The following is a 41,232-nucleotide window of genomic DNA, read 5'->3' on the forward strand; positions in this document are numbered from 1 at the left end:
CACCCCATCCGCGCGGGGGCCTCCCTGGTCGGCGCCCCCAACGGGCTGACCCCCTTTTCTTTGGCGTCCGGCCGGCGGCCCCCCCCGCCGTCGGGGGGGGGGGCCCGCGCCACGAGGTGCTCAGTAGCGGGTGTGGCCCAGGTCGAGGGTCCATGCTTCGGCCGGGTTCTTGTCCCAGTGGGACCGGAGGGCCAGCTCGCGGTCGGCGTAGCCACCCTGGTGGCACAGGCCGCCGTGGGAGATGGTCACGCTGAGCGCGAGCGGGGACTCTGTGGTTACCCAGTGCGGGGTCAGGGCGTGGCTCCACAGCTGGTCACCGGGGTGCATGGTCACGGACTGCCGGTCCGTCTCGTCGTGGGCCGGCGGTTCCTCGGCTGTGGTCTCGCCAATGACGGCGGCTTCTGCCGACAGGTGCTTGTCGGGGTTGTGGTAGCTGTGGAAGGTCTTGGTGCCGTGGACCTGCCAGACGAGGCCGTGCGAGTTGTCGTTGTGGTACGTCGAGGTGGCCCCCTGGGAGGACAGGAAGAGGATGGGCGCGCACCGCTGCCAGGTGAATCCCTGGGAGGCGAGGTACGTGCGCCAGGGGATCATGACCTCGTCCTGGAAGCCGTCCAGGAGTTCGCCGTAGAACCGGGAGAGGTTGAAGTGCACCAGGCGGAAGGGCCAGGTGGTGATCTCCTCGACCGGGGCCGTCCGGAAGGCGGCCGTGCGGTCCATGCGGACCTGCCAGTCCTCCTCGCCGAGGATGGTGAACCGCACCTCTTCGTCCTGGCGGATGTGGTCGAGGATGTCGATGGCGGGCATGAAGAGGTAGTCGAACGGGACGTGCAGGCGGAAGTTCGGCGGTTGCCTCCAGCAGGCGGTGAAGTTGTGCGGGTCGGTGACGGAGACCGGTGCGTGCACGATGATGGCTCCCTGTGCTCAGGCCGCCGCGCAGGCGTGCGACGCGGGGCGGCAGATGGCGGCGCAGTCGGGTCCGACACGGTCCTTCGCCGGCGCTTCGAGGAAGCCCCTGATCTCGGCACGCGGGGCCTGGACGCTGACCCCGTCCGCGCCGTAGGGGCAGCGCCGTATCTCGCCCTCGGCGGACATGTAGAGGGTCGCTGACCGGCAGGGATGGCCCTCGTCGTCGGACAGCTGCATCCGACGCAGATCATCGAGGTACGACCGGTACGCGTTGGACAGGCGGAAGCGCCCGGCAAGGGTCTCCGTGTCAGCCTCTCTGAGCTTCACAGAGTCCTGGAGCGATCCGCCAGCCCTGACTAAGCCCTGCTCAGTGAGGAGTACGGGGCTGAGCTGGACCTCAATGCCTGTCCCGGCGACGAGGCCGGCGATCTGCGCGGCCTCCTCCTCCGCCACGTCCAAGTAGGTCAAGTGAAGTACCTTCGCCGGAACGTCCACGGCCAGCAGTGTTGCAACGGCGGAGGCCACGGTCCGCGTCGTCCGGCCGAGGGCCATCGCGCCCTCGGAATCAGCGGAGACGGTGACGTTGGTCAGAAGGTGCTCGACCTCCGTGAGGGCGGTGACCTCGGCCTCGGTACGGGCCGAGGTCACCATGGACACGGACATCCCGAACTGGTGGGCCAGGCGGACGAGCTTCCGGAGCTCCGGATGGTGGGTCGGCTCGCCTCCGGTCAGGCACACGCCCCCCACTCCGGTCTCCCTCAGCCGCGACAGGGCCCGGGCGTAGGTCTCGACGGTGAGGAAGCCGTGAGCCCGGTCGGCCCGGAAGCAGAAACCGCACGCGACCTTGCAGTGGCCGGCCGTGGAGACCAGCGCGGTACGGGCGGGGGTGCTCATTGGACCCCCGTGTTGTCCCAGACCGCGATGGACACGGTGCTCGTGTAGAAGGCGCACATCTGCGGATCCGGTGTGTCGCCGCCGATGAGTGCCTGCTCGTTGCGGGACGGTCCGCCGCAGATGGCCAGGGCAGGGCAGTCGCCGCAGGCAGGGATCGGAGCGACCTTCTTCGCCGCGGCGGTCAGCAGGCCGGGGTTCTGGCGGAGCTCGTCGACGGTATGGAGGAACGAGGGCTCCGTGAAGTTGATGTCACACACGCTGACCCTGTTGCCGGGCAGCAGGGCGGCGTTCAGGCTGCGGTCGCCCTGCATGTGGTCGAACAGCATCGGCCGTCGGGTGTCGAGGGCCTGGAAGGCGCGGTCGAGGACGGAGAAGAGCATCCCGCCCCTGCCGAGCGCGGTCAGGCGTGCCTCGTACAGCTCGCGGGCCAGCTCGGCGCCGTTGACTCGCCACTCACCCCCCGTGGGGATGGGGGTGTTGACGTAGATGAACTTCAGGCCGAGGTCGTCGATGATCCACCGCACGGTCTCAGCCAGGCGCCCGATGTTCGATGCCGTGGGGGTGAGGTTACAGCCGACGTGCAGGCCCTTGGCCGCGATCAGGCGGCCGACGTTGCGGCGGATCCGGTCGTCGGCAGGCTGGCCGCCCAGGAGGAGCCGGTTGGCGGAGTTGATCCCAGGCGGGCCGTCGATGGAGATCCCGACTCCATACTCGCGCTGCACGAAGTGGTCGAGGGACTCGTCCGTGAGCCGGGCGCCGTTGGTGACGACGGTGCGGCGGACGCGTGCGACGCCGTAGCGGGTGGCGAGGGTGTCAGCGAGTTCGTCGCCGTACTTCATGAGGTCGAAGCGGATGGTCGGCTCGCCGCCGAACCACTGGATGGACACCTCCTCCTGGCCGGCGTTCTGCTCGAACAGGAACTCCAGGCCGGTGGCGAGCTCCTCCTCGGTCATGTCCGGCTTGCCGGTGTTGGTGTCGACGAAGCAGTACGTACAGGCCATGTTGCAGCGGTCGGTGAGGACCACCCGAAGCCCGCTGATCCGTTGCGGTGTCGGGTCGAATCCGAGGGCCTGAAGGCGGTTGTGGAGTGCTTCACGGCGGTCGGCGGCGGGGCCGTCCTGGGTGAAGCCGAGCCCAGCGAGGGCTTCATGGGTCGCGGTCGGGGAGACTCCGGCGAGGTCAGCGACCTCGCCGGAGTCGAGAAGCACACTGTCCAGGGTGACCGGGTCGAGGAGGACAGCCTCCCCGGCCCGGTCGTACTGGAAGTACTTCCCCCACAGCAGCAGGGGAGCGGTCACTGGGTCAGGCCGCCGTTTCCTCTTCGGCGATGCCCAGCTCGCCCATGACGGCGCGGACCTGCTCCTCGGCATCGGCCTGGAGCCGGGCCGATGCCGCGGGGCTGCCGCCGTCGGAGAGGACGATGACGCCGGGGAGCGTCGGGTTCGGCACGATGACCGTGAGGCCGGCGGGCTCGGTGCTGATGACCATGATCGCGTCGTTGAGCTCAACCCAGTCGGTGCGCTCCTTGAGCGCCTCGAGGATGCGGCCCTGCTTCTCGCGGAAGGACGCACGCTCGCCCATCCACACGCCCGCCTTGGACTTGGAGTCCACGACGTCCGCGTAGATCAGGTGGTTCTGCTTCTCTTTCCTGGGTTTCGGCATGCCGATCTCCTTGATGGAAGGGTGACTGCCCGGTTGGGCAGCTCTGATCCGCTCTGCTGGCCGCCGCTCGGGATGCCATACAGCGCTCCGAGCGGTTTGGTGCACGGCGCCCACGGGGCGCCGTTCCCCGCACGTGGCCGACTGGTGGCTGGCAACACGAGCGGGAAGTCTGTTCAGCTCCGGGTGCCGCTGCCCCGTACCGACTGGACGGTGGTCACCGAGGGTCCGCCGCCACGTTGGAAGCCAGCGGGCGCAGGGGCTGGAGAGAGCCGGGGTCCGCCGTCCACTCTCGGCCCGAGTCGTCCAGCGGGCGCATGTGCGCCACCCTCTTGACCACCCGGCCGGTGATCTTCGATGTGTAGATCAGAACGGTGCCGACGGTTCCGGTCCGCCCGCTGGATGGCTGTGCGACCTCTCGGCCTAGCAGCGGGTGACCAGGGTCGTCCGCCACCCAGAGGTTCGCGTCGGTGGTCGTGGTCACTGGGCACCCCCGAGACCGAGGAAGGCGTCGAACTGGGCGGAGCTCCAGGTGGCGGGATTACCGCGCTCGGCCCGGAACGTCTCCGCCGCCCGCGGCAAGCGGCGCCTCTCCAACGACGGGCCCGCGTCAGTCTCCGCGTATGGGGCTACCGCTGCCTCGTACTGCTGGTTGGTCGCGCCGGGGGTTCGGCGGGGAAGCCGGGGGCTGCTCACGATCCGTTCCCTTCGCTGGGCTCCTTGGGGTGGCGTAAGAGTCCCTCTGGTGCGGGTGTCACGGCCATGACGCCGCAGATGTCATCTGGCGCCCACTTGGGTGTGTGGGGTGTCATGGAGGTGGCATCGGCATGTCATGTGCGCGGATTCCATTGCGGATCAAGCCGGTTGGCCGGTAGTCAACGGAGAGGACGGGGTGTTGTGACCCGTCTCCTGACTTTGAGGGAGCGACCGATGCACGATCCGGCCACCCTGTTACGCGTATTGGTCCAGCAACGACGCTGGCGGTACCGGGACTTCGCTGCCGCCTTTGCGCGGGCGGCCTCACAGGCCGGCTTACCGGGTCTGTCGGTGTCCGAGGCACAGTTCCGGCGGTGGACATCGGGACGGATCAAAACCCTGCCGGGACCGGACACGTGCCGGGTGCTTGAGCGCCTGTTCGAGGTGGAGACCGTCGCGCTTTTCGGTCCTCCGCCTACGCCGTCTCCGACGACGTCGGGGGCTCCTGTTGCGTACGACCTCGAAAGTGACATTGCAATGACCGCACGTGACGCCGCAGATGAGGCGGGTGCTGCCGCCGCGCAGTGTGTATCCGACACCACCATCGACCAACTTCGCGACGACGCCCTTGCTCTCGCCCGCTCCTATGGGGCGGTGAGCGCGTTCGACATCTTCCGGCGGGCCAGGGTGCTTCGCACGGAGGCGGAGCACCAGCGGGGGCTGACACAGGTGCCCGCCCAACAGCAGGACCTGCTGATCGTGGCCGGGCAGGCGTGCGCGCTGCTGTCGACCGCCGCATTCGACCTCGGCTCCCTGGACGACTCGGCTCGGCTTGCTCGGTCGGCAGCCCTGTACGGGGAGATGGCTCGGTTCGATCCGCTGCGCGCCTATGCGACCGGGTCCTTGGCGATCTGTGCCTACTTCACGGGGCGCCCGTCGGAGGCGGTACGGCAGGCCCGGACGGCGCTGGCCTATGCAGGCTTGGGGGACACGGCTCGCCGTCGGTTGCTGTCCATCGAGGCCCGCGCCCACGGACACCTCGGAGACCACGAGCGGGCGACCCGGGCGCTCGTCGCATCGACCCGCCAGGATCGCGGGGAGCGCGACGAGCTGCACGATGGCGTGGGCGGCGAGTTCGCGTTCAGCGAGGAGCGGCTGTTGATGTCCAACGGCACGACGGCCCTACTCGTCGGCGACGGGGCAGGTGCCGAGGCCACCGCGCAGCGGGCGCTGGATCTTGTCTCGTCCCGGCCGCCGGCCCGGCAGTCGGCGTCCGTACGCGGGAAGGCCGCGGCCGACCTCGCAGCCGCGCAGCTCCTGCGGGGCGACCTAGACGCGGCGACGGTGACGCTGGAGACGGTCTGGGCGATTCCTGAGGACCAACGCGTGGCTGGGCTGCTGGAGCGCACCGGGAGCTTGAGGCGGGCGCTGACCGCCCCCGCGTTCAGGGGGGCGGGCGCGGCGGTCACGCTGGGCGAGCGGATCGAGGAGTTCGGCCGCCGCTCAGCGCCGAGGCAGTTGGGTACTGGGCGAGGGCTGCTCGCCATCGATTCCTGATCCGCTCGCCCTCCTTACGCGTGGCCGAGGGCAGCGAGGATCTGGGCCTCCTTGTCCGGGTCCACGCCGTGTTCGGACCACCTCGGGTGCTCGACCGGTCGTCCGTCCGCCTGCATCCACGCCCAGGTATCGGCAATGGTGTCCGCGAGCGGACGGCACCGGAGCCCGGCTGCTGCGGCACGGGAGGCGTCGACGGACCACACGCCAGCATGGGTACGCCACAGCGGAAGCTCCGTCCACTGCTTGACGTCGTGCGCCGTGAGGGTCGCGGCGTCGGTCCACACCGGATGGCCGATGCCGCCCGTGATCGCGAGGCATGCGCTGATGAAGTCCGCCCAGCTGATGCCCTCGGGGTGGGCGATGTTGAAGGCCCGCCCTGGGGTACCAGCTGCGGCCTGATCGACGGCGAAGGCGGCGACGTCGCGCACGTCGACGGGCTGGACGCGCTGCTCGCCCGGAGCCGGCACAACGATCGGGCCGCCGCGATGGGCCCTGGTGAGCCACCACGGGAGGCGGCCGACGTACTCGCCGGGGCCCAGGATCACCCCCGGCCGCACGAACACCGAGTCGTCCCCGAACGCGGTTCGAACCGCGGCCTCTCCGCCGGCCTTCTGGAATCCGTACTTCGTCGGGCTGCCGTCTGGGCCGGTGTGTCCGAACGACTCGTCCGCGTCCGGTGGGCACTCCAGCAGCGGGGAATCCTCAGTGAGCGGGTGATGGGGCCAGCCCTGGTATACGGACACCGTGGAGACGTGCACCCACCGGGCGGCAACCGGCCGCAGGGCCTCGGTGGCGAGGAATACATCATGAGGCGAAAACTCGCTGCTGGAGGTGTCAATCACGGCATCCCACGGCCCGTGAGTGGCCAGCCGCTTCACGTCGTCGAGGTCAGTCCGGTCACCGCGGACCGTGTCGGCGCCCTCAACCGCCCCGGAACGGCCGCGGTTGAAGGTGGTCACCTCCCAGCCGCGTCGCAGAGCTTCGTCAACAATCGCGCGGCCGAGGAACCAGGTGCCGCCCATCACCAAAATCCGCATGGGGTCGACCCTGTCACGAAGCACCGGGCGGGCACCATCCCGGCCCTGGTCGACGCTGGCGGGATTTGGACGTACGTGGACCCGTAGCTCTGCGCCGCAGAGATCACACGGCGATATTCCGGATCCGCGAGGGGGCGCTGTTGCTACCGTCGCTCTGGAATCCCCATCCCACTCGCTGGATAAAAAGGATCCCCCTCATGCATGATGCCCGCGCCCTGATCGAAATGGGTGCCGAAGCTGTTCGTCGGCTCGCTCGTCGCGGTTACTCCCTGAACCTGTCCCGGCTGGAAGACCTCCAGTCCCGGCGCAACCAGAGCATCCGCTCGGCCGACGAGCTGCGGGCGGAGGCCAAGCGGGTGGCGAGCGAGGTCCAGCAGACGGCCAAGCAGGGCGGCGACATCTCCACGCTGAAGGAGCGTGCCCGGGAGCTGAAGGACCAGATCCGGGACATCGACGCCGAGCAGGAGCAGGTGCAGGAGGAGCTGCGCGAGCTGCTCCTGACCATCCCGAACCTGCCCGACGACGCGGCCCCGGACGGTGACTCCGAGGAGTTCGCGGTCGAGGTCCGGCGCGTCGGCACCCCGCCGGCCTTTTCCTTCGAGCCGAAGGACCACGTCGACCTGGGCGAGAGCACGGGCATCCTCGACTTCGCCCGCGCGACGAAGCTGTCGGGCCCCCGGTTCGTCGTTTCCCGTGGGGCGGGCGCTGCCCTGGAGCGCGCCTTGGCGACGCTGTTCCTCGACATTCACACCCGTCGGCACGGGTACGTCGAGCACGCGGTCCCGTACCTGGTCAGCCGCAAGACGATGACCGGTACCGGACAGCTGCCGAAGTTCGAGGAGGACCTGTTCAAGACCGGCGTAGCCGACCGTGAGCTGTTCCTCATCCCGACGGCCGAGGTACCGCTGACCAACCTCTACGCCGACGAGATCATCCCGCCGGCCGACCTGCCGCTTGGCCTGACCGCGCACACGCCGTGCTTCCGGTCCGAGGCGGGCTCGTACGGGCGTGACACCCGGGGTCTGATCCGCCAGCACCAGTTCGCCAAGGTCGAGATCGTCCAGATGGTCGACCCGGCGGACGCGGATGCCACGCTGGAGACGATGGTCGGCCACGCCGAGGCGTGCCTGAGGGAGCTCGGCCTCGCCTACCGCGTCGTCAAGCTGGCGGCCGGCGATACGGGCTTCTCCGCGCAGCTCACGTACGACATCGAGGTCTGGATCCCGAGCCAGAACACGTACCGCGAGATCTCCTCGGTCTCGAACTTCGGCACCTTCCAGGCCCGCCGCGCGAACATCCGCACCCGGGGCGAGGACGGCAAGCCCAAGCTCGTCGCCACCCTCAACGGCTCCGGCCTGCCCATCGGCCGCACCGTGGCCGCGCTCCTCGAGCAGTGCCAGCAGCAGGACGGCTCGCTCCTCCTTCCCGAATCCCTCGCTCCGTACCTCGGCTTCCGCCGCATCTCGGCGGACGGAACACCGGAGGCATAGCGTGTACCGGGCTCTGTTCGGCGAGCTCCGAGTTCCATGGCCGCTGGTTGATCGCCCCATCAAGGGGCGGCTGCGCCGGTAAGCGCAATGCCTCTGGGGGCCAGTGCGTTTCGGCGCCGGCCCCCAGAGGGCGTCATGTGATCAAGTCGGACTACGGAGCCACGGGCTGAGGACGTGACTCCGGAGGTGCTGGCCATCCATCTCGAAGGACCCTGTGAGATGGGGGGCGAACTTGGCCCGCCTTCCGAATGATCTCGCGTTGCCGGGTCTCACGGGTACGGCTCAGGGGAGGTTGCGCTCCCGCCATACGGCGTCCATTTCCGTGAGCGCGGTCATCGCGTGGGCGATGGTCTCGCGGGTGACGGCGCGGCGCGGTGCCTCGTACTGGGGGTCATACCTCGCAAAGGTCCTGGAGCCGCGCGTCTGCGCCAGAGACGTTACGACATCGCACAGGAGATAGGTCGCGACCCTGCGCTGCCGTGCGTCTTCCTTGATGCGACCCTGGTGCTTGTTCCATGCCTGAAACGCCGTGAGTTCACCCGCGATGACGCGGTCGGCAAGGTCAGGGGCATCGGTGCGCAGGCGGGCGAGGTGCTGCTGGCTGACTTGTGCACGGACCTTGTTGGTGAGTGCGATCTCGTGGGCCTTGTCCAAACTGACAGCACGCGTGATGACTGGCTCGATGAGCTCGGGCTCGTGTCGCATGACCATGTCGGCCAGCTCCAGTCGGCCAATGGAGACACCTGTCCTCTCACTGAGGGAACGCACCGCCGCCTCGGGGGAGAGCTGTTCGTTCGTCTTGGTGCTGGCTTGGAGCTTGGTAGCGATCATCGCCGCCTGCCCCGTGGTCAGGTTGCGCTGGCGGATGTTGACGGACAGGGCGTATCCGTCGGGGTCATCTCCTTCGTAAGTGGTGAAGAGGGGTTCGACTCCGAGAGCCTTGCAGACGGCGAGTCGGTGGCGGCCGTCGAGGAGGGTTCCATCGGGGCCGAGGACGATCGGGTGGCGCAGGCCGTGGGTCCTGATCGACTCGGTCAGCTCGTGGAGCTCCTCGTTGGTGAGCGGCGGAAACATGGCAGCGGTGGGGTGGAACTTCAGGGTGGTACTCCTTGTGGTGTGGGTGTGCCGACAGCACCGTGCGGGTGCTGTGCGTCTGGGTGGAGTTGGGCGCGGGCCCGTATATGTAAATGGTCTTGGGAATCCCCGGTTTGGCTAACCGGGGATCGTCGGCTATACATGTCGGCCCACTCACGGCGATCGCGGCCGGATCCGCCTGTGCGCCTCGGCCCAGAGAACGGCCACGGTGGCGGTCGGCCACCTGAGCACAGCCGCGGTGTGCTGCGGGGACAAACGTGTCCTGCTGGGGTGTAGGGCGGGTGCCGATGGCGAGATTCCAGGGGTCAGCGTCGCGGGCGGTTGGGCCGGCCTCCGGGTGCTGCTGGCGGCAGCGTGGGGGTGGCCTGCTGGCCGGTCACCGACGCCACAGTGCGGAGGCGGGCGGCTTCAGCCCGGGGGTTGGGGCTTGGGTTGCGGCTGGTGTGCTGGAGACGGGTGAGCAGGACCCGGGCGGGCTGGCGGGCTGTGGCCAGTTCGCGCTGGGCTGCGGCCTCCTTCAGGAGCTGGTGGGGTTGGTGGCCTCGGGCTTCCGCGTCGGCGAGGAGGGCTGCGAGGGCAGGCCAGCTGGGGTCGGTGAGGATGCGGTCTGCATGGTCGGGGACGGCGGCGCGTACGTCGTGAGCGAGCGTGCGGCGTATCTCCTGCTTCGGTTGACGCTGTTCGAGTACGACGAGCGTGGGGGTGAGGGCCTGGTCAGCGGCTGCCTGTAGGTGGTGGAGGGCTTGACGGGCGGCGTCGGCTTGGTGGGCGTGGCCCTTTGCCTCGTGCCAGCGGTTGGCGATGATCCCGGCCCACAGGAGGGCGGCGATGAGGGCGGCGAGGGCGCTGCCGTCGGGGCCGGTGGCGGTGTGGACGATGTCCCGGGCCGCATGGCGGATGGCGTGGGCGGCGCGGTCTTCCGCGCGGATCTGGGAGCGCTGGGCGCGTGCGAACGCCTTCGATGCGGCTTGGAGTTCGGCGCGGAGGTGGGTGGGGGCCTTCTGGGCGGTGGCTTCGAGGAGTTCGCCGAGGGCGGTGATGTGCGCTTGGGCATGGGTGTCGTCGGCGAGGTCGGTGCGGAAGCTGTCGAGGGCTTCGGTGGCCTGGTGCCAGGCAGTGGTCGGGCGGTTGCGGCGGGCGGTGGGGTGTTCCTCGGGTTGGCCGGCTTCGAGGCGGGCCTGCAGCTTGGGGAGGGTGAGGTCGGGGGCGATCTTCCCACCAGGGTGGAAGATCTGTTCGCCGTCCTTGTTGAGGTCGCCGGGGCGGCCTGCGGCGTAGCCGAGGAGGTCCCCGGAGGGGCCGCGCCTGGCCTTGATCGCGATGCCGTCGGCTTCGAGGTAGGCGAGGAGTTCCTCGGCGGTGCGGGCGTGGGGGATGGCGGCGCGAATGCGGTCCTGGAGCCACTCGCGGCTGGTCTGCTCCCAGCCGAGGCGCTGGGCCTTGTGCATCTCGGCCTGGGTGGGGGCGCGGGTGCCGGTGCGGTCGCCCCTCTTCAGGCGGCGCAGGCCGTAGTCCTTCTCGATCTGGCGGCAGGCGTCGCCGACGCGGATGCCGCTGTCGTGGAGCTTGGGCCGACGACCGTCCTCGCGGACGGTGGTGGCGAGGATGTGGATGTGGTCGTCGGCGTGGCGTACGGCGATCCAGCGGCAGGCCAGGTCGTCCCCTTCGGGGGCGATGCCGGCCGCGGCGACGATGCGCTGGGCGATCTCGCCCCACTCGGCGTCGGAGAGGTGGCGGTCTTCGGGGGCTGCGCGGACGGGGCAGTGCCAGACGTGGTCGGTGATCTTCTTGCCGAACTCGCTGTTGCGGAGGCGGACGGGTTCGTCGAGATAGCGGGCGAGCTGGGTGAGGGTGGCGTTCTCGGCGCGGCCGGGGTCGGGCATGGCGAGCATGGCGAAGCCGGCCACGATGTGCGGGTCGGTGTGCTCGTCGTGACGGCCGGGGCCGTAGAGGTAGGCGAGCAGTCCGCGGGTGTTGGCGCCGGCGGGCTTGATGGCGGCGATCACGATCGTCAGACCTCCCTCGGGTCGGCGGGTTCGCGCAGGGCCTCGGCGATCACCGTGAGCAGGTCGTGGAGTTCGTCGAGGCGCTGGCGTATGTCGGGCGGGGTGAGGTCGCTGTTCAGGGCGCGGGCGATCTGGTTGATGTTGACGCCGATGCGGTTGCACTGGCGCAGGACCTGGGCGCGGAAGACGTGGGTGCGGCGGCGATCCTCGGACAGGGGGAGGTTGGCGGTGAACCGACCGTCGATGAAGGCGAGGACGATGTCGGCGGCGAGGCCGGATTCGCCCTTGTAGTTGTGCTCGGCGGCGGCCTCGACCAGGCGGGCGCGCTCAGTGTCGGTGAAGCGCAGCGGGCCGACTCGGTCGGTGCGCTTGTTGCCGGTGAAGCGGCGGATCGTGGGCCGGACGCTCTGCATTGTCGGCTGGCCGGCGGCGGGCTGGGGGTCGCGTTCGGCGCGGAGGATCTCGCGTTGGATGGCGTGGAGCTTGTCCTGGTCGGGGCCGCCCTCGGACCCGACCCCCCGGTCCTGCGCCCCCTGGCGCTGGGCCGTCTCCGCCACCCCTGGGGCGGAGATCCCCGAAGGCCGGCCTTGAGTCGGACTCGGGGTACTACTGGCTCCGCCAGGGGCCGTCATCCCGAACGCACGCTGCCAACGGCTTGTCAGGCTAGGCGACTTCGAGACCGGTGAGGGCGTGGAGTCGGGGTCGTTCGGGTCGAGCGTCACAGGGTGCTTCTCCGATGCGGGGGTGGCTGCTGGCGATGCGGGGACAGGCGAGGTCGGCAGGCGGGCGCCAGCGACGTTGGCAGAGGTTGCGGCGCGCGGTCAGCAAGGAGATGACCGGAAGTCCGTCGGTCCCCGGAATACGCGGATGGCTGCCCTGGTGCAGGGGACCGTGGAGTACGGATCGCGGGCTGGGGACGGGGGCCGGTGGTCGGGGACGCGGGTTCTACGGTGATCGCCGGGGACCGTGGCCAGCAGGCAGCCACGGTCCCCATCCGGCCTTACCGGCGTTGACCTGCGGTGAATATCGGTCAGTATCCGGGGGCGGTTCCGCTGAGGGCTTGCTGCCTGCGGAGGCCCACGAGATCCTTCTTCACCTTCCCCAGGCGCTCGTTGCTGATCGAGTGACCCTCGGCTTCGATGGCCGCCCGCATCTGCTTCAACGTCGGCTTCCCTTCCAGCTTCTCCACGATCGCGAGGAACTCGTCCAGGTCACCGGTTGTGGGTCGGCCGACCTTCCGGGAGGGGACGGCGGGCGGGTCGGCTTTGTGCGGACCGGCATCCAGGTCCGACTCCTCGGCAGCCTCAGCGGCATTGTCACCGGAATCCTCCAGCTCCTCGCCCGCGGGTGCAGGCTGGCGTCCGAAGGCTTGCCCATCGTCGCGCGGGAGCTGGGCGGCGATCGCCGCAGGGTGGTAGCGGTCGTCCGAGGGGCGGGGGGTTGCGGGTTCGGCGACGTGCTGGTGGATCTGCCGCATCAGGGCGCCGAAGGCCATGAGGGCGGCGGCCGGGGGGATGGCGGCGATCACGTAGTCCAGGAGCGGGACCTCGGTGGTGCCGCGTGTGCCGTAGACGCCGGCCACGTTCAGGGCGATGGACCCGAGGGAGCCGGTGGCGGTCAGTGCGATCGCCCACCAGTCGGTCACGCGGCGCAGGCTGGCGCGGAGCATCAGGAGCTCGCCGGAGACGATGAACGCGTCCAGGGTGGCTGGCCAGGCCCACTGGCGTTCGGGGGCGTTGCCCAGTCCGTGGCGTCCGGCGACCTCGGCCAGATGGGCGTAGGAGAGCCAAAACCCTGCGGCGGTCAGCGCGACGATCACGCATCCGGCGGCAGCCAGCACGTACCGCTCGGCGGTCGGGGTGGTTCTGAGCGTGGGGGTGGGTGTGGTCAAGCGGGTGCGCTCCAAGGGCTGAGGTGTGGCCACCGCGCTGTGGGTGGCTGTGAAAGGTGCGGACTCGTCCCACTCGTCCTGTCGCTGGTCAGGGCAGGTACGGGTGGTCGGCTGATGTCGAGTCGACTCGTTGCACCTGTCCGATACCGCGTGCCGGACGGTCGGTGAGACGAGTGGGGGACGAGTTGGTACGGGTGCCGACTCGCGCGTCCTGGGAGCCGCTTGGCGGGCGGTTGCACGCTTTCGACGGCAGGTTTCACCAGGTCAGCAGGCCGGTGATGTCGATTCGACTCGTTGCGCCTCCCTCACCCGTCCCCGCGCTGACCTGCGCGGGGACGAGTGGGACGAGACGTGGAGGGTCAGGCGCCGGTGGTGGGCAGGGCCTCTGCGGCGGGATTCTCCGGCGGGCAGTACCGGTTCCAGGCGTCGGTGAACTGCGCGGGGGTAAAGCCCTTGGCCTGGTTGCCGTCGGGGAAGCGGCGGTTGCCCGAGCCGATGCCGTAGTCATCGAGCAGGATCTGCAGGCCGCGCGGGGTGAGCCCCTTGGGGCTGTGCTCGGACCACGGCGCCTCTGGGTCGGCGTTGAGGAGGTCCAGCAGGTGGGTGGTCCGTAGCGCGGGCGGATTGCCCACACTCGCGAAGACTTTCCGGATGTCGGTCAGAATACGGATCTTCAGCCCACCGTCCTGGTCCCGGCCGGACTCGTAGTCCGTCATGGCCGGACTCGTAGTCCGTCATGGCCTTGCACGCCGTACGGGCGATCATCGGCCAGCGTCCGCCCGCGAGGTCTGCGACGCTGATCAACGGCTCCCACGTGTCGGCGGCGCGGTCGTCGACCGGGAGCTTGGGCTCCAGCGCGATGGCCTCGTCGCGCACGCTGGCCAGCCATGCCGCGAGCCGTTCCCGCAGCGCCCTGACCGCCAGGTCGTCGCGGCCGTAGCGCCAGGAGGCGACCTTCTCGCTGCGGGCGCGGCGGCGCATGCGGATGACCACGGACCGGTCCATGATCGTGTCGGGCAGGTCGCCGATGCCGGCCAGGGCGGCCATGGCGAAGGTGGAGAACTTCTGCACGTCGTGGTTCGGGCCCGAGACGCGCAGGGTGGGGCGGTTGCGCTGATGTCCCGCGTTGAGCAGGCCGCGCATCTCCTCGTTCTTCTCCGCGACTTTCGCCGACCCGAAGATCGTGTCGACCTCGTCCACCAGCAGGGTCGGCGGGTTGTCCTCGCTGATCGAGCGGAAGATCGCCGCCGCGGACGCATTGACCGTGATCAGCGGTTCGTGGACCGCCTCGATCAGGACCTCCAGCAGCCGCGACTTCCCGCACCGCCTTGCCGGTCCGACCACCGCGAGGCGCGGGGCGTGCTGCCACACCGTCTGGAGGTGTGTGGCCGCCGCCCACAGCGTGGCGGCGGTCAGGGCCTCCTCGCTGGGCATCACTACGTACCGGCGGATCGTGGCGCGCAGCTCGTCCAGGATCGCCTCCCCCTCTGACGCGGGGGTCGACGGTGCGGGCGGGGGCACTTCCGCCTCAGCGGGGCCTTCGACGGGTGTGTCGAGTCCCCAGGCCGGTGCGTCGTGCAAGTGGGCGCCGGGCTGGCCGGGGACCGCGACCGCAGGCCAGGTCGCCTTGGCAGGTGCGGCAGGGGGCGTGGATGTCGTAGGTTCCAAGGGGCAGCTCCTTCTCGTGTGGCCGCGTGCGTGCTGGCCACTCGGGTTGACCGTGTGGTTGCGGGTGGGGATGTTGCCGGGGCCTCCGACGTTGGCGCGTCGGGGGCTCACTTGTTTGCCGTGAGCCCTTGGAGGAGCCGGGCGACGACGAACAGTACGTCCGACCCCTGGCACAGTCCAGCGCTTCTGTGTCAGCTCCGCGCAGAATGGTCTGCTACCTTCTCTCGCCCTCAAGCGGCCAGTCCCAGCAGGTTCACCAGGTCTGCGGTCACCACGCGGTACGCCTTGCCCAGCCGCAGGACCTTGCACGGGTACTCGCCCCGCTTGGCCAGCTCGTAGCCCTTGCTTCGCCCGAGACCCAGCGCACGGTTGCTGGTGTCCAGGTCAATGGCTGCCGGTAGGGCCAATATCTCCTCGCGACCCATCCCCTTCGGCCCGGTTTCAGTCGGGTTCTCGCGCACGCAGCGACTCCTCTCGTCACAGCCGTCGGCGAACGCGGTCCTCACGTCCGGCTCCGGGCCTACGAGAAACAAGTCTGTTCGAGCTAATGTGTCTCCATGACACAACGTGGATTCGATGATGAAGACGAGGACGACGTCCCAGAGTGGGTGGACCAAGTCATGGCAACCGTGGCCAAGGAGGTGCGACGACGCAGGAAGGAATTGGGCATGAGCGCCCAAGAGCTCGCCGATGCCTGTGAGGAGATCGGCCACCGGATCCCGCGCAACGTGATCGCCAACATGGAGTCAGGCCGCCGGGCCAGCCTCCCCTTGGTCGACGTCATGGTGCTGGCCGAGGCACTCCACACGAACCCGATCTGCCTGATCTACCCCGTCGGCTACGTCGAAAGGGTTCAGAAACTCCCCCTGCGGGACAGCGAGCAGACCTGGGGCGCCATGCGGTGGTTCACCGGCGCCGAACCCGGTGAGCCGCTCGCTCTCGACCGCATGCTGCGCCTTTTCCATCGGCACGAGAGCGAGCAGCAGGCCCTCAATGCCGCCGAATCCAGCGAGCAACACGAAGCCTGGAAGGCCAAATCGGCCAGCAACCCCACTCAACGCGAAGAGGCCCTCAGCGCCCAAGCCTTCTACGCAGAAAGAGCAGCGCTCGCCAAACAACGGCTGCGCAGCGTACGCGCCTCCATCCGTGAGGAGGGCGGCACACCCCCGCATCTGATGCGAACCCGGTTCATGAGCCCGTTCGACGACGGCTACGAAGAGGAAGACATTTGAAGGGTTCTACCTACCGCCGCTGCTCCTGCCGCGACCCCAAGACCGGCAAGGAACTCGGCACTTCCTGCCCCAAGCGCAACAGCAGGAACCACTGCACCTACTCCATACGCCAGGAGCTGCCACCCCGCGAGGACGGCAGTAGGCGGTCGTTCGCCCGTGGCGGCTACACCAACGCCAAGGCGGCGCAAGCCGACCTCGACCACGTGCGCGCCCTGCTCGGGCTCGCCAAGGCCGACGACCCCGAAGGCATCCAGCTGCTCGCCGAGATGCTGGCGGAGGTCAGCAGCGAGAAGCTGCCGCTGCCCGACGTGGAGGAAACGCGGCGGCGACTCAAGGCCGGCCAGGACCTCGTCGGCAGCCTGACCGTCGCCGAGTGGCTGGACCGGTGGCTGGCGGGCAAGCGCATCCGGAAGTCGGGCATCAGCCGGTACGAGACCGACATCCGCGTGCACCTGAAGCCTCACATCGGCCACCGGCGCCTCGACCGGCTGCGCGTGAGTCACCTGAGCGAGATGTTCACGGCCATCGCCGACGGTAACGCCGAGATCCTGGAGCAGAACGCCCAGCGGCGGGCAGCCGTGAAGGAGTTGGCGACGATCCCGTGGAAGGGGGCCGAGAACCGAGCTCGCCGGAAGGCACTGAAGGAGGCGATCGACGCGATGCCGGCCTTCCGTCGCGTGACCGGTCCTGCCACGCGGCAGCACGTGAAGGCCACGCTCCGCGCGTCCCTGAACGACGCGATCGGGCAGCAGATCATCACGTTCAACCCTGCGGCCCACGTCGAGATCGACCCGGTGCGCAAGCCGAAGGCGCTGGTGTGGACGGACGAGCGGGTCGCCAAGTGGGAGCAGACCGGCGAGAAGCCCTCCCCCGTGATGGTCTGGACGCCGGAACAGACGGGCGCCTTCCTCGACTTCGTCGCCGACGACTGGCTGTACGCGATGTGGCACCTGATCGCGTTCCGCGGGCTGCGGCGCGGCGAGGCGTGCGGGCAGCCCTGGTCGGAGACCAACCTCGACCGGCACTCCCTCACCGTGACAGCGCAGCTGGTGCAGGACGGCTGGGAGGTCGAGGAGTCCGAGCCGAAGACGGACAGCGGGTTCCGCGTCGTCGCGCTCGACGACGACACCGCCGGCGTCCTGGAGCGGCACCGCAAGCAGCAGGAGGCCGACCGCTTGGAGTGGGGGTCGGCCTGGGTGAACACCGGCCTCGTCTTCACCCAGGAGGACGGCTCCTGGCTCCACCCAGGGAAGGTGACGGACCTCTTCGAGCGGCTCGTCGCGGCCTCCGGCCTGCCGCCGATCCGGCTGCACGACCTCCGGCACGGGGCGGCGACGCTCATGCTGGCCGCCGACATCGACATCAAGATCGTGTCGGACACGCTCGGGCACAGCGACACCCGGATCACGCGCGACATCTACCAGAGCGTGCTCCCCCACGTCGGCAAAAGCGCCGCCGAGGCCACCGCGAAGTTGGTCCCCCTCCAGCGCAAGGCCGAGCAGGAAGCGCAGGCCAGCAAGGCCGCCAAGGACGCCAAGCGGGCCGCGAAGGCGAAGGCCAAGGGGAAGAAGAAGGGCAAGGCCAAGAAGGCCGCCAAGAAGGGCTGACGGCCCCTCCGCTCACGCATCGCTCACGCACGCAAACCTGCGGCACCCCCGCCGCATGCCCTACCATGCCCCGAGCAACAGAAAAGGCCAGGTCAGAAGGTATCTGACCTGGCCTTTCTCTGAGCCGCCTTCGGGATTCGAACCCGAGACCTACGCATTACGAGTGCGTTGCTCTGGCCAACTGAGCTAAGGCGGCACCGCCGGCAGACAAGTGTCCCCCCGGAGGGGTTCGCTCATCAGCAGCGGCGCCTAGTCTACAGGCTCGAACGGGGTGCCCCGAACCACGTGATCATCACGTGCACTTCTTTCCGTTCTTCGGGGGCTTGCCCTCCAGGAGGTAGGCGTTGAGCGCGTTGTCGATGCAGGTGCTGCCGCGGCCGTACGCGGTGTGGCCGTCGCCGTCGTACGTGAGGAGCACGCCCGAGTCGAGCTGTTCCGCCAGGGACCGGGCCCACTTGTACGGGGTGGCCGGGTCACGCAGGGTGCCGACCACCACGATCGGCGGGGCTCCCTTCGCGTTCAGCGCGCGGGCCTCGCCCGTGGCCTTGACCGGCCAGTACGTGCAGTTCAGCGAGGCCCAGGCGAGGCCGGTGCCGAAGACCGGGGACGCCTTCCGGAAGGACGGGAGGGCCGAGACGACCGCGTCGGGTCCGGAGAAGGCCGGCGGCTGGTCGAGACAGTTCACGGCGGCGTTGGCGTACATCAGGTTGGCGTACTTGCCGTCCGCCTCGCGCTCGTAGTAGCTGTCGGCGAGGCCGAGGAGGCCGGAGCCGTCGCCGGCCATCGCGCTGGCGAGGGCCTCGCGCAGCTGCGGCCACGCGCTCTCGTCGTACAGGGCGGCGATCACCCCGGTCGTGGCGAGGGACTCGCCGAGCGGGCGCTCCGGATCGCCGCTCGGCACCGGCTTGGCGTCGAGCGTCCGGAAGAACGCCTGCAGGCGTTCGGCGATCGCGTCCGGGCCGCCCTTGCCGAGCGGGCAGTCGGGCTGCTTGGCGCAGTCCTTGGCGAAGGAGCGGAAGGCCGTCTCGAAGCCCTCGGTCTGGTCCCGGTTCAGGTCGAGGGCCGAGCGGGACGGGTCCATGGCCCCGTCGAGGACCAGCCGGCCGACCCGGCCGGGGAAGAGGTCCGCGTACGTCGCCCCGAGGAAGGTGCCGTAGGAGGCGCCGACGTACGTCAGCTTCTCGTCACCCAGCACCGCACGGAGCACGTCCATGTCCCGGGCGGCGTCGACGGTGGAGACGTGCGGCAGCATCCGCCGCGAGCGCTCCTGGCAGCCGGCCGCGAACTCCTTGAACGACGCCACCAGCGCGGCCTGCTCCGCGGCGCCGTCGGGGGTCTGGTCGACCTGTGTGTACGCGTCCATGGCGGGGCCGGTCAGGCACTCGACCGGGCTGCTGCGGTGCACCCCGCGCGGGTCGAACGAGACCATGTCGTACCGGGCCCGGACCGGCTCCGGGTAGCCGATCCCCGCGTACGCCTGGAGGTAGCCGATGCCGGAGCCGCCGGGGCCACCCGGGTTGACCACGAGCGAGCCGAGCCGTTTGCCCGGCCCGGTGGCGGGGCGGCGGGCCACGGCGATCTCGACGTCCTGGCCGGAGTCGGGGCGGGAGTAGTCCAGCGGGGCCTTCATGGTGGCGCACTGGAACCCTGGGACACCGCAGTCGCGCCAAACCAGCTTCTGCTCGTAGTACGGGCGCAGGGCGGCCGGGACGGCCGTCGGCCGTGCCGCCGGCCCGGTGCCCCGGGTGGCGGACGCGGCGGCCCTGGAGCCCGCCGAACCGTCCGAGGTGCAGCCGGAGAGCAGCAGCCCGGCGGCGGCGATCACGGTTCCGGTGGTGCGCAGCAGGCGACTGGTGTCCATCCCCGGAGCCTACGTCGTACCGGGAGCATCGGCCGGGCGGTCGTGGGACGCCTCGGGGGCGGGCGGCCGTGTGGCGCTCGGCGTGGGCGGCCGGCCCCGCCCGAGCCGCGCATCCCGGTGGTCGCCCCGTCCGCGGTGCGCGCCCGTCCCCGCCGGGTCGCCCGTACGGGTGAACGGTCAACCGGTGTGTCAGCCGGCGCGGAGGGCCATCGTCATCGCCTCGACCGCGAGGAGCGGGGCCACGTTGCGGTCGAGGGCTTCGCGGCAGGCGGTGATCGCCTCGATCCGGCGCAGGGTGCGCTCGGGGCCTCCGGCGCGGGCGACACGGTCGAGGTCCACGCGCAGGTCCTCGTTCGCGATGGCCAGCGGGGAGCCGAGCTGGAGGGCCAGGACGTCGCGGTAGAAGCCGGTGAGGTCGGTCAGCGCCACGTCGAGGCTGTCGCGCTGGGTGCGGGTGCGGCGGCGCTTCTGCCGGTCCTCCAGCTCCTTCATCACGCCGGCCGTGCCGCGCGGCAGCCGGCCGCCGGCACCGGCCCCGGCGCCGAGCGCGGCCCGCAGCTCCTCGGTCTCCTTGACGTCGACCTCCTCCGCGAGCAGCTTGGCGTCCTCGGCGGCGGCATCGACGAGCTCCTGGGCGGCTTTGAGGCAGCCGCCCACGTCGTCGACCCGGAGCGGAAGCTTCAGCACGGTGGCCCGACGGGCGCGGGCGCCCTCGTCCTGGGCGAGGCGGCGGGCCCGGTCGATGTGCCCCTGCGTGGCGCGCGCGGCGAACGCGGCGACGGCCGGGTCGACGCCGTCGCGCCGGACCAGCAGGTCGGCGACGGCGGTCACCGACGGGGTGCGCAGGGTCAGCAGCCGGCAGCGGGAGCGGATGGTGGGCAGCACGTCTTCCATCGAGGGTGCGCACAGCAGCCACACGGTGCGCGGGGCGGGCTCCTCCACGGCCTTGAGGAGCACGTTGGCCGCACCCTCGGTCAGCCGGTCGGAGTCCTCCAGGACGATGACCTGCCAGCGGCCCACGGCCGGGGACAGCTGCGCCCGTCGGACCAGGTCGCGGGTCTCCTTGACGCCGATGGACAGCAGGTCCGTACGGACGAGCTCCACATCGGCGTGCGTGCCGACCAGGGTGGTGTGGCAGCCGTCGCAGAACCCGCAGCCCGGCTCGCCGCCGAGGGCGCGGTCGGGGCTGGTGCACTGCAGGGCCGCCGCGAAGGCGCGGGCGGCGGTGGCCCGCCCGGATCCGGGCGGGCCGGTGAACAGCCACGCATGGGTCATCTTCGACGCGGCGGGCGGCTCCTGCCCCGCCTCGACGGCGGTGACCAGGGCGTCGGCGTCACGGGCTGCGGCGGCCAGCTGTGCCTGCACCCGCTCCTGGCCCACCAGGTCGTCCCACACGGGCATCCCGCCCACCGCCTTTCACATGCCGTTCTGCTCGTACGGCGTACCTACCGCGTACCAGTGTGGGGCCTACCGCCGACAGTCCCCGTCGGCGGCGGCATCCCGTCAGCGGCGGCGGCGCGGGCTTCCCCCGCCGTACTCGCCGTACTCGCCGTCCTCGTCGTCCCGGTGGGGGCCGAGCAGTTCGTCCGCCAGGGTCGGCAGGTCGTCCAGCGGGGTCTCCTCGGCCCAGGAGGGGCGCGGCCGGCCCTGGCGGCCCTCGTCGTCGAGGACGGGGAGCTCGCGGGTCACCTCGTCGCCGGAGTCCCGGAAGATGCCCGGCGGCACCCGGTCGGCCGGGTCCTCCTCGGGGCGGCGGGCCGTCGGCCGCACGGCTGAGTACGCCTGCGGCCCCGGGTTGGACGCGGGCGCCCGGTCATCCTGTCCGCCCTGTCCGCCCGTGCGGGGGTCGGTGCCGCCCGTACGGGACGTACGGGACGTACGGTCCGCACCGGACGCGCCCGACGGGCGTACGGGCGGCAGTACGGCCGTCTCGTCCGCGGCCCCGGACGCGTCGACGGCGGGCAGCACGGAGGTTTCCGCCGCCGGGTCGACCTTCGGCACCGGCACCGTCTGCGTCACGTCGTCCGGCCGGACGACCCGCTTGTCCACCGGGGTCCTGGCCGGCGGGGCCTCGACCACGGGCGTCTCGACCTTCGGCGTCTCGACCATCGGCGTCTCGACCGTCACCGCGTCGTCCGGGTGCGGCTCCTTGCTCATGGACACCTTGGGGCCGGGCGCGGCCTGGGCCTGACGGGCCCGGGCGGCTGCGGCCGCGGCGGCCGCTGCCGCCTGGGCCTCCGCCTGCCGGCGCGCCTCCTCCGCCTTCAGCAGGGCCTCCTCGGCCCGCCGCTGCTTCTCCCGGCGCCGCTCCTCGGCCTCGGCCCGCAGCCGGGCCTCCTCCTCCGCCTGCCGGCGCAGCCGCTCCTCCTCCGCCGCGCGGGCCTTCTCCTCGGCCTCCGCGCGCCGCCGCTCGGCCTCGGCCCGGGCACGGGCCTCCTCTTCGGCGCGCAGTCGCTCTTCCTCCGCCCGGCGGGCGGCCTCCTCCTCGGCGATCCGGCGGGCCTCGGCTGCCTCGGCCTCGGCCTTGCGGCGGGCCTCCTCGGCCTCCCGGGCCTTGCGGGCCTCCTCCTCGGCGCGCAGGCGCTCCTCCTCCGCCTTGCGCGCCGCCTCCTCCTCGGCCTTGCGGCGGGCTTCCTCCTCGGCCCGCCGCCGGGCCTCGGCCCGGGCGGCCCGCTCGGCCTCGGACAGCGGGAGCATCCGGTCCAGTCGGTGCCGGACGACCGTGGTCACCGCCTCCGGGTCCTGCCCGGCGTCGACCACCAGGTAGCGCCCCGGATCGGCGGCGGCCAAGGTCAGGAAGCCTGAGCGGACCCGCTGGTGGAACTCCGCGGGCTCCGATTCCAGCCGGTCCGGCGCCTCCGTGAACCGTTCCCGCGCCGTCTCCGGCGACACGTCGAGCAGCACGGTCAGGTTCGGTACGAGCCCGTCGGTCGCCCAGCGCGAGATGCGGGCGATCTCGGTCGGCGACAGGTCGCGGCCGGCGCCCTGGTAGGCGACCGAGGAGTCGATGTAGCGGTCGGAGATGACGACAGCGCCGCGCTCCAGGGCGGGGCGGACCACCGAGTCCACGTGCTCGGCCCGGTCGGCTGCGTACAGCAGGGCCTCGGCCCGGTTGGACAGCCCGGCCGAAGAGACGTCGAGGAGGATCGCGCGCAGCCGCTTGCCGATCGGGGTGGCGCCCGGCTCGCGCGTCACGACGACCTCGTGGCCCTTGCCGCGGATCCAGTCGGCCAGGGCCTGGACCTGGGTGGACTTGCCGGCGCCGTCGCCGCCCTCCAGGGCGATGAAGAAGCCGGTGCCGTACGGCGCCTGGTCGGGCTCCCCGCCGCGCAGCGCCTCGCGCAGGTCGCGGCTCAGCGGTACGCCGGCGCGGTCGTCGCCCTTGGCGAGCACCACGACGGCGGCCGGCAGCAGCAGCGCGCCGACGATCACCAGGGTGAACGCGGCGCCGCCGTACGCGAGCACGAGGCCGGCGAAGGCCAGGCGGTGCGGGCCGATCCCCGCGGCCACGACGGGGCCGAGGACCGCGCCGAGGGCCACCGCCACCCGTGCGACGGCCTGCAGGTGCTCGGTGACCCGGGCCCGACGGAACTCCTCGGTCTCCTGGTCGAGCAGGGTGTGCCCGGTGTTGGCGGCCACACCCGCCGCGAGGCCCGCGAGCAGCGACAGGAACACCACGGTCGCCAGGTCAGTGACCAGGCCGGTGAGCAGCAGCGCGGTACCGGTCACGGCGATGGCGAGGGCCAGCAGCCGGCGCCGGGACAGCATGGGCAGTACCTTGCCGGCCTGGGTGGCACGGATGCCGGCCCCGGTCCCGCCGAGCAGGGCCAGGACGAGCAGGGCGAAGGTGGCCGGGCCGCCGCCCAGGTCGAAGGCGTGCAGCACGGCCACGGCGGCGGCGCAGGCCACCGCCCCGGCGACGGCGGCGCAGGCCAGGACCAGCAGCGGGACCGCCCCCGTACGGCCCTTGTCGGGCCGGTCCCCCGCCTTGGGGGCCCGCAGGCCCTCCAGCGGGGACCGCGGGCGCGGCGTCTTCTCGGCGGGCAGGACCAGCGGCAGCAGCAGCGACAGCGACGCGGCGAACAGGCCGGCGGCCACGTACGAGCCGAGGGCGGCCTGGTTCGCGGCGAACCAGTCCACGCCGAGGCCGAGGGCCTTGCCGACGAGGGTTGCGGCGAGCAGCGCGCCCGCGGCGGCGGGCATCGCGGCGAACGTCGTGCGCAGCGTCAGCCGGCGCAGGGCGTCGAGGTGGTCGGGCAGCGGCCGTACGGTCGCCCCCTCCGGCGGCGGCGCGGGCAGCAGGGAGGGAGCCGCACTGTCCTTGGCCAGCGTCCACAGCCGCTCGGCGGCGCCGGCGACGAAGACGGTGGCCAGCAGCGCGGTCAGCGCGTGCGCCGGGATCCAGTCGAGCCAGAGCGGGGCGACGACGAACAGGCCGAGCCGCAGCCCGTCGGCCGCGGCCATCGTCCAGCGGCGGTCGAGCCTGCCGCCGGGCGCGGTGAGCTTGGTGAGCGGGCCGAGCAGGACCGCGCCGAAGAGCAGGGTGGCGATGATCCGGACCCCGAAGACGGCGGCGACGGCCAGGGCCCAGCCCCGGTAGCCCGTGCCGAAGGTGCCCTGGGAGACGGCCGCCTGGAAGGCGAGCACCACCAGGACCAGCAGGGCCAGGGCATCGCCGATGCCGCTGACGAGCTGGGCGCTCCACAGGCGGCGCAACCTGGGGGTGCGCAGCAGGGCGCGCAGGGCCCGCTCGCGGGAATCCGCGGCGAGGGCTTCGTCGTAGGAGGGGCTCGGGGGGGCGGTCACGCCAGTCGGCTGCTCGGCTCGCGTCATCCGCCCAGCCTATCCGCTGCGCTCGGCGGGTGCGGAGGGCTGTGGACAACCCCGGGGCGGGGCCCCGGGGTGGCCGCACGCCCCCGCGGCCGGGGCCGCCGTCGTCGGCCGGGTGCCGGCCGGCTTGGGTTGCTCGCGCAGTTCCCCGCGCCCCTCCCGGGGCGCTCACGCCGCCGGACCCGTGCCGGCCGGTTCGGGGTTGCCCGCGCGGTTCCCCGCGCCCCTCACGGGGGCACCCCGCACCGGCTCCGGGCCGGTGCGGTGCGGTGCCCGTGGCGGTCAGGCCTCCGGCGGGGTGGCCGCCGTCTTCTTGGCGGCGGTCTTCTTCGCCGTCGTCGTCTTGGCCGTCGTCGTCTTCTTCGCCGCCGTCTTCTTCGCGGCGGCCGTCTTCGTGGCCGTCGCCTTCTTTGCCGGGGCCTTCTTCGCGGCGGCCTTCTTCGCCGTCTTCTTGGCCGGGCCCTTCGCCCGCTTCTCCGCGAGCAGCTCGTAGCCCCGCTCCGGCGTGATCGTCTCGACGTCGTCGTCCCGCCGCAGCGTCGCGTTCGTCTCGCCGTCCGTCACGTACGGGCCGAACCGGCCGTCCTTCACGACCACCGGGCGCTCGCTCACCGGGTCCGTGCCGAGCTCCTTCAGCGGCGGCTTGGCCGCCGCGCGGCCCCGCTGCTTGGGCTGGGCGTAGATCGCCAGCGCCTCGTCCAGCGTGATCGTGAAGATCTGGTTCTCGGTCTCCAGGGAGCGGCTGTCCGTGCCCTTCTTCAGGTACGGGCCGTAGCGGCCGTTCTGCGCCGTGATCTCCACGCCCTCGGCGTCGGTGCCCACGACCCGCGGCAGCGACATCAGCTTGAGCGCGTCGTCGAGGGTCACCGTGTCCAGCGACATCGACTTGAACAGCGACGCCGTGCGCGCCTTCACCGCGTTCTTGCCGGTCTTCGGCGTGCCCTCGGGCAGGATCTCCGTCACGTACGGCCCGTAGCGGCCGTCCTTGGCGACGATCTCGTTCCCGCTGACCGGGTCCTTGCCGAGCTGGAACTCGCCGCTCGGCTTGGCGAAGAGCTCCTCCGCGTACGCGACCGTCAGCTCGTCCGGAGCCAGGTCGTCCGGCACGTCCGCCCGCTGGTGGCCCTCGGCGTCCTTCTCGCCGCGCTCCACGTAGGGCCCGTACCGGCCCACGCGCAGCACGATGCCCTCGCCGACGGGGAAGGAGGAGATCTCCCGGGCGTCGATCGCGCCCAGGTCAGTGACCAGCTCCTTGAGGCCGCCGAGGTGGTCGCCGTCGACGGGCCCGGGCTGCGCGGCATCGCCCTCCGCACCGAAGTAGAACCGCTTCAGCCACGGCACGGCCTGGGCCTCGCCGCGCGCGATGCGGTCGAGGTCGTCCTCCATCTTCGCCGTGAAGTCGTAGTCGACGAGCCGGCCGAAGTGCTTCTCCAGAAGGTTGACCACCGCGAACGACAGGAAGGACGGCACGAGGGCCGTGCCCTTCTTGAAGACGTAGCCGCGGTCCAGGATCGTGCCGATGATCGACGCGTACGTGGACGGGCGGCCGATCTCCCGCTCCTCCAGCTCCTTGACCAGGGAAGCCTCGGTGTAGCGGGCCGGCGGCTTGGTCGCGTGGCCGTCCGCCGTGATCTCGTCGGCGGCCAGCGCGTCGCCCTCCGCGACCTGCGGGAGGCGCCGCTCGCGGTCGTCGAGCTCGGCGTTCGGGTCGTCCGCGCCCTCGACGTACGCCTTCATGAAGCCGTGGAAGGTGATCGTCTTGCCGGAGGCGGTGAACTCGGCGTCCCGACCGTCGGCGGCAACGCCACCGATCTTGACGGTGACCGAGTTGCCGGTGGCGTCCTTCATCTGGGAGGCGACGGTCCGCTTCCAGATCAGCTCGTACAGGCGGAACTGGTCGCCGGTCAGGCCGGTCTCGGCGGGCGTGCGGAAACGATCACCCGAAGGACGAATCGCCTCGTGCGCCTCCTGGGCGTTCTTGACCTTGCCGGCGTAGACGCGGGCCTTCTCCGGCAGGTAGTCGGCCCCGTAGAGCTGCGTGACCTGCGCCCGGGCGGCGGCGACGGCCGTGTCCGACAGCGTCGTGGAGTCCGTACGCATGTAGGTGATGAAGCCGTTCTCGTACAGCTTCTGCGCCACCTGCATGCACGCCTTGGCACCCAGGCCCAGCTTGCGCGAGGCCTCCTGCTGCAGCGTCGTCGTACGGAAGGGGGCGTACGGGGAGCGGCGGTACGGCTTGGACTCGACCGAGCGGACGGCGAACGAGCTGTCCGCGAGCGCGGCGGCCAGGGCCCGCGCGTTCGCCTCGTCGAGGTGCAGCACGTCGTTCTTCAGCTGCCCGTTCGCGCCGAAGTCGCGGCCCTGCGCGATGCGCCTGCCGTCGACCGTGTTCAGGCGCGCGACGAGCGTCGAGGGGTCGGAGGGGTCGCCGGCCCGGCCGGTGGCGAAGGTGCCGGTCAGGTCCCAGTACTCGGCGGAGCGGAAGGCGATGCGCTCGCGCTCGCGCTCGACGACGAGGCGGGTGGCGACGGACTGGACGCGGCCCGCCGACAGCTTCGGCATGACCTTCTTCCACAGGACCGGCGAGACCTCGTAGCCGTAGAGGCGGTCGAGGATGCGGCGGGTCTCCTGGGCGTCGACCATGCGCTGGTTCAGCTCGCGCGGATTGGCGACGGCCTCGCGGATCGCGTCCTTGGTGATCTCGTGGAAGACCATCCGGTGGACGGGGACCTTGGGCTTGAGGACTTCCTGGAGGTGCCACGCGATGGCTTCGCCCTCGCGGTCCTCATCGGTGGCGAGGAAGAGCTCGTCGGACTCGGCCAGCAGCTCCTTGAGCTTCTTGACCTGCGCCTTCTTGTCCGCGTTGACGACGTAGATCGGCTGGAAGTCGTGCTCGACGTCCACGCCGAGGCGGCGGACCTCGCCCGTGTACTTGTCGGGGACCTCGGCGGCGCCGTTCGGGAGGTCGCGGATGTGCCCGACGCTCGCCTCGACGACGTATCCCGGGCCGAGGTAGCCCTTGATCGTCTTCGCCTTGGCAGGGGACTCGACGATGACGAGTCGGCGGCCGCCCTGTGCGGTCTCGCTAGTCGGGGACAACTTGGCTCTTCTCTCCGGTCGGCACTCGGTCGCAGTACGGCGACGCTGCGGAGTGTGACGGTACAACCCGCCCCCGTGTCAAACGGCACAAGCCCGCAACGGCCACTCGAACGGTAACCCGACAAGTGCCATTCATGCCGCCCGGATACCCCGCCGGACCCGTCCCGATCACTGGCCCGAGTGGCCAGGGGGCCGTCTGGCCGCGCGCCCACACCCCGCCTGACGTCCGGTTTCCTCCGTCGGCCCGCCCCGGCGCGAATCGGCCGGCATTCGCCGGGGCGACCGGGCCGGAATCCCGGCGGCGCCGAGCGGCTGCCGGCACCGGGACCGTGCGGATCCCGAGCCGGTGGCGGTGGACCCCGAGCCGGGCGGGCGCGGCTTCAGAGCCGAGTGAGGCACCACACGCCGAGGGCCACCGCCGTCGCGCCGCCGAGCAGGGCCAGCGGCACGGCCACAGCGGGGCGCACGCCCTCGGCCACCGGCGCGCCGCCGCGGGCACGCGCCCCCGTCCAGACCAGCAGAGCCGTCCCGAACAGCAGGAACACGGCTGCCGCGAAGATCGCCGGACCGCGTTCCATGCCGTTCCCCCTCGTCACCGGGCCGTGGGCCGAACCGCTCGCGGGCTCCCCCGGAATCCCCCCGGTATCCCGGGGTCCCCCTGGCCGACCTGTACGCGGGAGCCTGCCAGCCGCGGGCGAACGGCGGGCGAACCGCGGGTTACATCACAGATGCGGCGGGGCCGGCACCCGGACCCGGACCGAAGCGGACCGAACCGAACCGGACCGGGCGGACCCGGCCCCCGGCCCCGGCCCCGGTCACGGGGCCCGGGCCAGACCGGGCGGCCCCGGTCACGGGTCAGCGGTCGGCAACCGGCTCCAGGAAGCCCTGCTCGACCAGCATCCGGATCGCCTCGGGCGTCCGGTCCCGGAGCACGACCGGGTCCTCGTGCACCAGCTGCGCGATCGCGTCCAGGATGCGGCCCGCGCTGAGCGAGCCGTCGCACACGCCGGCGAAGCCCGCCCCGACCGTGTCCACCGTCGTGGCGCGCCGCATGCCGCGGTTCTGCCGGAGGACGACGTGCTCCGGGTCCTCCGCCCCCGGCGGGCCGACCTGCTCCTGGACGACCTCCTCGACCAGGACGAAGCGGCCGTTCAGCAGGGCCGCGTCATCGTGCTGGCGCAGGTAGTCCTGGCGGGCGAAGTGGGCGAGGACGGCGTCGCCGAGCGGCTGCTCCACCGTGTGCGGCCACTCCTCGATCACGATCGACGGCTCCGCCGCATCGCTGCGGCGCAGGGTGATCCAGCCGAAACCGACCGCCTTGGTCTTGCGGGCCTCGAACTCGTCGAGCCAGTCCTCGTACCGCTGCGCGTACTCGGCGGGTTCGGTGCGGTGATCGCCCGCGTCGCGCAGCCACAGCTCCGCGTACTGCGTGACGTCCTGCACGTCGCGCTGCACGATCCACGCGTCGCAGCCGCGCGGCACCCAGGAGCGGAGCCGGTCGCGCCAGTCCTCGCCCTCCACGTGCTGCCAGTTGCCGAGGAACTGGGCGTACCCGCCCGGGTTGAGGTGGGCACCCGCCTGCTGGACCAGGGTCCGGCACAGGTCGTCCCCGCCCATGCCGCCGTCCCGGTACGTCAGCCGCGCGGCGGGGGAGATCACGAACGGCGGGTTGGAAACGATCAGGTCGTACGTCGCCCCCCCGACCGGTTCGAACAGCGATCCGAGGAGCAGCTCGGCCTCCGGGGCACCGGACAGCGCCAGCGTCAGCCGGGTGATGTCGAGGGCCCGCGGGTTGACGTCGGTGGCGGTGACCCGGGTGGCGTGCCGTGCGGCGTGCAGGGCCTGGATGCCGGAGCCGGTGCCGAGGTCGAGGGCGCTGCCGACGGGGGTGCGCACGGTGATGCCGGCCAGCGCGGTGGAGGCGCCGCCGACGCCGAGGACGACGCCCTCTTCGCGGCTGCCGATGCCGCCCGCCCCGCCCACGGCGCAGCCGAGGTCGGAGACGATGAACCAGTCCTCGCCGTCCGGGCCCCCGTACGGTCGGACGTCGACGGTGGCGTGCACCTCATCGCCCTCCTGGCGCAGCCAGCCGTCGGCCAGCGCGTCATCGACGGGCAGCGCCTCCGCCACGTGCACGTACGGCTCCGGCTGCTGCAACAGGAACAGCCGGACCAGGCTCGCGAGCGGGCCGGTGCCCCGGCTTCGGGTGGCGCGCAGGGCCGGGACCGTCTCGCTGCGGGCCAGCGCGGCGTAGGCGGGAGCGCCGAGCAGCTCCAGCACGCCGTCGGCGGTGAAGCCGGCGGAGAGCAGGGCGGCGCGGAGCGCGGCGGCACGGTCGGGCGTGGGGAGGCTGGTGGTACTCACCCGTCCATTGTGTCGGCTGACACGGTGCATCCGTGCGTCGTGCCGTCCACGGCGCGGCCGCCGGGGCTCACTTGGCGGGCGTCATGACACCTTGCAGCCCTTCTGGTTGGCGATCGCCTGGTTCAGGTCGCCCGACGTGAGCTTCGCGTAGGCCTCCTTGCTGCCCTTGTTGGCCTCCGCGATGGCCCCCGACAGCTGGCTGAGCCCGTCGGCGAACTTGGTCTGGTCCTTGGGGTCGAGCGCGTCGATCTTCGTCTTCAGGTCCGCATAGGCCTTGGACGCGGCCTCGAACCCCTGGACCGCGGCGGCCTGGGTCGCCTGGCCGTCCTTGGTCGGCGGGGTCCCCGCCGAGGACACCGCGGCGCTCATCGCCTTGTACGCGTCGGACTGGACCTGGAAGGCCGCCGAGTCGGTCTTCTGGACCTCGTCCGGCTTGCTCGTCGTACCGGACACGCGCTTCATGTCGGCGTTGGCCGTCTCGATCTTCTTCAGCTCGGGCTGCCACTTGTCGCAGACCTTCTTGGCCCACGCGTTGGCCTTCTCGCTGCCGTCGTCACCGCCGCAACCGGACAGCACGAGCACCAGTACCGCACCGCCGGACACCGCGGACGCAAACTTCTTGTTCACCGGATTGGTCCCTTCCAAGGCTCTCGGCCCGGAAGATACACGGCCCCCATCCGGCCACGCAGAACGGCGGGCGGACGGCGCGTCAGTCCGCGCCGCCCGCCCGCCGTCCGGACGCAACTTCGAATCCTGGCGGAAACCCGCCCCGTCAGGAGACGACTGCGGGGTCAGCCGGCTTCTGCGCCACCCGCTCGGTCCCCGTGCCGTCGCCGCCGTCGCCGACCGCGATGCCGCGCCGCTTGGAGACGTACACCGCGGCGACGATGACGGTGAGGGAGACGACCGCGACGACCGCGCGGACGGCCGGGCTGGTGTCGGCGCCGTAGCTGAACTGCACGACGGCCGGGGCGATCAGCAGCGCCACCAGGTTCATCACCTTGAGGAGCGGGTTGATCGCGGGGCCGGCGGTGTCCTTGAACGGGTCGCCGACCGTGTCGCCGATGACGGTCGCGGCGTGGGCCTCGCTGCCCTTGCCCCCGTGGTGGCCGTCCTCGACGAGCTTCTTGGCGTTGTCCCACGCGCCACCGGAGTTGGCGAGGAAGACGGCCATCAGCGTGCCGCAGCCGATCGCGCCCGCGAGGTACGCGCCGAGCGCACCGACGCCGAGGACGAAGCCGACCGCGATGGGCGCCATGACGGCGAGCAGGCCGGGCGTGGCGAGCTCGCGCAGCGCGTCCTTGGTGCAGATGTCCACGACGCGGCCGTACTCGGGCTTCTCCGTGTAGTCCATGATTCCGGGACGCTCGCGGAACTGGCGGCGCACCTCGTAGACCACCGCACCCGCGGAGCGGGACACCGCGTTGATGGCGAGGCCGGAGAACAGGAACACCACCGCCGCGCCCAGGACCAGCCCGACGAGGTTGTTGGGCTGGGCGATGTCGAGGCTGAGGTTCATCTCCCCGGCGGTGGCCCCGACCTCCTTGACCGCGGTGGAGATGGCGTCGTTGTACGAGCCGAACAGTGCGGCGGCGGCGAGCACGGCCGTGGCGATGGCGATGCCCTTGGTGATGGCCTTGGTGGTGTTGCCGACGGCGTCGAGGTCGGTCAGGACCTGCGCGCCGGCGCCCTCGACGTCGCCGGACATCTCGGCGATGCCCTGGGCGTTGTCGGAGACGGGCCCGAAGGTGTCCATGGCGACGATCACGCCGACGGTGGTGAGCAGGCCGGTGCCGGCCAGGGCCACCGCGAAGAGGGCGAGCATGATCGAGGTGCCGCCGAGCAGGAAGGCCCCGTAGACGCCGAGGCCGATGAGCAGCGCCGTGTAGACGGCGGACTCCAGGCCGACGGAGATCCCGGCGAGGACGACGGTGGCGGGGCCGGTCAGCGCGGACTTGCCGATGTCCCGGACGGGACGCCGGTTGGTCTCGGTGAAGTAGCCCGTGAGCTGCTGGATCAGGGCGGCGAGCACGATGCCGATCGCGACGGCGACGAGGGCGAGGACCCGCGGGTCACCGGAGTGCTCCGTGATCGCCGTGTTTTCGACGCCGACGAGCTCCTGGTAGGTGGCCGGCAGGTAGGCGTAGACGGCGATGGCGACGAGCACCAGGGAGATCACGGCGGAGATGAAGAAGCCGCGGTTGATGGCGGCCATGCCGCTGCGGTCGGAACGGCGCGGGGAGACCGCGAAGATGCCGATCATCGCGGTGATGACGCCGATGGCGGGGACGATGAGGGGGAAGGCCAGGCCGAGGTCACCGAAGGCGGCCTTGCCGAGGATGAGGGCGGCCACGAGGGTGACGGCGTACGACTCGAAGAGGTCGGCCGCCATGCCCGCGCAGTCGCCGACGTTGTCGCCCACGTTGTCGGCGATGGTCGCGGCATTGCGCGGGTCGTCCTCCGGAATGCCCTGCTCGACCTTGCCGACCAGGTCGGCGCCGACGTCGGCGGCCTTGGTGAAGATGCCGCCGCCGACGCGCATGAACATCGCGATCAGGGCAGCGCCGAGGCCGAAGCCCTCCAGGACCTTGGGGGCGTCGGCCGCGTAGACCAGGACGACGCAGGAGGCGCCGAGGAGGCCGAGGCCGACGGTGAACATGCCGACGACCCCGCCGGTGCGGAACGCGATCCGCATCGCCTTGTGGGAGACGTCGGTGAGGTCCTTGGCGGGCTCCCCGTCGGCGGGGGTGGCCTCGCGGGCGGCGGCGGCGACGCGGACGTTGGCGCGCACGGCGAGGCGCATGCCGATGTAGCCGGTGGTCGCCGAGAAGAGTGCGCCGACGAGGAAGAAGGCGGAGCGGCCCGCCCGCTGCGCCCAGTCGTCGGCGGGCAGCAGGAACAGCAGGAAGAACACGACGACGGCGAAGATGCCGAGGGTACGGAGCTGCCGGCCCAGGTAGGCGTTCGCGCCTTCCTGCACGGCGGCGGCGATCTTCTTCATCTTGTCGGTTCCCTCGTCGGCGGAGAGGACCTGGCGGACCAGGATCTGCGCCACGACGAGTGCGGCAATTGCCACGGCCGCGATCACCATCACGATGAGCCGATTGTCATCGGTGAGTACCGCGGCGGCCAGATCGGCTGTGCCGTCCAGCGCTTCAGGGGTGAAGAGCCCCGTCATTCGTCCTCCTTGACGTGATGAGCTCAAGATGTGGACGGATTGTAGGGAGCCGGTCCCGAGCAAAACAGTGCGCGGGAAACGGAATTGGCCTGCTCTCGCCCCCCACCAATAGATCGCGCCACTTCATTACCCCCGAAAGAAGTAATGGGGCAAAGGCATTGACACATGGTCATCGATCTAGGAATTGCGTGCGGGCATGAAAAAGGCCCTGCTCAGCAGGGCCTTCAATAAGATCGAATAATACGTCGGGGCGCCGGGGCTAAGGGAGTTCGGAGCCGGCCGAAACGGGCCAGCTCATCCGGATGGTCCCGCCCCGCTCACTGGTCGTCACCTCGACGTCGTCGACGAGCCCGCTGATCACCGCGAGCCCCATCTCGTCCTCGGTGTCCGCATCCGGGTCCAGGGCGGCGTCGAGCCCGGGCACGGTGTCGCCCGACCCCCCGCCCGGCCCGGGGACCTCGTCACCGACCTCGATGGAGAACGACTTCTCCTCCTCGGTCAGGACGACCCGTACGGGCGCGGTGAGCCCGTTGCTGAGGTGCAGGCCGACGGCGCGCGAGCAGGCCTCGCCCACGGCGAGGCGGACCTCGTCGAGCGCGGCCTCCTCCACGCCGGCCCGCCGCGCCACGGCGGCCGCGACCAGGCGGGCCGTCCGGACGTGCTCGGGCTGGGCGCTGAAACGCAGTTCAACGGTGGCCATCGCGTCCCCCTCGGACTACGGGCGTGCCTTACAGGGGCCCGGACCGCCCACGGCCCGCGCCCCCGTCCTCTTCGGCTCCCTCCCCGGGCGCCGTCGCGCGGCGCACCGGGGCGGACTTCGTCAGTCGGTGGCGGCGACGGCGTCCTCCACCGTCGTGTGGATCGGGAACACCTTCGTCAGGCCGGTGATACGGAAAATCTTCAGGATGCGCTCCTGGTTGCACACCAGGCGCAGCGAGCCCTCGTGCGCACGGACGCGCTTGAGGCCTCCCACGAGCACACCGAGGCCGGTGGAATCGAGGAAGTCCACCCGCTCCATGTCGACAACCAGGTGGTAGCTGCCGTCGTTCACCAACTCGACCAACTGCTCGCGCAGCTTGGGCGCGGTATACACATCAATCTCGCCACCGACCTCCACGACCGTGCGGTCGCCGACAGTGCGAGTCGACAGGGACAGGTCCACGGATCCTCCAGCACCTTGCTATCGAGCGGCGCCCCCCAGGGGCCTCCCCACCCGAGAGCGGGGGAGGGATTGGCTGCCGCGATGGCATTCAATCACTTACCGGCAGGCGCGCACGACGCCTTCGGACCATTGTCCCGCACGCCGGTGACACACTCAGTTCCAATGGCCAATACTCACCGCCCCGGACGTCCCACGGCACCCGAGGACCCGCGACCCGCTCCCGACACGGTTCTGGACCGTCTGTCACGGGGGTCTTTTCGAGCTGCGCGCATCACCCATACGGAGCACTTGCCCCGTCGGGAGGGCCGTCATGCCGTGTGGCCCGACCGCATCCGAACGGATGTCGTGGCCGCGATCCGGACCGCGGGGATCGAACACCCGTGGGAACACCAGGCCACGGCCGCCGAGCACGCCCTGGACGGCGAATCCGTGGTCGTCGCCACCGGGACCGCGTCCGGCAAGTCGCTGGCCTACCTCGCCCCCGTGCTCTCCGCCCTCGCCGACGGCGCCGAAGCCCCCAACGGGAGGGGCGCGACCGCCCTCTACCTGGCCCCCACCAAGGCGCTGGCGGCCGACCAGCGGCGGGCCGTACGGGAGCTCGCCGCGCCGCTGGGCCACGCCGTCCGGCCCGCCGTCTACGACGGGGACACGCCGGTCGAGGAACGCGAGTGGGTCCGCCAGTACGCGAACTACGTCCTGACCAACCCCGACATGCTGCACCGGGCGATCCTGCCCGGGCACCCCCGCTGGTCCTCCTTCCTGCGCGCCCTGCGCTACGTCGTCGTCGACGAGTGCCACACCTACCGGGGCGTCTTCGGCTCCCACGTGGCACAGGTGCTGCGGCGGCTGCGGCGGCTGTGCGCCCGCTACGGCTCCGAGCCCGTCTTCCTGCTCGCCTCCGCCACCGCGAGCGACCCGGCGACCGCCGCGTCGCGGCTGACCGGCGTCCCGGTCACCGAGGTCGCCGACGACGCCTCCCCGCGCGGGGAGCTGGTCTTCGCCCTCTGGGAGCCGCCGCTCACCGACCTGCGGGGCGAGAAGGGCGCACCGGTGCGCCGCACCGCCACGGCGGAGACCGCCGACCTGCTGACCGACCTGGTCGTCCAGGGGGTCCGTACGGTGGCCTTCGTCCGCTCCCGGCGCGGGGCGGAACTGATCTCGGTGATCGCCCAGGAGCGGCTCGCCGAGGTGGACCGGTCCCTGCCCCGCCGGGTCGCGGCCTACCGGGGCGGCTACCTGCCGGAGGAGCGCCGCGCCCTGGAGCGGGCCCTGCACTCCGGCGAGCTGCTGGGCCTGGCCGCCACCACCGCCCTGGAGCTGGGCGTGGACGTCGCCGGCCTGGACGCCGTCCTGATCACCGGATATCCGGGCACCCGGGCCTCGCTGTGGCAGCAGGCGGGCCGGGCCGGGCGCGCCGGGCAGGGGGCCCTGGCCGTGCTGATCGCCCGCGACGACCCGCTGGACACCTACCTCGTCCACCATCCGGAGGCCCTCTTCCGCCGACCGGTGGAGGCCACGGTCCTGGACCCGGACAACCCGTACGTCCTGGCCCCGCACCTGTGCGCGGCCGCCGCCGAGTCCCCGCTGACCGAGGGCGACCTCGCCCTCTTCGGCCCGGCGGCCCCCGACCTGATGCCGCAGCTGGAGGCGGCGAGGCTGCTGCGCCGCCGGGCCACGACCTGGCACTGGACCCGCCGGGAGCGGGCGACGGACCTGACCGACATCCGGGGCGGCGGCGGCCGCCCGGTCCAGATCGTCGAGGCCGCCACCGGGCGCCTGCTGGGCACGGTCGACGAGTCCGCGGCGCACACCGCCGTCCACGACGGGGCCGTCCACCTCCACCAGGGCCGCACCTACCTGGTGCAGCGGCTGGACCTGGAGGATTCGGTCGCCCTGGTCGAGGAGGCCGACCCGCCGTTCTCGACCACCGCCCGCGACACCACCTCCATCTCCGTCCTGGAGACCGAGACCGAGATCCCGTGGGGGGACGCCCGGCTCTGCTACGGCTCGGTGGAGGTCACCAACCAGGTGGTCTCCTACCTCCGCCGCAAGCTGATCACCGGCGAGGTGCTCGGCGAGGCCAAGCTGGACCTGCCGCCGCGCACCCTGCGCACCCGGGCCGTGTGGTGGACCGTGACCGAGGACCAGCTCGACGAGGCCCGGATCAGCCCGGAGGTCCTCGGTGGCGCCCTGCACGCCGCCGAACACGCCTCCATCGGCCTCCTCCCGCTGTTCGCCACCTGCGACCGCTGGGACATCGGCGGCGTTTCCGTACCGCTGCACCCGGACACCCTCCTGCCCACCGTGTTCGTGTACGACGGCCACCCCGGCGGCGCCGGCTTCGCCGAGCGGGCCTTCCACACGGCCCGGGCCTGGCTGACGGCCACCCGCGACGCCATCGCCGCCTGCGAGTGCGAGGCCGGCTGCCCGTCCTGCATCCAGTCCCCCAAGTGCGGCAACGGAAACGACCCCCTCCACAAGCGCGGCGCCGTCCGCCTGCTGACCCGCCTCCTGTCCGCAGGCGCCTGAGCTCTTCCCCCGGCCCGGGCCCCGTCCGACTCGGACGTCTGGCCACGGGCACGGTCGGCCCGCACGGGACCCTGGCCCGCGACGGCCGACGCCCGACCCGGGACGGGATCAGCCCACCCCCGACCCGGGACGGGGTCGGTCGGCGGCCGGCCCCGGTGCGTGACGCCCGGCGGCAGGACCGCGACGGGGGCGACCAACGGCGGGCCGGTGGCGACGGCGGCCCGCACCGGGCCGGGGCCCGTGACGGCCTCCGGCTGGCCCGGGACGGGATCGGCCGGGGCCAGGGGTTCGTCCGGGGCGGCGGCGGGCTGCGGCGGGCCGGCCCGGGCGGTGATCACCGGCCGGAAAGGGCCGCCCCCGGGTCGGGCGGCCACCTCGGCCACCTCGCCCCGAAGGGTGCAGACGGACAGGTCGGCGGCCTGGGCCCGGGCGACCCGGCGGGCGGCGCCACAGGCGACCTCCGGGCCGTGGGCCCAGGTCGCCGCCGCGGCCAGGGCCGCCAGGTCGGCGGCGGCCGCCGCACGATGGCGGGCCAGCACCGCCTGCCCGAGCAGCAGCACCCCGCCGAACACCGCTGCCAGCACCGTCACCACCAGCGCCGCCCACACCGTGGCCGAGCCCCGGTCGCCCCTCATGGCGGCGGCCCCACGCTGTCCTCGGCCAAGGCCACGGCCCGGGCCCCGAGCCGTACCGCCAGCCCGCCCGGCCCCGGCGCGGGCGCCGCCACCGATAACCGCCACAGGTCCCCCTCCCGCTCCAGGACCACCTCCGCCCCGGGCGGGGCGGCCGCCCGGGCCGCCGCCACCGCCCGCTCCGCCGGCTCCGACCGGGCCGCCGCCCGGGCACCGGCCCGGGCGGCGTCCACGCAGCGGACCTGCGCGGCTGCCGCCATCAGCGCCCACACCAGCAGCGCCGAGAACAACACCAGCGCGGGAATGACCAGCGCTGCCTCCGCCGTCACATATCCCCGGTCGCGCCGTCGTCCGCCGATACACCGCGGCTTTCCCTCAGAACGGCGCATCGAGCGCCTTCCCGATGGTCGACTGGAGCGCCGTGGAGACCACGTCGCTCGTCACCACCTTGTACAGAACGGCCGCGAATGCACACGCCGCGATCGTGCCCATGGCGTATTCGGAAGTGGACATCCCCGCATCGCCCGCCCGGCCGCGCAACGCTGTCTGCACGCGAAACCAGATGATCCTCATGACAACCTCCCGCTGATATTCGTTCTTGACGTGATCCCAGTTCTGATTTCCACACCGGCCGCGTTTCGCGATCTCACGTTCCGGAGAGAAGGCCCGAGGCCATTCCGATCACCACGGGCGCCACTCCGACCGCGAGGAACGCCGGGAGGAAACACAGCCCCACCGGTGCGGTGACGAGCACCGCCGCCCGCTGCGCCCGCGCGGTCGCCTGCCGGGACCGTTCCTCCCGCAGGGCCGTCGCCAGCCGTGCGACCGGATCCGCCGCCGGCGCCCCCGTCCGCGCGGCCCTCTCCAGACACGCGGCGAGCGCCTCTGCGCCCGGTATCCGCGCCAACCGCCCCCAGGCCGCTCCCGGTTCGCCACCGAGCCGCACTTCCGCCCCGGCCAGCGCCAGCCGCTCGCCCACCGGGCCGCCCAGCGACTCCCCCACCGCCTCCGCGGCCTCGACCGGCCCGGCCCCCGCCGCGAGGCAAGCGGCCAACAGGTCCGCTGCGAACGGAAGCTGACGCTCCACCTCCTGCGCGGCCGCCTCGGCCGGCCGGTCCGGCAGCCGGCGGCGCAGCCACCACGCCCCGGCCCCCGCGGCGCAGCCGGCCAGGACCCCGAGCACCCCGCCGATCAGCACCCACACCGCCAGCAGCACTCCCGCCGGGCCCCACCACACCGCCGCGAGGCCTCGTATCCGCGTCCCGAAGGCGGGACGCCGTCGCCGGGGTCCTTCCGGCAGCAGCGCGGCTATCCTGCGGCGCGCCACCCGCGCCCGTACGTGTGCCGCGACCGCGGTCGTCGCGCCGAGCACCGCCACCGCCAGGCACAGCGCCGTCCCCAGCCTGTGGACGGCGAAACCGCCCATCACTGCTCCCCCGCCCGTACGATCCGCCGGCACCACAGCAGACCCAGCCCCTCCAGCACCCCGCCCGCCAGCAGGCAGCCCCACCCGACCGGGGTGTGCAGCAGCACCCGCAGCGGGTCCGCCCCGAGCCCGGTGCCGATCAGCAGCCCGACCAGCGGCAGCAGGGCGAGCACCGCCGCCGTCGACCGGGCCCCGGCCAGTTGGGCGCGCAGCGCCTCCCGGCGGTCCCGCTCGGCCCGCAGCGCCCCTTCCAGCCGGTCGAGTCCGGCGACCAGGCCCGCGCCGCCGTCCACGGAGATCCGCCAGCAGGCGGCCATCCCGGCCAGCCCCTCCGCTCCGGGCTCCCGGGCCGCCTGGCGCAGCGCGGCCGGGACGTCGCCGCCGAACGCGGCGGCGGCCAGCACCGCCGTCTCCGCCGCTCCCGGGCCGCCCGGGCCCGCGGCCGTCCGGCGCATCGCCGCCGTCAGCGCCTGCCCGGGTTGCGCCCCGGCCCGCAGCTCGCCGACCGCCGCCCCGCACAGGGCGATCACTTCGGCGGCCCGCGCGGACCGGTCCCGCTCCCGCTGCCGGGCACCGAGCCAGTGCCGCAGCAGGGGCACCGCCGCGGCGCCCGCGACCAGCGGGATCACCGAGCCGCCCAGCAGCGCTACCGCGAGCCCCGCCCCGAGGCAGGCCCATTCCTGCCAGCGCGCGGCCCGCATCCTGACGGCGGCCGCGAGCCGCTCCCAGGACGCCGGACCTCCGGGCACCGCCGGCCCGCCTCCCGCGAGCACCACCCGGGCCCGCCGGGACACCCGGTCGCCCCCGGCAGCCAGCGCCCAAGCGGCCGTCCCCGCGCACAGCACCCCGGCGAACACGGGTACCGGCACCGCCGCCGCGCCGTTCACCGCGCACCGCCCAGCAGCGGGCCGAGCCGCTCCCAGCCGGGCTCCCGTACGAACCCCCGGGCCGCCCAACGCAATGCCGGTACGGTGACCACCAGCCCGGCGGCGTCCCGCTCCAGCACGTGCACCTCGGCCACCCGGCGCCGCCCTGCCCGGTCCCGGACCAGGTGGATCACCAGGGTCAGCGCGGCCGCCAACTGGCTGTGCAGGGCTGCCCGGTCGAGGCCCGCGGCGGTCCCGAGCGCCTCCAGCCGGGCCGGTACGTGCCCGGCGGCATTCGCATGGACGGTGCCGCAGCCTCCTTCGTGTCCCGTGTTCAAAGCCGCCAGGAGGTCCGCGACTTCGCTTCCCCGCACCTCGCCGACGACCAGCCGGTCCGGCCGCATGCGCAGCGCCTGCCGGACCAGGTCCGCCAGGGTGACCAGGCCCGCGCCCTCCTGGTTGGCGGGCCGGGTCTCCAGCCGCACCACATGGGGATGGTCGGGGCGCAGCTCGGCCGAGTCCTCGGCGAGGACGATCCGCTCACCGGGCCCGACCAGCCCCAGCAGGGCGCTGAGCAGGGTGGTCTTGCCCGTGCCGGTCCCCCCGGAGACGAGGAACGACAGCCGGGCCTCCACCATGTCCTGCAGTAGCCGCTGGCCGCCGGGCGGCAGCGTCCCCGCCGCGACCAGCTCGTCCAACGTGAACGCCCGGGGCCGCACCACCCGCAGCGACAGGCACGCCGAGCCGACCGCCACCGGCGGCAGGACCGCGTGCAGCCGGGTTCCGTCCGGCATCCGGGCGTCCACCCAGGGGCGGGCGTCGTCCAGGCGGCGCCCCGCCACCGCGGCCAGCCGCTGCGCGAGCCTGCGCACGGCGTCGGCGTCGGCGAAGGTCACCCCGGTCAGCTCCAGCCCGCCGCCCCGGTCCACCCACACCCGGTCCGGGGCCGCCACCAGCACATCGGTGACCCCGGGATCGGCGAGCAGCGCCTCCAGCGGGCCCGCGCCGACCAGTTCGGACCGCAGCTCGGCCGCGGCACCCAGTACCTCCGCGTCGCCCAGCAGCCGGCCCTGGGCCCGCAGGGCCGCCGCCACCCGGGCCGGGGTCGGCTCCGCCCCGGTCTCGGCGAGCCGCCGACGCACCGCGTCCAGGAGCACCGTGCTCATGCCGTCACCCCCCGGTCGGCGGCCGGGCCCAGGACCCGCCGCCAGAAGCCGTCGCAGAACCGGGCCAGCGCGCCCCGCCCGTGTGCGCCCGGCGGTTCCCCCTCGGCGACCCGCCCCGGGAGCCCCACTTCGACCGGCACCTCGCCGGCCAGCGGAACCCCCAGTAGCCCGGCCACGGCTTCGGCGTCGAGTCCGCCCGGCGGCCGGCCCCGTACGACCACGCGCACATCGCGGGCCGCCATCCGCACCCCGGCCGCGACCCGGCCCGCCGCGGCCACCGCCCGCAGCTCGCCCGGCACCACCATCAGCACCACGTCGAGCTGGGCCAGGGCCTCGGCGACGGCCTCGTCCACCCGACGGGGCAGGTCCACGACCACGACC

The 41,232-nt window shown here is 72.3% G+C and carries 32 protein-coding genes, 1 tRNA gene and 3 pseudogenes; 5 read left to right on the forward strand and 31 right to left on the reverse strand.

All coding sequences use genetic code 11. The annotated features are described in order from the left end of the window. Window positions 1-120: 120 nt before the first annotated feature. The 5 genes from ACFV7Q_RS22245 to ACFV7Q_RS22265 all read right to left on the reverse strand — a co-directional run bounded on the left by ACFV7Q_RS22245 (window position 121) and on the right by ACFV7Q_RS22265 (window position 3,943). The gene (locus ACFV7Q_RS22245) at window positions 121-903 is read right to left on the reverse strand and encodes a hypothetical protein (protein ID WP_385430846.1); all 783 of its coding nucleotides are present in this window, start codon (window positions 901-903) and stop codon (window positions 121-123) included. An 18-nt stretch (window positions 904-921) separates the two neighbouring features. Then, window positions 922-1,800 carry a radical SAM protein gene (locus ACFV7Q_RS22250; protein ID WP_385430848.1) on the reverse strand — a complete coding sequence of 293 codons (879 nt, stop codon included), beginning with the start codon at window positions 1,798-1,800 and terminating at the stop codon, window positions 922-924. Then, window positions 1,797-3,098 carry a radical SAM protein gene (locus ACFV7Q_RS22255; protein WP_385430849.1) on the reverse strand — a complete coding sequence of 434 codons (1,302 nt, stop codon included), beginning with the start codon at window positions 3,096-3,098 and terminating at the stop codon, window positions 1,797-1,799. Before ACFV7Q_RS22255 ends, ACFV7Q_RS22250 begins: the two co-directional genes overlap by 4 nt. A gap of 4 nt (window positions 3,099-3,102) precedes the next feature. Then, complete coding sequence (locus ACFV7Q_RS22260; protein ID WP_385430850.1) at window positions 3,103-3,462, reverse strand: hypothetical protein; 360 nt, start codon at window positions 3,460-3,462, stop codon at window positions 3,103-3,105. A 214-nt stretch (window positions 3,463-3,676) separates the two neighbouring features. Then, complete coding sequence (locus ACFV7Q_RS22265; RefSeq protein ID WP_385430852.1) at window positions 3,677-3,943, reverse strand: hypothetical protein; 267 nt, start codon at window positions 3,941-3,943, stop codon at window positions 3,677-3,679. A 749-nt stretch (window positions 3,944-4,692) separates the two neighbouring features. On the opposite strand from ACFV7Q_RS22265, the gene ACFV7Q_RS22270 reads away from it, so the two are divergent. Further along, window positions 4,693-5,712, forward strand: coding sequence for a DNA-binding protein (locus ACFV7Q_RS22270; RefSeq protein ID WP_385430853.1), 1,020 nt, complete (start codon window positions 4,693-4,695; stop codon window positions 5,710-5,712). A 14-nt stretch (window positions 5,713-5,726) separates the two neighbouring features. On the opposite strand, the gene ACFV7Q_RS22275 is transcribed toward ACFV7Q_RS22270, so the two are convergent. Further along, a complete protein-coding gene (locus ACFV7Q_RS22275; RefSeq protein ID WP_385430854.1) occupies window positions 5,727-6,749 on the reverse strand; it encodes an NAD-dependent epimerase/dehydratase family protein in 1,023 nt (340 codons plus the stop codon). Between the two features lie 197 nt (window positions 6,750-6,946). Here ACFV7Q_RS22275 and serS point away from each other — a divergent pair, with 197 nt between their 5' ends. Next, a complete protein-coding gene (gene serS, locus ACFV7Q_RS22280; RefSeq protein WP_385430855.1) occupies window positions 6,947-8,239 on the forward strand; it encodes a serine--tRNA ligase in 1,293 nt (430 codons plus the stop codon). Between the two features lie 282 nt (window positions 8,240-8,521). Here the strand turns inward: serS and ACFV7Q_RS22285 are convergent, their stop codons facing one another. The 7 genes and pseudogenes from ACFV7Q_RS22285 to ACFV7Q_RS22315 all read right to left on the reverse strand — a co-directional run bounded on the left by ACFV7Q_RS22285 (window position 8,522) and on the right by ACFV7Q_RS22315 (window position 15,360). After that, window positions 8,522-9,313: a ParB/RepB/Spo0J family partition protein gene (locus ACFV7Q_RS22285; protein ID WP_385430856.1), complete on the reverse strand. Its 792-nt coding sequence runs from the start codon at window positions 9,311-9,313 to the stop codon at window positions 8,522-8,524. Between the two features lie 326 nt (window positions 9,314-9,639). Further along, on the reverse strand, window positions 9,640-11,340 hold the full coding sequence (locus ACFV7Q_RS22290) for a relaxase/mobilization nuclease domain-containing protein (protein WP_385430858.1): 1,701 nt from the start codon (window positions 11,338-11,340) through the stop codon (window positions 9,640-9,642). Window positions 11,341-11,345: 5 nt separating this feature from the next. Continuing rightward, window positions 11,346-11,897, reverse strand: coding sequence for a plasmid mobilization relaxosome protein MobC (gene mobC, locus ACFV7Q_RS22295; RefSeq protein ID WP_385430860.1), 552 nt, complete (start codon window positions 11,895-11,897; stop codon window positions 11,346-11,348). 473 nt (window positions 11,898-12,370) lie between these two features. Next, window positions 12,371-13,231, reverse strand: coding sequence for a DUF2637 domain-containing protein (locus ACFV7Q_RS22300; RefSeq protein ID WP_385430862.1), 861 nt, complete (start codon window positions 13,229-13,231; stop codon window positions 12,371-12,373). A 359-nt stretch (window positions 13,232-13,590) separates the two neighbouring features. Then, window positions 13,591-13,947 (reverse strand): DUF3631 domain-containing protein, encoded by a 357-nt coding sequence (locus tag ACFV7Q_RS22305; RefSeq protein WP_385430864.1) that lies wholly within the window; start codon window positions 13,945-13,947, stop codon window positions 13,591-13,593. A gap of 55 nt (window positions 13,948-14,002) precedes the next feature. Next, window positions 14,003-14,665, reverse strand: a pseudogene (locus tag ACFV7Q_RS22310) (DUF3631 domain-containing protein); the annotation flags it as partial. 464 nt (window positions 14,666-15,129) lie between these two features. Continuing rightward, complete coding sequence (locus ACFV7Q_RS22315) at window positions 15,130-15,360, reverse strand: hypothetical protein (protein ID WP_284576540.1); 231 nt, start codon at window positions 15,358-15,360, stop codon at window positions 15,130-15,132. A gap of 96 nt (window positions 15,361-15,456) precedes the next feature. On the opposite strand from ACFV7Q_RS22315, the gene ACFV7Q_RS22320 reads away from it, so the two are divergent. Next, entirely contained in the window at window positions 15,457-16,131 is a 675-nt protein-coding gene (locus tag ACFV7Q_RS22320) for a helix-turn-helix domain-containing protein (RefSeq protein WP_385430866.1), read from the forward strand. Beyond that, window positions 16,128-17,738: a tyrosine-type recombinase/integrase gene (locus ACFV7Q_RS22325; RefSeq protein ID WP_385430868.1), complete on the forward strand. Its 1,611-nt coding sequence runs from the start codon at window positions 16,128-16,130 to the stop codon at window positions 17,736-17,738. The genes ACFV7Q_RS22320 and ACFV7Q_RS22325 overlap by 4 nt, the downstream gene beginning before the upstream one ends. A 122-nt stretch (window positions 17,739-17,860) precedes the next feature. On the opposite strand, the gene ACFV7Q_RS22330 is transcribed toward ACFV7Q_RS22325, so the two are convergent. From ACFV7Q_RS22330 to bldG, 11 genes are all read right to left on the reverse strand, one after another. After that, a tRNA-Thr gene (locus tag ACFV7Q_RS22330) sits at window positions 17,861-17,934 on the reverse strand. Window positions 17,935-18,030: 96 nt separating this feature from the next. Further along, complete coding sequence (locus tag ACFV7Q_RS22335) at window positions 18,031-19,599, reverse strand: alpha/beta hydrolase (RefSeq protein ID WP_385430870.1); 1,569 nt, start codon at window positions 19,597-19,599, stop codon at window positions 18,031-18,033. Between the two features lie 189 nt (window positions 19,600-19,788). Next, window positions 19,789-21,000 (reverse strand): DNA polymerase III subunit delta', encoded by a 1,212-nt coding sequence (locus tag ACFV7Q_RS22340; RefSeq protein WP_385430871.1) that lies wholly within the window; start codon window positions 20,998-21,000, stop codon window positions 19,789-19,791. Window positions 21,001-21,102: 102 nt separating this feature from the next. Beyond that, complete coding sequence (gene tmk, locus ACFV7Q_RS22345; RefSeq protein ID WP_385430873.1) at window positions 21,103-24,432, reverse strand: dTMP kinase; 3,330 nt, start codon at window positions 24,430-24,432, stop codon at window positions 21,103-21,105. 279 nt (window positions 24,433-24,711) lie between these two features. Further along, window positions 24,712-27,528, reverse strand: coding sequence for a type I DNA topoisomerase (gene topA, locus ACFV7Q_RS22350; protein WP_385430874.1), 2,817 nt, complete (start codon window positions 27,526-27,528; stop codon window positions 24,712-24,714). Between the two features lie 380 nt (window positions 27,529-27,908). Further along, the gene (locus tag ACFV7Q_RS22355; RefSeq protein ID WP_385430876.1) at window positions 27,909-28,106 is read right to left on the reverse strand and encodes a hypothetical protein; all 198 of its coding nucleotides are present in this window, start codon (window positions 28,104-28,106) and stop codon (window positions 27,909-27,911) included. 277 nt (window positions 28,107-28,383) lie between these two features. Next, a complete protein-coding gene (locus tag ACFV7Q_RS22360) occupies window positions 28,384-29,922 on the reverse strand; it encodes a methyltransferase (RefSeq protein WP_385430877.1) in 1,539 nt (512 codons plus the stop codon). A 51-nt stretch (window positions 29,923-29,973) separates the two neighbouring features. Then, window positions 29,974-30,519: a small secreted protein gene (locus tag ACFV7Q_RS22365; protein WP_385430879.1), complete on the reverse strand. Its 546-nt coding sequence runs from the start codon at window positions 30,517-30,519 to the stop codon at window positions 29,974-29,976. Window positions 30,520-30,664: 145 nt separating this feature from the next. Beyond that, entirely contained in the window at window positions 30,665-33,070 is a 2,406-nt protein-coding gene (locus tag ACFV7Q_RS22370; protein WP_385430880.1) for a sodium-translocating pyrophosphatase, read from the reverse strand. 259 nt (window positions 33,071-33,329) lie between these two features. Further along, window positions 33,330-33,770 carry an ATP-binding protein gene (locus ACFV7Q_RS22375; RefSeq protein WP_385430881.1) on the reverse strand — a complete coding sequence of 147 codons (441 nt, stop codon included), beginning with the start codon at window positions 33,768-33,770 and terminating at the stop codon, window positions 33,330-33,332. 120 nt (window positions 33,771-33,890) lie between these two features. Then, complete coding sequence (gene bldG / locus ACFV7Q_RS22380; protein ID WP_030152678.1) at window positions 33,891-34,232, reverse strand: anti-sigma factor antagonist BldG; 342 nt, start codon at window positions 34,230-34,232, stop codon at window positions 33,891-33,893. A gap of 81 nt (window positions 34,233-34,313) precedes the next feature. On the opposite strand from bldG, the gene ACFV7Q_RS22385 reads away from it, so the two are divergent. Beyond that, window positions 34,314-36,761, forward strand: a complete 2,448-nt coding sequence (locus ACFV7Q_RS22385) for a DEAD/DEAH box helicase (RefSeq protein WP_385430883.1) — start codon at window positions 34,314-34,316, stop codon at window positions 36,759-36,761. A 374-nt stretch (window positions 36,762-37,135) separates the two neighbouring features. Here ACFV7Q_RS22385 and ACFV7Q_RS22390 read toward each other — a convergent pair. The 7 genes and pseudogenes from ACFV7Q_RS22390 to ACFV7Q_RS22420 form a co-directional block, all read right to left on the reverse strand. Further along, window positions 37,136-37,396: pseudogene (locus tag ACFV7Q_RS22390) on the reverse strand (Rv3654c family TadE-like protein); the annotation flags it as partial. After that, window positions 37,393-37,722: a TadE family type IV pilus minor pilin gene (locus tag ACFV7Q_RS22395; protein WP_385430885.1), complete on the reverse strand. Its 330-nt coding sequence runs from the start codon at window positions 37,720-37,722 to the stop codon at window positions 37,393-37,395. The gene ACFV7Q_RS22395 and the pseudogene ACFV7Q_RS22390, both read right to left, overlap by 4 nt. Window positions 37,723-37,768: 46 nt before the next feature. Then, window positions 37,769-37,966 carry a DUF4244 domain-containing protein gene (locus ACFV7Q_RS22400; protein ID WP_385430887.1) on the reverse strand — a complete coding sequence of 66 codons (198 nt, stop codon included), beginning with the start codon at window positions 37,964-37,966 and terminating at the stop codon, window positions 37,769-37,771. A gap of 73 nt (window positions 37,967-38,039) precedes the next feature. Next, window positions 38,040-38,819, reverse strand: a complete 780-nt coding sequence (locus ACFV7Q_RS22405) for a type II secretion system F family protein (protein WP_385430888.1) — start codon at window positions 38,817-38,819, stop codon at window positions 38,040-38,042. Continuing rightward, a complete protein-coding gene (locus ACFV7Q_RS22410; RefSeq protein WP_385430890.1) occupies window positions 38,819-39,688 on the reverse strand; it encodes a type II secretion system F family protein in 870 nt (289 codons plus the stop codon). Before ACFV7Q_RS22410 ends, ACFV7Q_RS22405 begins: the two co-directional genes overlap by 1 nt. A gap of 14 nt (window positions 39,689-39,702) precedes the next feature. Next, on the reverse strand, window positions 39,703-40,851 hold the full coding sequence (locus ACFV7Q_RS22415) for a TadA family conjugal transfer-associated ATPase (protein WP_385430892.1): 1,149 nt from the start codon (window positions 40,849-40,851) through the stop codon (window positions 39,703-39,705). Then, window positions 40,848-41,232 (reverse strand): annotated as a pseudogene (locus ACFV7Q_RS22420) (septum formation initiator); the annotation flags it as partial. The gene ACFV7Q_RS22415 and the pseudogene ACFV7Q_RS22420, both read right to left, overlap by 4 nt.

This window comes from Streptomyces sp. NPDC059851, assembly GCF_042732005.1.
GTDB lineage: Bacteria > Actinomycetota > Actinomycetes > Streptomycetales > Streptomycetaceae > Streptomyces.

Bases quoted from the DNA above. Each gene is read 5' to 3' on its own strand.
- ACFV7Q_RS22250 (WP_385430848.1), bottom strand. From the start codon at position 1,800: ATGAGCACCCCCGCCCGTACCGCGCTGGTCTCCACGGCCGGCCACTGC.
- ACFV7Q_RS22260 (WP_385430850.1), bottom strand. From the start codon at position 3,462: ATGCCGAAACCCAGGAAAGAGAAGCAGAACCACCTGATCTACGCGGAC.
- ACFV7Q_RS22270 (WP_385430853.1), top strand. From the start codon at position 4,693: ATGACCGCACGTGACGCCGCAGATGAGGCGGGTGCTGCCGCCGCGCAG.
- ACFV7Q_RS22275 (WP_385430854.1), bottom strand. From the start codon at position 6,749: ATGCGGATTTTGGTGATGGGCGGCACCTGGTTCCTCGGCCGCGCGATT.
- serS (WP_385430855.1), top strand. From the start codon at position 6,947: ATGCATGATGCCCGCGCCCTGATCGAAATGGGTGCCGAAGCTGTTCGT.
- ACFV7Q_RS22285 (WP_385430856.1), bottom strand. From the start codon at position 9,313: ATGTTTCCGCCGCTCACCAACGAGGAGCTCCACGAGCTGACCGAGTCG.
- ACFV7Q_RS22305 (WP_385430864.1), bottom strand. From the start codon at position 13,947: ATGACGGACTACGAGTCCGGCCGGGACCAGGACGGTGGGCTGAAGATC.
- ACFV7Q_RS22320 (WP_385430866.1), top strand. From the start codon at position 15,457: ATGACACAACGTGGATTCGATGATGAAGACGAGGACGACGTCCCAGAG.
- ACFV7Q_RS22335 (WP_385430870.1), bottom strand. From the start codon at position 19,599: ATGGACACCAGTCGCCTGCTGCGCACCACCGGAACCGTGATCGCCGCC.
- ACFV7Q_RS22340 (WP_385430871.1), bottom strand. From the start codon at position 21,000: ATGCCCGTGTGGGACGACCTGGTGGGCCAGGAGCGGGTGCAGGCACAG.
- tmk (WP_385430873.1), bottom strand. From the start codon at position 24,432: ATGACGCGAGCCGAGCAGCCGACTGGCGTGACCGCCCCCCCGAGCCCC.
- ACFV7Q_RS22355 (WP_385430876.1), bottom strand. From the start codon at position 28,106: ATGGAACGCGGTCCGGCGATCTTCGCGGCAGCCGTGTTCCTGCTGTTC.
- ACFV7Q_RS22360 (WP_385430877.1), bottom strand. From the start codon at position 29,922: ATGCACCGTGTCAGCCGACACAATGGACGGGTGAGTACCACCAGCCTC.
- ACFV7Q_RS22370 (WP_385430880.1), bottom strand. From the start codon at position 33,070: ATGACGGGGCTCTTCACCCCTGAAGCGCTGGACGGCACAGCCGATCTG.
- ACFV7Q_RS22375 (WP_385430881.1), bottom strand. From the start codon at position 33,770: ATGGCCACCGTTGAACTGCGTTTCAGCGCCCAGCCCGAGCACGTCCGG.
- ACFV7Q_RS22385 (WP_385430883.1), top strand. From the start codon at position 34,314: ATGGCATTCAATCACTTACCGGCAGGCGCGCACGACGCCTTCGGACCA.
- ACFV7Q_RS22400 (WP_385430887.1), bottom strand. From the start codon at position 37,966: ATGAGGATCATCTGGTTTCGCGTGCAGACAGCGTTGCGCGGCCGGGCG.
- ACFV7Q_RS22405 (WP_385430888.1), bottom strand. From the start codon at position 38,819: ATGGGCGGTTTCGCCGTCCACAGGCTGGGGACGGCGCTGTGCCTGGCG.
- ACFV7Q_RS22415 (WP_385430892.1), bottom strand. From the start codon at position 40,851: ATGAGCACGGTGCTCCTGGACGCGGTGCGTCGGCGGCTCGCCGAGACC.